Annotated in this window: 42 protein-coding genes, 4 tRNA genes and 1 pseudogene (1 of these 47 running past the window's edge); 40 read left to right on the top strand and 7 right to left on the bottom strand. The window is 50.6% G+C overall.

All coding sequences use genetic code 11. The features are described from left to right. The 9 genes from ACTNDI_RS09210 to ACTNDI_RS09170 form a co-directional block, all read left to right on the top strand. Positions 1–803 carry the 3' portion of an ABC transporter permease gene (locus ACTNDI_RS09210; RefSeq protein ID WP_441100687.1) on the top strand. Its footprint begins 34 nt before the window's first position, so only the last 803 of its 837 coding nucleotides appear in the window; its start codon lies beyond the left edge, outside the window; the stop codon is at positions 801–803. Between the two features lie 183 nt (positions 804–986). After that, positions 987–2,411 carry an ABC transporter ATP-binding protein gene (locus ACTNDI_RS09205; RefSeq protein ID WP_441100686.1) on the top strand — a complete coding sequence of 475 codons (1,425 nt, stop codon included), beginning with the start codon at positions 987–989 and terminating at the stop codon, positions 2,409–2,411. A 150-nt stretch (positions 2,412–2,561) separates the two neighbouring features. Beyond that, complete coding sequence (locus tag ACTNDI_RS09200; RefSeq protein ID WP_441100685.1) at positions 2,562–4,820, top strand: methyltransferase domain-containing protein; 2,259 nt, start codon at positions 2,562–2,564, stop codon at positions 4,818–4,820. A gap of 9 nt (positions 4,821–4,829) precedes the next feature. Then, positions 4,830–7,016 carry a glycosyltransferase family 2 protein gene (locus ACTNDI_RS09195; protein WP_441100684.1) on the top strand — a complete coding sequence of 729 codons (2,187 nt, stop codon included), beginning with the start codon at positions 4,830–4,832 and terminating at the stop codon, positions 7,014–7,016. Beyond that, complete coding sequence (locus tag ACTNDI_RS09190; RefSeq protein ID WP_441100683.1) at positions 7,013–8,881, top strand: glycosyltransferase family 2 protein; 1,869 nt, start codon at positions 7,013–7,015, stop codon at positions 8,879–8,881. The genes ACTNDI_RS09195 and ACTNDI_RS09190 overlap by 4 nt, the downstream gene beginning before the upstream one ends. Before the next feature lie 121 nt (positions 8,882–9,002). Further along, positions 9,003–10,844, top strand: coding sequence for a L,D-transpeptidase family protein (locus tag ACTNDI_RS09185; protein WP_441100682.1), 1,842 nt, complete (start codon positions 9,003–9,005; stop codon positions 10,842–10,844). A 221-nt stretch (positions 10,845–11,065) separates the two neighbouring features. Continuing rightward, positions 11,066–11,138: transfer RNA gene (locus ACTNDI_RS09180), tRNA-Thr, on the top strand. Between the two features lie 437 nt (positions 11,139–11,575). Continuing rightward, a complete protein-coding gene (locus ACTNDI_RS09175; RefSeq protein ID WP_441100681.1) occupies positions 11,576–12,610 on the top strand; it encodes a Kae1-like domain-containing protein in 1,035 nt (344 codons plus the stop codon). A 254-nt stretch (positions 12,611–12,864) separates the two neighbouring features. Then, positions 12,865–13,671 carry a TVP38/TMEM64 family protein gene (locus ACTNDI_RS09170; RefSeq protein ID WP_441100680.1) on the top strand — a complete coding sequence of 269 codons (807 nt, stop codon included), beginning with the start codon at positions 12,865–12,867 and terminating at the stop codon, positions 13,669–13,671. Positions 13,672–14,037: 366 nt separating this feature from the next. Here the strand turns inward: ACTNDI_RS09170 and ACTNDI_RS09165 are convergent. After that, positions 14,038–14,111 (bottom strand) — tRNA-Val (locus ACTNDI_RS09165). Positions 14,112–14,450: 339 nt separating this feature from the next. Between ACTNDI_RS09165 and ACTNDI_RS09160 the strand changes: the two genes are divergently transcribed. The 4 genes from ACTNDI_RS09160 (at position 14,451) to htpG (ending at position 20,981) form a co-directional block, all read left to right on the top strand. After that, positions 14,451–16,154 (top strand): glutamine--tRNA ligase/YqeY domain fusion protein, encoded by a 1,704-nt coding sequence (locus ACTNDI_RS09160; protein ID WP_441100679.1) that lies wholly within the window; start codon positions 14,451–14,453, stop codon positions 16,152–16,154. Positions 16,155–16,610: 456 nt separating this feature from the next. Beyond that, positions 16,611–17,297 (top strand): HAD family hydrolase, encoded by a 687-nt coding sequence (locus ACTNDI_RS09155; RefSeq protein WP_441100678.1) that lies wholly within the window; start codon positions 16,611–16,613, stop codon positions 17,295–17,297. Then, entirely contained in the window at positions 17,287–18,117 is an 831-nt protein-coding gene (locus tag ACTNDI_RS09150) for an HAD family hydrolase (RefSeq protein WP_441100677.1), read from the top strand. The genes ACTNDI_RS09155 and ACTNDI_RS09150 overlap by 11 nt, the downstream gene beginning before the upstream one ends. A gap of 569 nt (positions 18,118–18,686) precedes the next feature. Further along, positions 18,687–20,981 (top strand): molecular chaperone HtpG, encoded by a 2,295-nt coding sequence (gene htpG, locus ACTNDI_RS09145; protein WP_441100676.1) that lies wholly within the window; start codon positions 18,687–18,689, stop codon positions 20,979–20,981. A 161-nt stretch (positions 20,982–21,142) separates the two neighbouring features. Here htpG and ACTNDI_RS09140 read toward each other — a convergent pair whose 3' ends face one another. After that, the gene (locus ACTNDI_RS09140) at positions 21,143–21,658 is read right to left on the bottom strand and encodes a DUF5721 family protein (RefSeq protein ID WP_441100675.1); all 516 of its coding nucleotides are present in this window, start codon (positions 21,656–21,658) and stop codon (positions 21,143–21,145) included. Positions 21,659–21,865: 207 nt separating this feature from the next. Between ACTNDI_RS09140 and ACTNDI_RS09135 the strand changes: the two genes are divergently transcribed. Then, the gene (locus tag ACTNDI_RS09135; RefSeq protein WP_441100674.1) at positions 21,866–22,240 is read left to right on the top strand and encodes a hypothetical protein; all 375 of its coding nucleotides are present in this window, start codon (positions 21,866–21,868) and stop codon (positions 22,238–22,240) included. A gap of 475 nt (positions 22,241–22,715) precedes the next feature. Here the strand turns inward: ACTNDI_RS09135 and ACTNDI_RS09130 are convergent, their stop codons facing one another. After that, positions 22,716–22,916, bottom strand: a complete 201-nt coding sequence (locus tag ACTNDI_RS09130) for a cold-shock protein (protein WP_441100673.1) — start codon at positions 22,914–22,916, stop codon at positions 22,716–22,718. Positions 22,917–23,263: 347 nt separating this feature from the next. On the opposite strand from ACTNDI_RS09130, the gene ACTNDI_RS09125 reads away from it, so the two are divergent. The 15 genes from ACTNDI_RS09125 to ACTNDI_RS09055 all read left to right on the top strand — a co-directional run bounded on the left by ACTNDI_RS09125 (position 23,264) and on the right by ACTNDI_RS09055 (position 38,189). Further along, on the top strand, positions 23,264–24,562 hold the full coding sequence (locus ACTNDI_RS09125) for a dihydroorotase (RefSeq protein WP_441100672.1): 1,299 nt from the start codon (positions 23,264–23,266) through the stop codon (positions 24,560–24,562). Beyond that, positions 24,555–25,484: an orotidine-5'-phosphate decarboxylase gene (gene pyrF / locus ACTNDI_RS09120; protein WP_441100671.1), complete on the top strand. Its 930-nt coding sequence runs from the start codon at positions 24,555–24,557 to the stop codon at positions 25,482–25,484. Before ACTNDI_RS09125 ends, pyrF begins: the two co-directional genes overlap by 8 nt. 25 nt (positions 25,485–25,509) lie before the next feature. Continuing rightward, positions 25,510–26,376 (top strand): dihydroorotate dehydrogenase electron transfer subunit, encoded by an 867-nt coding sequence (locus ACTNDI_RS09115; protein ID WP_441100670.1) that lies wholly within the window; start codon positions 25,510–25,512, stop codon positions 26,374–26,376. A 54-nt stretch (positions 26,377–26,430) separates the two neighbouring features. Beyond that, positions 26,431–27,348: a dihydroorotate dehydrogenase gene (locus ACTNDI_RS09110; RefSeq protein WP_441100669.1), complete on the top strand. Its 918-nt coding sequence runs from the start codon at positions 26,431–26,433 to the stop codon at positions 27,346–27,348. Positions 27,349–27,586: 238 nt separating this feature from the next. After that, positions 27,587–28,282: an orotate phosphoribosyltransferase gene (pyrE, locus tag ACTNDI_RS09105; RefSeq protein WP_441100668.1), complete on the top strand. Its 696-nt coding sequence runs from the start codon at positions 27,587–27,589 to the stop codon at positions 28,280–28,282. Positions 28,283–28,288: 6 nt separating this feature from the next. Next, positions 28,289–28,612, top strand: coding sequence for a hypothetical protein (locus ACTNDI_RS09100; protein WP_441100667.1), 324 nt, complete (start codon positions 28,289–28,291; stop codon positions 28,610–28,612). Positions 28,613–28,760: 148 nt separating this feature from the next. Then, positions 28,761–29,357, top strand: coding sequence for an HD domain-containing protein (locus ACTNDI_RS09095; protein WP_441100666.1), 597 nt, complete (start codon positions 28,761–28,763; stop codon positions 29,355–29,357). Then, complete coding sequence (locus tag ACTNDI_RS09090) at positions 29,354–31,459, top strand: aminopeptidase (protein ID WP_441100665.1); 2,106 nt, start codon at positions 29,354–29,356, stop codon at positions 31,457–31,459. The genes ACTNDI_RS09095 and ACTNDI_RS09090 overlap by 4 nt, the downstream gene beginning before the upstream one ends. A gap of 16 nt (positions 31,460–31,475) precedes the next feature. After that, entirely contained in the window at positions 31,476–31,982 is a 507-nt protein-coding gene (gene purE / locus ACTNDI_RS09085) for a 5-(carboxyamino)imidazole ribonucleotide mutase (RefSeq protein WP_441100664.1), read from the top strand. A 332-nt stretch (positions 31,983–32,314) separates the two neighbouring features. Beyond that, positions 32,315–33,340, top strand: a complete 1,026-nt coding sequence (gene purM, locus ACTNDI_RS09080; RefSeq protein ID WP_441100663.1) for a phosphoribosylformylglycinamidine cyclo-ligase — start codon at positions 32,315–32,317, stop codon at positions 33,338–33,340. Between the two features lie 311 nt (positions 33,341–33,651). Then, positions 33,652–34,296, top strand: coding sequence for a phosphoribosylglycinamide formyltransferase (gene purN, locus ACTNDI_RS09075; RefSeq protein WP_441100662.1), 645 nt, complete (start codon positions 33,652–33,654; stop codon positions 34,294–34,296). A 209-nt stretch (positions 34,297–34,505) separates the two neighbouring features. Then, a complete protein-coding gene (gene purD / locus ACTNDI_RS09070) occupies positions 34,506–35,789 on the top strand; it encodes a phosphoribosylamine--glycine ligase (protein WP_441100734.1) in 1,284 nt (427 codons plus the stop codon). Between the two features lie 930 nt (positions 35,790–36,719). Next, positions 36,720–36,792, top strand: a tRNA-Val gene (locus ACTNDI_RS09065). Between the two features lie 32 nt (positions 36,793–36,824). Beyond that, a tRNA-Met gene (locus ACTNDI_RS09060) sits at positions 36,825–36,898 on the top strand. Between the two features lie 238 nt (positions 36,899–37,136). After that, the gene (locus tag ACTNDI_RS09055) at positions 37,137–38,189 is read left to right on the top strand and encodes a diguanylate cyclase domain-containing protein (protein ID WP_441100661.1); all 1,053 of its coding nucleotides are present in this window, start codon (positions 37,137–37,139) and stop codon (positions 38,187–38,189) included. A gap of 6 nt (positions 38,190–38,195) precedes the next feature. Here the strand turns inward: ACTNDI_RS09055 and rlmD are convergent, their stop codons facing one another. Both rlmD and ACTNDI_RS09045 read right to left on the bottom strand, forming a co-directional pair. Continuing rightward, complete coding sequence (rlmD, locus tag ACTNDI_RS09050) at positions 38,196–39,602, bottom strand: 23S rRNA (uracil(1939)-C(5))-methyltransferase RlmD (protein WP_441100660.1); 1,407 nt, start codon at positions 39,600–39,602, stop codon at positions 38,196–38,198. Between the two features lie 257 nt (positions 39,603–39,859). Then, complete coding sequence (locus ACTNDI_RS09045; protein WP_441100659.1) at positions 39,860–40,147, bottom strand: hypothetical protein; 288 nt, start codon at positions 40,145–40,147, stop codon at positions 39,860–39,862. A 373-nt stretch (positions 40,148–40,520) separates the two neighbouring features. Here ACTNDI_RS09045 and ACTNDI_RS09040 point away from each other — a divergent pair, with 373 nt between their 5' ends. The 5 genes and pseudogenes from ACTNDI_RS09040 to ACTNDI_RS09020 all read left to right on the top strand — a co-directional run bounded on the left by ACTNDI_RS09040 (position 40,521) and on the right by ACTNDI_RS09020 (position 47,346). After that, positions 40,521–41,252, top strand: coding sequence for a glycerophosphodiester phosphodiesterase (locus tag ACTNDI_RS09040; RefSeq protein ID WP_441100658.1), 732 nt, complete (start codon positions 40,521–40,523; stop codon positions 41,250–41,252). A 2-nt stretch (positions 41,253–41,254) separates the two neighbouring features. Next, the gene (locus tag ACTNDI_RS09035; RefSeq protein WP_441100657.1) at positions 41,255–42,214 is read left to right on the top strand and encodes an alpha/beta fold hydrolase; all 960 of its coding nucleotides are present in this window, start codon (positions 41,255–41,257) and stop codon (positions 42,212–42,214) included. Between the two features lie 3 nt (positions 42,215–42,217). Then, entirely contained in the window at positions 42,218–43,717 is a 1,500-nt protein-coding gene (locus tag ACTNDI_RS09030; protein WP_441100656.1) for an MFS transporter, read from the top strand. Positions 43,718–43,942: 225 nt separating this feature from the next. Beyond that, positions 43,943–44,068: pseudogene (locus ACTNDI_RS09025) on the top strand (carbohydrate ABC transporter permease); the annotation flags it as partial. Positions 44,069–44,103: 35 nt separating this feature from the next. Then, entirely contained in the window at positions 44,104–47,346 is a 3,243-nt protein-coding gene (locus ACTNDI_RS09020) for a glycoside hydrolase family 2 TIM barrel-domain containing protein (RefSeq protein WP_441100655.1), read from the top strand. A 155-nt stretch (positions 47,347–47,501) separates the two neighbouring features. Here the strand turns inward: ACTNDI_RS09020 and ACTNDI_RS09015 are convergent, their stop codons facing one another. Further along, positions 47,502–47,753: a hypothetical protein gene (locus ACTNDI_RS09015; RefSeq protein WP_441100654.1), complete on the bottom strand. Its 252-nt coding sequence runs from the start codon at positions 47,751–47,753 to the stop codon at positions 47,502–47,504. 427 nt (positions 47,754–48,180) lie between these two features. Here ACTNDI_RS09015 and ACTNDI_RS09010 point away from each other — a divergent pair, with 427 nt between their 5' ends. The 6 genes from ACTNDI_RS09010 to ACTNDI_RS08985 all read left to right on the top strand — a co-directional run bounded on the left by ACTNDI_RS09010 (position 48,181) and on the right by ACTNDI_RS08985 (position 55,407). Beyond that, positions 48,181–49,074, top strand: coding sequence for a ribokinase (locus tag ACTNDI_RS09010; protein ID WP_441100653.1), 894 nt, complete (start codon positions 48,181–48,183; stop codon positions 49,072–49,074). A gap of 300 nt (positions 49,075–49,374) precedes the next feature. Then, on the top strand, positions 49,375–50,247 hold the full coding sequence (gene aroE / locus ACTNDI_RS09005; RefSeq protein ID WP_441100652.1) for a shikimate dehydrogenase: 873 nt from the start codon (positions 49,375–49,377) through the stop codon (positions 50,245–50,247). Positions 50,248–50,462: 215 nt separating this feature from the next. Next, complete coding sequence (locus ACTNDI_RS09000; RefSeq protein ID WP_441100651.1) at positions 50,463–50,993, top strand: shikimate kinase; 531 nt, start codon at positions 50,463–50,465, stop codon at positions 50,991–50,993. A gap of 63 nt (positions 50,994–51,056) precedes the next feature. After that, positions 51,057–52,190, top strand: coding sequence for a DUF362 domain-containing protein (locus ACTNDI_RS08995; RefSeq protein ID WP_441100650.1), 1,134 nt, complete (start codon positions 51,057–51,059; stop codon positions 52,188–52,190). A 220-nt stretch (positions 52,191–52,410) separates the two neighbouring features. Continuing rightward, positions 52,411–53,760, top strand: a complete 1,350-nt coding sequence (gene sstT / locus ACTNDI_RS08990) for a serine/threonine transporter SstT (RefSeq protein WP_441100733.1) — start codon at positions 52,411–52,413, stop codon at positions 53,758–53,760. A gap of 24 nt (positions 53,761–53,784) precedes the next feature. Continuing rightward, complete coding sequence (locus ACTNDI_RS08985) at positions 53,785–55,407, top strand: Na+/H+ antiporter NhaC family protein (protein WP_441100649.1); 1,623 nt, start codon at positions 53,785–53,787, stop codon at positions 55,405–55,407. A gap of 657 nt (positions 55,408–56,064) precedes the next feature. Here ACTNDI_RS08985 and ACTNDI_RS08980 read toward each other — a convergent pair. Beyond that, entirely contained in the window at positions 56,065–57,282 is a 1,218-nt protein-coding gene (locus tag ACTNDI_RS08980) for an IS110 family transposase (RefSeq protein ID WP_441100648.1), read from the bottom strand. Positions 57,283–57,671: the final 389 nt, after the last annotated feature.

The following is a 57,671-nucleotide window of genomic DNA, read 5'->3' as shown; positions in this document are numbered from 1 at the left end:
TTCTGGGAGAGCTGTCAGGAAGCAGAAAACTGATCGGGAGTCTCGCAAAAAATGATTTCAAGACAAAATTTGCGGGCTCTTACCTTGGAAGAGTCTGGGCGTTTGTACAGCCGGTTGTCACTGTCTTTGTGTACTGGTTTGTATTCGAGAAGGCGCTGAACGCGGGAACGCAGTCCACGAAGCAGGGGATTTCCGTCCCTTATGTGCTCTGGCTTGTCGCCGGCCTGGTTCCCTGGTTTTATTTCTCTGACGCGATGGCGGCAGGGACGAACGCACTTCTTGAATACGACTACCTGGTCAAGAAGGTGGTGTTCCGGATCAGCGCGCTTCCGGTGGTGAAGGCAGTCTCGAGTCTGTTCGTACATGTCTTTTTTGTCTGCTTCATGCTCGGCATGTATGTGGTGTACGGACTGTTCCCCGGCGTCTATGCCGTTCAGCTTGTATATTACTCGTTCTGCATGTTTGTCTTCGTCCTTGCGGTGTCCTATCTGACAAGTGCGCTGGCCGTTTTTTTCCGGGATCTGGTACAGATCATCAATATTATTCTGCAGGTTCAGATCTGGGCGACTCCGATCATGTGGAATATGGATGCGGTGAGCTTTCCGCCGGCAGTCATTGCAATTCTGAAATTTAATCCGATGTATTACATCGTCTGCGGGTACAGAGATTCTCTGATCAATCACATATGGTTCTTCCAGCGGCCGCAGCTGACGCTGTATTTCTGGTGCCTGACGGTATTTTTGCTGTTTGCCGGAACTCATGTGTTCCGGAAGCTTCAGCCTCATTTTGCCGATGTACTGTAAGAGGGTTATTTCAGCAGCTGAGAAGGTACGCCGCAGAGAACGCAGTCAAGGCAGCGGAGAATCTGATGTGTCAGTTTACGGGAATCCCGGAGGGTTCCATATTGCTGAAGTTCTGAATGCTGAATTCTGCGGATACAGGGAGTATACCGCGGCATCAATCCCGGGAAAGGAAATCCAACCAGTATGAGTGAAGAATACGCCATCCAGGTAAAGGATGTCAGCAAGCTTTATAAATTATATGACAAACCGTCATACAGAATCCGTGATGCGCTGGGCCTTACACGGAAAAAGCTGTACCGGGAGCATTACGCGCTTCATCACATGAGCTTCAATGTGAAAAAGGGAGAGACCGTAGGACTGATTGGAACCAACGGCGCCGGAAAATCAACGATTCTCAAGGTCATTACCGGTGTACTGAACCCCTCGGAGGGTGAAGTGGTCATAAATGGCAGGATCTCAGCTTTGCTTGAGCTTGGCGCGGGCTTCAATATGGAGTACACGGGTATCGAAAATATCTACCTGAACGGTACCATGATCGGTTTCTCAAAGGAAGAAATCGACCGGAGGATGGACAGCATCCTGAAATTCGCGGACATCGGAGATTTTGTCTATCAGCCGGTGAAGACGTATTCCAGCGGAATGTTTGTCCGTCTGGCGTTTGCCGTCGCCATCAATATTGATCCGGAAATCCTGATCGTGGATGAAGCGCTGTCTGTGGGAGATGTTTTTTTTCAGGCAAAATGCTACAAGAAATTCGAGGACTTCAAGAAAGAGGGAAAGACGATCCTATTCGTCAGTCACGATCTCGGAAGCATTTCCCGGTACTGTGACAGAGTCATCCTTCTGAATAAGGGGGTCAAGCTTTCCGAAGGCAAACCGAAGGATATGATCGATCTCTACAAAAAAGTCCTGGTTCATCAGGTCGACGAGGCCGCCGTACAGAACGGTGACGCTGACATTCACAGCACGACCGGAAAACGTTCTCTCACAGGCGAAGGCCGCATCGCAGACAATGCAGGGGATGGTGTGCGGGAAGACGGTGGAGCCGGGACAGCCGCGGACAGATCATCTGTCGGCAGGGATCATCCGTCAGGCAATGACGGTGGAAAGTGGATGGATCACTTCCAGATCAATCCGAATGTCAACGAGTACGGTGACGGACGGGCAAATATCATTGACTATGGTATTGTGGACGATCAGGGGCAGCTGACCTCAACGATCATCAAGGGAACCCGCTTCACGATCCGCAGCAAGGTGCAGTTTAACGAAGAGATACAGAGCCCGATCTTTACCTATGCATTCAAAAACCTTCAGGGAGTCGCGATCACCGGGACGAATACCATGTATGAAAAGAAGGATATCGGACTGGCGCACAAGGGGGATGTCTATGTCGCGTCCTTTGAACAGGAGATGAACCTTCAGGGCGGGGAGTATCTGCTCTCTATCAGCTGTACGGGATATGAAAACGGAGGATTTGTCGTATATCACAGGCTGTATGATGTCATCAATGTCACCGTAATCTCGGACAAGAACACCGTGGGATTTTATGATATGAATTCGGTTACCCGTGTGGAAAGGGTGGGCGGAAGACCGGAAAGCGTTGTATGAAGCATCCGGCAGGCGCAAAATCCTGAACAGAGTAATATTGGAATGTACTCGTAAAAAGTATATATAAGGCATCCGGCAAACACAGAGAAAAAGTGGAAATACCGATACGTGCAGTAACGATCTCGTCGGTCTCGCGCGAGGCAGGTGTGTATGAAGGAACAGATCGGAAAGGTACAATTGCATATTCTGGGGGAAGATGAAATCCCTGCACCGGAGGTTCCGGGTGCTGCGAAGATCCCCGGAAAGGCAGCGTCAGAAATTTCCGGGACACAGAGGGAAAAGGCAGATGAGAAGGAACTGATGGAGATCCTTAGAACCTGCCCGGAGGATCAGTACAGGTCTGTGCTGCAGGAACGCAAGAACGAATTCCTGCTTGAGGAGCTTTCAGGCCTGAGAGCGAATCTTGTGCGCGCCTTTGCCGTACCGGACGGCGAATCTGTTCTGGAAGCAGGCTGCGGGTGCGGCGCGATGACCGGTACACTGGCAGAAAAATACCGGGAGGTCGTCAGCTGGGATTCCGATGCGGAGCGATGCAGAATCAATGCGTACCGGAACAGAGACCGGGAGAATGTGACACTGTATGCCGGCGATTTCCGGGACTTTTGTAACGAAATCCATTCGGATCATCCCGGGAACAGCTTTGATCTTATCACCTGTATTGGTCCGATGCAGAAGGCTTCCCGGATTATCCCGGGAGATACGCCGTGCCGGGCTATGGTGCATGAGCTTCTTTCTTTTCTTGCGCAGGATGGAATCCTGCTGATTCTCTTGAAGGAAATCCGGGAGTATCGCCAGCTGATGGAAGGCAGCGTGCTTTCCGGTTACCGGACCATCTTATACGAGATCCGTCCGGACGCGATGTTTCCCATGGAGATCACGGGTGAACAGTGGCTTTCGGAACATCACCCCGGTGGCGAAGCCTGTAGGACGAAAGACGAAGGCAGACCGGCGCTTCTTCTGATTCAGGGCGCGCAGCGGGCAGCCGATACACTGTTGTACGCGAAGTTCTCCGGAGAAAGAGCGGGGAGATATGCTCTGTATACGGCTGTATATGAGAAGTATGGCGGATTGCCGAGCAGAGAGACAGGCGGCGTTGAAGCACCGGGCCTTTCAGATCAGATTGGCGAATGCGGACCGCGGCGCGCCGGAATGAACACAGATGGAAGTCAGCGATATGTGGAGAAGAGGGCACTTACGAAAGCTGCGGCTCCTCATGTGAGCCGCATCAGCGAGCTCTCCGGGAAGCTTTCAGAGATGTACCGGGGAAGATTGAAGATCAATCGCTGTGAGAAGACGGATATAACAGGAACCGTACGGATGGAATATCTCACCGGCGAAACTTTTGAGGAATATCTGGACCGGGTTCTTGCGAAGCAGGGACCGGATGCCTGTGAAAAGGCTCTTCTGGAGTATCTCGACATGGTTGTTCCGAAAGAGCTGGAGAGCGCGTTTGAGATGACAGATTCCTTCCGGGAAATCTTTGGAGAAATACCCGGCGAAATTTCCGGTGGAATACCCGGGGAGTATGAAATACATTCTCTGAAGACGCTGCCGGTGTCGGACGTGGATCTGATTCCGGCAAATGTGATCAGAAGCGGCGGGAGCAGCACCCTCATCGATTATGAGTGGAGCTTTGATTTTCCGGTTCCGTCAGATTTCCTGAGATACCGGATCCTCTTTTATTATCTGCGCTCCGACAAGAACAGGCAGGAGCTTGCTCAGAGCGGCATCTGGCAGAAAGCCGGACTGACCGGGCAGAAACGAAAAATATTCGCGGCAATGGAGGACTCTTTTCAGAAATGGCTCACGAGAGACAGAATCCCGGTGAGAGATCTTCGCGCCGGAATTTCGTCCGAAGTGTTACACACGGGAGACGGGGACCGGAGCCTGCGGGTATATTATCCGGCACGGGACGGGTCGGAAAACTATTCCGAGCTGCGTTCGTCGGACTATCTGATGAGGAATGGAAAGCTCTCCGCTGACCTTGAGGTTCCTCAGGGAATGACGATGATCCGTCTGGATCCGGGAGACCGGCCGGGAATTCTGCGCATCCGCAGCCTGACAATTGACGGAAGACCTCCGGAGCTTATCCGCACAAATGGTATTCCGGTTTTCCGGGAATCAGAAGCCGGAGTGGAAGAGATCGGACCAGTTCCATCCGGAAGACCGGTATTTCTGTCCGCGATCTATTTTGGCAGCGATGATCCGAATTTCACAATCAGATGGAACAGGGATCATTCATCGGCCAATTGTTCCCAGACAGTTTCCGTCGATTTCAGCTTCACGGAGGTGGAAGGTGATTTTATCCGTCCTCTTTTGGAGCTTCAGAGTCAGCGGGTGGCGTCCGCATCATCAAAACACCATAGAAATGGAGGATTTCTTCATCGGCTGAAGGGCCGGAAGAACTGAACAGCCTTTATGATAAAGTACAATATTGATGAGACGAAAACAGATGAGGAAGTCCTGACCGCCGCCGGCTGGGCGGCATGGATCAGCGGAGAAGGTGAGGAGAAGGCTCTGACCCATACAGAAATCCGGGTGGAACGGAAGAGCGGGAGAGCGGTCGCTGCCGATGTCAGAACCTTGTACCGTTCTGATGTGATTCGCGCGCTTGGAGGCTCGGAAAGCGACGAGATGATGGGATTTCAGATCCGGTTCAGGAAGGAAGAGGACGAGAATCAGTACACCCTTATTTTTACCTCTCCGGGCGGAACGGAATCGGAGAAATATCCGGTGGATTTCCGCACCGTAAACATGCTCAGCCGTCAGGAGAACCGCCATTATGAGGGAGCGGCAGACATGCTGAAGCATGTCAGCAGGCAGCTGATCGCGGATGATTTTCAATACCTGAGGCAGTTCGGCCCCAGAAAGTACGCGGGACTTGTGGTCCGGAGACTGAACAGCTCCGACAGAATTCCCGCATATGAGAAATGGGCGAAGCAGAACGATGCCAAAGCAGATGAACTGGCAAAGCAGAGAAAATATCATTTCGCCTATGAGCCAAAGATCAGCATCGTTATTCCGGCATACCGCACCAGAAAGAAATATCTCAGAGAGTTGCTGCAGTCGATCGAGAAGCAGACCTACAGGAATTGGCAGCTCTGCATCGCTGATGGCAGCGGTGAGGACGCCTGTGTAGAAGAAGTGGTGAAAAAATACACGGCAAGGGATCCTCGGATCTGCTACCGGAGGCTCGAAAAGAATGAGGGAATCTCCGGCAACACCAATGAAGCTCTGAAAATGGCCGACGGGGAGTATATCGTGCTCTGCGATCATGACGATGTGATTCCGCCAAACGCTCTTTTTGAGCTTGTGAAGGCGCTTCAGGACCGGGAGGTTGATATTGTATACACCGACGAAGACAAGATCTCCATGGATTCTTCAAGGCGTTTCGACCCGAACTTCAAGCCGGATTTCAATCCGGATCTCCTGTGCAGCACGAACTATATCTGCCATCTGTTCCTTTTTCCCAGAAGCTTCTATGAGAAGTACGGCGGGTTCCGGAAGGAATTCGACGGGGCGCAGGATTATGATCTGATTCTGCGATATACAGAAAAAGCTGGAAAAATTTGTCATATTCCGAAGATTCTCTATCACTGGAGAAGTCATTATGGCTCGACAGCGGACAACCCGGAGTCTAAATCGTATGCTTTTGAGAACGGAGCCAGGGCGGTCAGGGAGCATTACGAAAGACTCGGTATCCCTGCCCGCGTCGGGCATGGGGTATTGGCCGGTACTTATCATACCATGTATGACTGGGGCGAAGAGCCCCTGATTTCGATCATTGTTCCGAATAAGGATCATGTCGGGGATCTGAAGAAATGCATGGATTCTGTCGACAGCAAATCGATCTATCGGAACTATGAATGGATCATTGTTGAGAACAACAGCACCGAGGCGGAGACATTCCGATATTACGACTCCATCCGGGACCGGAAGAATGTTACCGTTCTGACCTATAAGGGAGCATTTAATTATTCCAGAATCAATAACTTCGGAGTGAGACACGCCAGAGGGGAGCTTCTGCTGCTCCTGAATAATGACACGGAGATGATCCGACCGGAGAGCCTGAAGGCGATGGCAGATCTCTGCCTCAGAGAAGATGTGGGGATCGCGGGAGCAAGGCTTCTGTATCCGGACCGCACGATTCAGCATGCCGGGGTCATCGTCGGATTCGGAGGCGTTGCGGGACATGCCTTCTGCAACCTCTCCTCACGGGATCCGGGTTACATGGGCCGTGCCGTGATGACACAGGATTACAGCGCGGTTACCGCCGCCTGCCTTATGGTGAGAAAAGAAATTTTCGAGGCGGCGGGAGGACTCACAGAGGAGTATGCGGTCGCTTTCAACGACATCGATTTCTGCATGAAGGTCGGAGCACTCGGGAAACGCATTGTGTACGAACCTTCTGCGGAGTTTTACCATTATGAGTCCAAATCCAGAGGGTCAGAGGATACCAGGGAAAAGGTAGAGAGATTCCGCTCCGAGGTGGAGCGCTTCGAGTCCACATGGAAGGATTTTCTGGCGAAGGGAGATCCCTGCTACAATCCGAACTTTTCTCTGACGATCGGACCATTCTGCCTTCGACAGGAGACCGGAAAATGAATCTTGTATCGAAAACCTTTCATTACCTGAGAGAAAACGGCGTCCGCGATACCGGAAGAAAAATAAGCAACTGGTATCAGGTTCACTTCACTGCGGAGAATGACTATAAGGCGTTTCGGAGAAGAAACGAGACGGGGCCACTGGAGCTGAGACGGCAGAGAGAACGCCGCTTTGAGCATCCGGTTACCTTCAGCATCGTCGTACCGCTCTACCGAACGCCGGAAAAATTTCTCAGAGAGCTGATCGAGTCTGTGGAGAAGCAGACATATCCGCACTGGGAGCTCTGCCTGGCGGACGGAAGCATCGCGGGAAAAAAGATAGTGAATCCGGAAGGGGAGAGGCAGGCCGCTCCCGCCGTGAGTCCTCTACGTGATATTCTTGAGGAATACGTCCGGAAGGATTCCAGGATAAAAGTGAAGTACCTGGAGGAGAATGCGGGAATATCGGGAAATACGAATGCCGCGCTGGAGATGGCTGCCGGTGATTTCATGGTGCTGTGCGATCATGACGATCTGCTTGCGCCGGATGCGCTTTATGAATGCGCCGACGCCGTCAGTAAGGACCCGGAAATAGATATCCTCTACACAGACGAAGATAAAATCAGCTACAGAGGAGACCGATATCTGGAACCGAATTTCAAGCCGGACTTCAATCCGGATCTTCTGTGCAGCACAAATTATATCTGTCACCTTTTTGTATTCCGGAGATGGCTCTATGAACAGTGCGGCGGGTTTCATTCGGAATTTGACGGGGCGCAGGATCAGGATCTGATTCTGCGTTATACGGAGAAGGCCGGAAGAATCTGTCATATTCCCAAAGTACTGTACCACTGGAGAAAAAGTCCGGCTTCCACCGCGGCTGACCCTGAGCATAAGCGCTATGCCTTCGAAAACGGCGCAAAAGCAGTAACTGCTCATTACCGGAGGATCGGCGTTCCCGCAGAGGCACGGATCGGAGAGGTGCTCGGCATATACCGCACAGTCTACAGATGGACGGAACAGCCGCTTGTATCTATCATCGTCCCGAATAAGGATCATGCCGGGGATCTGAGACGATGCATCGAATCTGTGGAAGAAAAATCTGTGTACCGGAATTTTGAGTGGATCATTGTAGAAAACAACAGTACGGAAGAACAGACCTTTTCTTATTATGAAGAGCTGAAGAAAAAGGCAAATACCCGGGTAGTGGTCTGGAAGGGCCCGTTTAATTTTTCCGCGATCAATAATTTCGGAGCCGGATTCGCCAGAGGAAGATACCTGTGGCTTTTGAACAATGATACAGAGATGATCCGGCCGGAGAGCATGAAGGATATGCTTGATATCTGCATGCGCAGCGATGTGGGAATCGTAGGCGCAAAGCTGTACTATCCGGATGATACCATTCAGCACGCGGGAGTGATCATTGGAGCCGGCGGAATTGCCGGACACATGTTCACGGGTCTCGGGCGCGGTCTGGCCGGATACGGACTCCGGGCCATCTGCACCCAGGATCTGAATGCGGTAACAGCGGCATGTATGATGGTAAAAAAAGAGGTGTATGACAGGGTCGGAGGTCTGGATGAGAAATTTCAGGTCGCGTTCAATGACATCGATTTCTGTCTGCGTGTTCGGAGGGAGGGATATCTGGTTGTATATGACGCAGGTGCGGAATTCTACCATTTCGAATCAAAATCCAGAGGCCAGGACAACACGGGGGAAAAACTGAAGAGATTCCAGTCGGAGATAAACCGGTTCGCGGAGAGATGGAAGGATCTGCTTGTTCAGGGAGATCCTTATTATAATCCAAATCTTTCAATCAGACAGGCGGATTTCAAACTCCGGGTGGGAGATGAGAAGTGGGAGCTTCCGGTTGTGTACCGGGAATAATATTTTTATATCATAAATCCCTGCTGTATAGTATAATATAGGTAACTCATTACGGAAATAAGTCGGGGAAAGTGCGGCAGTTATATTACTCAAAATATGGATTGTGCAGAAGGGAGATCTTATGGGAAGAAAAAATCTGTTTAAACTTGTCACAATATTAACGGCCATTGGAGTGATATCTGCAGCATGTCCGGTTTATGCAGAGGATACAGCAGCTTCTTATATATCTGCCGAAACCGGAGAGACGGATGACTCTTTGGATGGCACATCAGGCAGTGCGGAGAATAGCAGCGATGCCGCGGAGAACAACACGGCGAAGTACAACACGGTTACATCTGCGGATAATGGAGTGGAGAATATATCATCCGAAAATATCGGTACACCAGAAAATGGAACCTCATCTGAAGAAGATTCCGGTGAGAAGGCGGGCGATAACACCTTGACAGATGCTTCGAATGAATCAGTTGAAGCAGAAATCGTGGGGACAGATTCCGTATCCGCATCCTCGGAAACCACGAGCGCGACTGAGGAATCTACTGAAGAAGAGAGGGAAGAGACAGAGGAGAAAGACGACAAAGACGACGCTCAGGAGATACCCGTTGTCAGCTATGCCGCTCATGTTCAGCAGAAGGGGTGGCCGGCGGAGGATGCCGTTTCCGGAACAGAAGCTCAGACTTATGCGGGATTTACGGGCAAGGGTCTTCGTGTTGAGGCAATCAGGGCCAGCGTGAAAGGCGACCAGAATCTCGGCATCACATACAACACTTATGTGCAGCAGAGAAGATGGACCGGATGGCAGAGCGACGGGGCGGTCGCGGGAACGACGGGACAGAGCCTCAGGGTCGAGGCAATCGTCATGAAGCTGACCGGATCCGATGCGGACAAGTACGATCTCTATTACCGCGCGCATGTGGAGAGCTTCGGGTGGCTTGCGTGGGCGAAAAACGGCGAGCTGGCCGGAACAACGAATCTGAGCCGCCGCGTCGAGGCGTATGAGGTCGCGATTGTGAAGAAGGGAGAGGCGGCACCTGCGAGATCTTCCGCCCGGAACGCTGCTTATCTCACTGCTCCGACAGTAACCTATCAGACCCATGTGCAGAGATACGGATGGAATCTGGGAGAGGTTTCGAACGGCGCTCTCGGCGGGACGACCGGACAGGGGCTGCGGATGGAGGCGCTGAAGATCCATCTGAACAAGACGACCGGATTCACGGGCGGTATTTCGTACTGCTCCCATATACAGAGACTCGGATGGGAACAGAACTGGAAGACTGACGGAGCACTGTCCGGAACAGAAGGAAAGGGACTTCGCCTGGAGGCGGTCCGGATCCGGCTGACCGGTGAGATGGCAAATTTGTTTGATGTGTATTATCGTACGCATGTGCAGAGATTCGGCTGGACCGGCTGGGCGTCAAACGGGGAGGACTGCGGATCCGCCGGTTATGGGTATCGTCTGGAGGCGGTTGAGATCCGCATAGTTGCCAGGGGAAGCAGCGCACCAGGAAGTACGGCAAATACATTCTGGAAATATGTCAACCCTCACGCTGGTATGGATGCTATAGCGCAGGGATATTCAAGCTCTACCGGGTATCTTCTGATGGTTGACCGTTCCGCTCATCGGACAGGCGTGTATACAGGAAGCAGGAATAACTGGCAAAACCAGAAGTACTGGCTTTGCTCCAATGGAAAAGCATCGACGCCTACGATTACCGGTGTATACAGACTGGGGATAAAGGGACTTTATTTCTGGAGCGGCAACACCAAATGCTGGTATTACAGCCAGATTTCCGGAGATTATTTATTCCATTCCGTAATCTATGATGGGTCTTCTTCGCCGGTCCGCATTCTGGATGGAACCCTGGGCGCAGCGACATCTCACGGCTGCGTGCGGCTTGCGCTTGAAAACGCAAAATATATTTATGATAATGTGCCTACCGGTACAACGGTTGTGATTTATAACTGAAGGCAGGCCGGTTCACACTGTGTGTGGGGGATGTGTCTCATCTCCCACGCATATCCGCACTTCCGTGCGGGCTGGGGCGGCAATGAAGCCCCTGTCTTCAGGAATAGAAGACGTTGCTGAAAATAAATGCAGAATCTGCCGAAAATAAATGTAGAATCTGCTTGACAATAGAAGAACGTTTTGATATGATCTTACTCGTTGGTGAGAAACACCGACGGATTGCTGATATAGCACAGGTGGTAGTGCGCATCCTTGGTAAGGATGAGGTCACCAGTTCGAGTCTGGTTATCAGCTGTAATGAGATTTCCCCGGAAGATCTGTCTTCCGGGGTTTTTTTTACGCGAACAGTGAGCCTCAGCCGAATGCGAAGTATTCGTGTGCGGCGAGCGTCGCGATAGCGAGATAAAACTCGCGCAGCGTGTTTTATCTCGTTGTAACCGCTTTTTGAAGGACTGGCAGATTACATTTTCACCGGCATATTTCATTGACGTTTTACTTCACAGGCATTACCCCGGTTAAGAGCATCTGAATTGTAAAAAAATACCGGGTAAAAGTCCGCTAATCCTATAAACATAAAATATATTTGCATATCGTACATGCAATGGTATAATTTTTAAATCAGATGACAGCATGGGCGACGTAGACGTAATTGAAAAACTTTTCGAACCGGATCCCGGCTGCAACACGGATATTGATGAAGGCGTTTATCTCAAAAGAGGGGATCAGAGATCATGGATGATAAAATCACATTTGTACTGAACGACGAAGCAGGACAGCATGAGAGGGACACAGTCGAATCAGAGGATATGAAAAAGCTGACCTCTGTTGTGGCACCGATTGCTGACAAATACAACATTCAGGGGCCCGCTCTCTACGTTGTGTATGATGACAATATTCAGGGAGAAGACGGTACTGTATGGGGCGGAGAATTTCTGCTCGGAGACAGAGAACATATATTGAAGATTCAATACACGAAGGAACCGGATGACAGTGGGGAGACTCTTCATGCGGTCCCGATGCATGATGAACTGGACGAGGAAGAGAAGGAGCCGGAGGTCGCGGAGCGCAGCGGCAACTACATTCGTATGGGGTGTCTGCAGCCGGTTCAGCTTCTCGGAGGCAGGGACGATACGAAAAACGCGCAGATGGTACTTGCCTGCATGATGAATGATGCGGAGGACAGAGGTCTGATCTGGGAGGATTATGAGTCAGATCAGATTCTCGATCCGAATCTGCACCAGACGATCGCAATTGCACTTGACGCGGGAAGAGACACTTATATCTCAACGTCACTGCTGCGGCTGTTCGATGCAGCCGCGGCAGTGCTCGGCATCTGCGAGGAGAATACCTATCCCGGTGAATGCGCAGAGAGGCTTGTGGAGGCAGCCAAAAATGCGGTCAGCAAATGGAATGACGGTACATTTGGAATGGCGGCACATCAGATTGATGTTCTCAAGAACCGGTATCCGGTAAGGATGATTCTAGAGAAGAAAAACGGCGAGTGGATTGCTGACGGCCCGCGTCTGATCGGAGATCTTCGCATGGCAAAGGACGGCGGCATTCCGACGGATGAGCTTGCACTGGAATTTCATGACGCGGTAGCGGAGATGACGGTCAAGATGTGTGAGAATATAGTTGCCGATGCTTCCGGGAATGGAATTCAGGTAAACCGTGTCGTGCTGAGCGGAGAAATTTTTGTTGACGATATACTGAGGGAGCGCACGGTTAAAGGACTTCAGGACAAGGGATATCAGGTGTATTACTGAGACGGTACAGCCTTGGCGGAGCCGATATGGTTCGACTTCGGGACAAGGGATATCAGGTGTATTACCGAGAACGGAACGGCTCATATCCTGCAGGGAATGTTGAATTTGACAGGAGACATCTTTTCTTATATAATCTAATGGTTGTCTGGCCGGGTGCGCAGATAATGCGCTTTTTCCGGCAGGGAAGTATCCGAACTTCCGATTCAGCCTGTTTTGCTGCAGAAGCGGTATACAAATCAGAATTTGGAGAATATATGGAAAAGAAGGATTTCAGCTGCTTCTGGAGAAAACACTGGAAGCTGTTCGCTTATATCGGCGTACTTGCTGCCGCTGTGCTGCTGATCTGGTTCGCGTTCGGCGATATGATCCCGCAGTATCTGAAATTACTGCGCGGCGGCGATGAGAAGGAAATTGAATCGTTTATCAATAGGGAGGCTTCCTGGAAGGGCCCGCTGTCGATCATCGTGCTGGCTGCGCTTCAGGTTGTCAGTATAGTCTTTCCGGGATTTGCAATTCAGATTGCATCCGGTGTAATCTATGGCTGGTTCCATTCTTTCTTGATGTGCTACTTCGGCTTTTTGCTGGGAAACCTTCTGGTGTTCTTTTTTGCGAGAAGGATGGGGAACCAGATTGCCGGATTCGCGCCGGTGAAGAAGAACAAGAACAGTTGGATCAAGGAAAAGCTGAAGACGACCAAACCGGAGTTTGTGGTTGCTTTTGTGAACCTGCTCCCTATTCTTCCAAATGGAATTATTCCGTATATTGCTGCTGGATCTTCGATCACGACGCTTCACTATTTTATTGCGATTGCTGTTACAAGCTGGATACAGATTTTCTTCAACTGCCTCGCGGGCGGGTTCATCAAGCACGGGCAGTATCTGTTCATGGTGCTTGCGCTGGGATTCCAGATCTCTGTTCTGATTTTTGTCACCCTGAAGAGAAAATGGCTGATGTCGTTGATTCCCGGCGGAGACGAGTCGGAAGAGGATGAACCGGATTCGAAAATCGGCCTGTCAAAGCATATCAAAACAGACAAAGAGAAGAATGACACAGCTGTCTGATTATCTGTATCGTATCATGTGATGCTGAATGGAGCTTTCTTTTCCAGGCAGTGGCGGATATATCTTTTTCTTTTCATTTTGTTGGAAAAATTTTTCTTGCTACAGGTAAATTCTGTGAGTCTGTTTCTGTGTATGCGGAGACAGGCTTTTTTTATGGGATGAGACGGTTTTTCCGGAGATCAGCAGCCATCCACGCAGGCACCGTTCCGCTCTGCTATGGATGTGAAATTATGCTGTGGATGCGGAGCTCTGCTGTGGTTGTGAAATTAGGCTATGAAGGTGGTGCCTTGCAACTAGGAAGAAAAACAGGCAGACCCCGCTGCGACAAAAGGCGCGTATCCGATTACTCGGATACGCGCCGAACAGTGGGGGCAACGAGGATCGAACTCGTGACCTTTCGCGTGTGAGGCGAACGCTCATCCCGGCTGAGCTATGCTCCCATCAATACTCAGGTTATCACTTTTTCCATCAAAATGCAATGAAAATTTGTCAGAAAATTCAAATTTTGACGCAAACTTAAGTCACTGCGGCACAAGCCCGGGCCCTTGCGATGCAAGCTCACGCCTTGCACGCAAGCGCAAGTCTTTGCAAAGGAAGATATCGTGCAGGATGACAGTTTGTATGAAAGGCAGATGAAGGCAGCCGCGGGGCAAGGTTATGCTTTGAAAAATGAAAAAGTTATGATATGATGTTATCTCAGTGAAAGACTTTAGATATCTGCCGAAACGGTGTACGTCCCGGTGGATAAATGATACAGGAATCGAGGAGGAACTGACACAATGGCGATCGAAGAAACTTCTAAAGAACAGGGGTCGGGTGAGGCGGAAAGAGAAGTCGTTTCCCGGAACTTTATCGAGCAGGAAATCGATAAAGATCTGAAGGAAGGCAGATATGACACGGTTATGACACGCTTTCCGCCAGAGCCGAACGGGTACCTTCACATCGGCCACGCAAAGTCGATCCTTTTGAATTATGGCATCGCGAAGGAATATAATGGTCAGTTCAATCTCCGTTTTGATGACACAAATCCCACAAAGGAAAAGGGAGAATTTGTAGAGGCAATCAAGCGTGACGTGGAGTGGCTCGGTGCGAAGTTCAACGGTCCGTTCTTTGCATCAGACTATTTTGACAAAATGTATGAGGCTGCGCTCAAGCTGATCCGCGATGGAAAGGCTTATGTCAGTGATCTGTCCGCTGATGAGATTCGTGAGTACCGTGGAACATTGACGGAGCCGGGAAGGGATGATCCGAATCGGAACAGAAGCGTAGAAGAGAATCTCGATCTGTTCGAGCGGATGAAAAACGGCGAGTTCGAGGACGGATCAAAGGTTCTCCGGGCGCGAATCGATATGAAAGCGGCGAACATCAATATGAGAGACCCGATTATCTACCGGATCGCTCATCTGCATCACCAGAATACGGGAGACAAATGGTGCATTTATCCGATGTATGATTTTGCCCATCCGCTGGAGGATGCCTTCGAGGGCATTACCCATTCTCTCTGTACGCTGGAGTTTGAGGACCACCGGCCACTGTATAACTGGGTGGTGGAGAACGTGGGCTTTGCGCACCCGCCGAGGCAGATTGAGTTCGCGAAGCTCTACCTGACCAATGTAGTCACCGGTAAGAGATATATCAAGAAACTGGTGGAGAACGGAACTGTCGATGGTTGGGATGACCCGCGTCTTGTCACCATCGCCGCGCTCCGCAGAAGAGGATATACGCCGGAATCGATACAGAAGTTTATCAGCCTTGGAGGAATTTCGAAGGCCAACAGCTCCACAGACTATGCGATGCTGGAGTACTGCATACGGGATGATCTGAAGACCAGAGTTCCCAGAATGTATGCGATCCTGGATCCGGTAAAGCTGATTATTGACAATTATCCCGAGGGGCAGACCGAGGAGTTTACGGTTCCGAACAACCCGGAGAATGAGGCGCTGGGGAGCCGCACGGTTACTTTTTCCCGTGAACTGTATATCGAGCGGAATGATTTTATGGAGAATCCGCCGAGGAAATATTTCCGGATGTTCCCGGGCAATGAAGTGCGCCTGATGCAGGCTTACTTTGTAAAGTGCGTTGATTTCCGCAAGGATGAAAATGGAAAAATCACCGAGATCCACTGTACCTACGATCCGGCGAGCCGCGGCGGCAACAGCCCGGACGGTCGAAAGGTGAAGGGAACGATCCACTGGGTGAATGCAGCAGATGCGAAGCCTGTGGAGATGCGTCTCTATGAGAATCTGATCGATGAGGAAAAGGGCGTGTACAATGAGGACGGCACGATGAATATCAATCCGGATTCTCTTGAGGTTCTCCAGGGAGTGGTCGAGCCCGCTCTGGCAGAGGCAAAGCCCTATGAGAGCTTCCAGTTTGTGAGAAATGGTTTCTTCTGTGCTGACGCGAAGCTGTCGAAGTCCGGAAAGCCGGTGTTCGGCAGAATCGTATCGCTGAAGAGTTCCTTCAAGCTTCCGAAGGCATAAGAGAATCAGAGAAACTTCAGAAGGCATAAGAGAATCGGAGAAACCTCAGAAGACGTAAGAGGTCCGGAGAAACTCCGGAAGGCACAAGAGGTCCGGAGAAACTTTCAAGACATAAGAAGTCCGGAGAAGTCTTCAAGGACATAAGAAGTCCGGCGCAGACTGACGCTGATATTCATTACAAAAAGGCTGCTGTATCACTGCTTCCTGCAGGTGCGGCAGCTTTTTCCTGTTTTTATACCGAAAATGCTGTTTCGCAAAAAATGTCCTTAATGGCGGAGAAATAATGAAGAAGTATATCTTCGATTGTGTTATCCTGATACGAAGAACAGGCGGGAGTTGTCCGGGTCAGTAACGGAGAATGAAGATGACTCTGCAGGAAGTAAAATCCTGGAAGGCGGGATCTTTGAAAGTGTTGCACACCGGGGATTTCCGGAAGAGAGAAAGGAAGAGCAGGAAATGATAAAGGCATGTATTTTTGATCTTGACGGTACACTTACGAAGACGCAGGAGTCCATTGCGCGTCCGGTCAATATGACACTGGAGCATTTCGGGCTTCCTGCGATGCCGGTGGAGAATTACAATTACTACGCGGGGGATGGCCTCGACAACGCACTTAAAAGAGCACTGAAGGATGCGGGTGATCCGGAGCTGAAACATTATGAGGAGGGAAGACCGCTGTGCCGGAAATGGTTTGTCGAGAATTCGCTGTATCATGTGAAACCTTACCCGCACATTGTGGAGATGCTGAAAGAACTGAAGAAACGGAAGATCCGCCTTGCTGTATTTTCCAACAAGATGCATCAGGGAGCAATCGATGTGGTGACGGCAATCTTCGGACCGGATACCTTCGACCATATTCAGGGACAGACCGACACTGTGCCGATCAAACCGGATCCGCAGGGGGTCTATGAGATTCTCAGGGAGTTCGGGGTGAATAAGACAGAGGCACTGTACTTCGGTGACACCAATACCGACATGCTCACAGGTCATAATGCAGGCCTTTTTACCGTCGGGGTGACATGGGGGTTCCGTCCGAGAACGGAGCTTGAGGAATATCGGGCAGACGATATTGTCGATGATCCTATGGAGATCGTTGATCTTGTGGATCGATTTAATTCGAGGGGAAAGGAAAATGTCAGATAAAAGAATTCCATCGATAAGAATTCCGTCGAATATCCGTCTCATTGCAAGTGATTTGGACGGGACACTGCTTCAGGGAGACGCACAAAGGCTGAAACCCAATACCTGCGAGCTGATTCACAGGCTGACTGACAGAGGAATTATTTTTCTCGCAGCGAGCGGAAGACAGTATGCCAATCTGCAGAGACTCTTTGCTCCTGTTCGCAGCGAGATCGCGTATCTCTGCGAGAACGGCTGCCTCAGCTTCTATGAAGGCGAGATGGTGCACAGAGTGACCATGGACCGGGCACTGGGACAGGAGATCATGCGCGAGATCATAGGGACGCCGTCCGCCGAGGTGCTCCTGTCGGGAGTGAATACAAGCTACATTCAGCCGAAGGACATGAGCTATTATTATCATATGCGGGATGTGGTCGGCAACAATGTCACACTGGTGCCGGATATTCTGAAGACGGAGGAGCCGTATTTCAAGATTTCCATCTACGAGAGGAACGGTCTTACCGATGAGGAAATCGCGTTCTGGCAGGAAAGATTTGGAAGATACGCAACGGTTGTTACGGGCGGAAATGACTGGCTCGATATCATGCCGCTTCATGTGAATAAGGGAACCGGAATCCGGAAACTGCTGGAGAAGCTCGATGTGCGGCCGGAGGAATGCATGGCCTTCGGGGATAACTATAACGATATGGAGATGATGAAGCTGGTCGGCTGGCCGGTTGCGGTGGACAATGCCAAACCGGAAATTCTCGCCGCAAGCCGTGACCATACGTCGACGGTGGAGGAATACCTTGAGAAAATATTGTCAGGCGATTTTAGCGGATAATGTTGCTTCGCATCGCTCCATGCTCATACCTGTTGTCGTCGCTAATGTTCTTACCCACTGGTGAGCAAGCTCCCCGCGGGCCAAGAACATTGCGACTGGACTTATACAGTACCGGCTATACGATACATTGTGCCACACACTGTATAAGTCCCCGCGTCACTTCGCTGCTTCGCAGCTTCCGTGCCGCTAACAGGTATGATCATTCTCGCGTTGCTTGGCATCGCTCCATGCTCATACCTGTTGTCGTCGCTAATGTTCTTACTCACTGGTGAGCAAGCTCCCCATGGGCCAAGAACATTGCGACTGGACTTATACAGTACCTTACTAGCACTCGATAAAAACGAGTGCTAATTTTTCCTTGACTTTCTGTAATAAGGGTACTAATATAACACTTGTCGGGTATAAAATGAATACCGGTCATAATGACAGAAATCACAGCCGGAATGGTCCGCGAAGTCGGGTTTCCACAGACAGCGGATCATCAGCGGCGATAACATAAATATCCATTTTCCTGACGGGGATATGTCACGAAAATGAAGGATCAAAAGTGAAAAGGAGTGTGTATTAGTATGGAAATGAGACATGGAAATCTGTCGATTAACAGCGACAACATTTTTCCAATAATCAAGAAATGGATGTATTCGGATAAGGATATCTTTATCCGGGAACTGATTTCGAACGGATCCGATGCCATAACCAAGAGAAAAAAGCTGGATGCCGTAGGTGAGGTAAGGCTTCCGGAGGGATATAAGCCGAAGATCACAGTATCGGTTAACGATAAGGAAAAAACACTGAAATTCACCGATAACGGAATTGGTATGACAGCGGACGAGGTAATCCGTGACATCACAGAGATTGCTTTTTCCGGCGCGACGGAATTTCTGGAAAAGTATAAGGATAAGGCGGACAGCGACCAGATCATCGGACATTTCGGACTCGGATTCTATTCTGCATTCATGGTAGCGGATCTGGTGGAAATCGATACATTGAGTTTCCGTGAGGGAGCGGAGGCCGTTCACTGGGAGTGCGACGGCGGTACAGAGTATGATATGAGCGAGGGCACCCGTACCGAGGCAGGGACAACGATCACACTGCACCTGGCAGAGGATAGTCTGGAATTCGCCAACGAGTACAAGGTACGTGAAACTCTGGAGAAATACTGCTCCTTCATGCCGGTAGAAATTTATCTTGAGAATGAGACGAAAGAGCCGGAGACGGAGATCATCGATGAAAAGGACCTCAAGGATACCGATGTTGTCATTGAGCATATCCATGAGGACGCGAAGTACGAGGAGAAGAAAAATGATAAGGGCGAGACCGAAAAGGTCGAGACCAGCCCGGAGAAAAATCAGGTAAAGATTCAGAAGCGGCCGGTATCCATCAGTGATACGCATCCACTGTGGACAAAGCAGCCCAGTCAGTGCACAGATGAGGAGTACAAGGAATTTTACCGCCATGTATTCCTGGATTACAAGGAGCCGCTGTTCTGGATTCATCTGAATATGGATTATCCGTTCCGCCTGAAGGGCATTCTGTACTTCCCGAGAATCAACACGGAATACGAGTCCATTGAGGGAAAAATCAAGCTGTACAACAACCAGGTATTCATCGCGGATAATATTAAGGAAGTTATCCCGGAATATCTGCTCCTGCTCAAGGGCGTGATTGACTGCCCGGATCTGCCCCTCAACGTCTCCCGTTCTGCGCTTCAGAATGACGGTTTCGCGCAGAAGATTTCCGATTACATCTCAAAGAAGGTTGCGGACAAGCTCTCAGGCATGTGCAAGACCAAGAGAGAAGAATATGAGAAATACTGGAACGACATCAGTCCGTTCATCAAGTTCGGAACGCTGAAGGATCCCAAGTTCTCTGAGAGAATGATGGACTACATCCTCTATGAGGATCTCGACGGCAAGTATCACACGCTGAAAGATATCATCGCCGCCAATACTCCTGAAAAGACTGAGGAAGAGAAAACAGGGGGAAGCGCAGAAGACAAGAGCAAAGCGGCAGATGCGAAGGAATCTGAGACGGGTGCCGATGGTGAGAAGAAGCCTGAGGCAGAAGCTTCAGAAGAGAGTAAATCCGGTGAGGCGGACCAGAAGGACGACAAGAAGGATGCACCGAAGATCACGATCTATTATGTGACAAATGAGGTGCAGCAGAGCCAGTACATCAACATGTTCCGGAGCCAGAAGAAACAGGCTTATAAGCTGGTCCATACCATCGACGCTCCGTTTATCTCCCATGTGGAGCAGCTGAATGAAAATCTTCATTTCCAGAGAATCGATGCGGATCTCACCGATGATATGAAGGAAGACAGCGAATCTCTGAAGGAAGAGAGCAAGGATCTGCAGGAGCTCTTCCGCAAGGTTCTGAACAAGAGTCAGCTGTCCGTCCGGGTGGAGAATCTGAAGGATCCCAGTGTTTCAGCCATGGTCACGATCTCCGAGGAGATGCGCCGTTATAGCGAGATGATGCGCATGTACGGAATGGCGGACAAGAACATCAACGTGGATGAACTCGAGGGACAGCAGACACTTGTTCTGAATGCAAAGCATCCGCTTGTGAAATATGTATTCGAGCATAAGGCATCCGAGGATGTCAGCCTCTTCTGTGAGCAGCTTTATGATCTGGCAGTTATCAGCAACCGCGCTCTGACTCCGGATGAGATGACAAAGTTCATCAGCAGGAGCAATGAGATCATGGTAAAGCTTGCAGAGAACGCGAAGCCAGCGGGAAAAGCCCAGATCAAAAAGGCAGATACAGCAAAGAAAGAAGTGAAAGCGTCGGAGAAGAAGGACACCAAGGCACCGGCCAAGAAGACTTCAAAGGAATCAAAGGACGAGAAGAAATCTGAATAAGCAAGATTGAAAGCAGAGCGGGATAAAAACGCGAGGTGGGCGTTTTTCCCGCTCCTTTTGTGTTCGCGCAAAACATTTTCCTGGTATTCGTATAAAATATTTCCTTGTATTTACACAAAAAAACACATTCCGATATTTGTACAACAACAATTTAAAGGTGATCAGTCGAGCCCGCAGGCGGTGAAAAATTTCTGCACATACCGGTCCCACGCCTGGTCAACGGAGTGATCCAGCGTAAAGACCCGGAGGGAGGATCCGGTAGTTACAGTCAGTGTCTGATTCCGGTATTGAATGTTCAGGAACAGTCCAAGGATATCATCCGGATCGTAATTCAGTTCGTTCTTTTCCATAAAACGCCGGATCTGTCCGGCACTCAGCTGGAAGACAAAACGGAAGGAGAGAGGAAGCCTGCGGCCTTTCAGGATCTGTACGCAGAAGGATCGGATATCCCTCCAGTGCACAAGAGATTCCCGGTGTGTCTGTGGGTTCGTGACTTTGTTCGTGATTCCGTCATCTGAAGCGTCGCCCTCATAATATTCCGGGTGAGCCTGACCGTCGATGGAAAATGTGGTAAAGGTTGTGATCTGCGCCTCCGAGACCAGAAAACGGTCGAACGTTTCCTTCAGAAGAAGGTGATTCATGAAGCTGCCGACATGTTCAATCTGTAATGCGATCATAGTAAAAACCTCCGAAATACAGTATCCATTATAATAGACTTCCGGGTATCTCACAATCCGGGAATTTACGGATTGTGCTTTGCATTTGATTGGAATTGTTGTATACTGTTTACATTGGGCCGACGCAGGAATTATGGCAGATGCTGAGAAATTTCTGCCCGAATCAGCCGGAGCCCGGATCAAGAGACAGGTAAGGAGTATGTTGGAATGAGTCAGGAAAAGGTCGATTTATATAAGGAAGAGAAAAAGAACCGCAAGAAAATCATGCGGAGAGAAAAGATCAGAACGAGACTGACCGTAGTTGCAGTTGTGGCCGTTTTCGGTATTCTGATCGGCTGGTTCAGCTGGGCGGTATATAATAATGTAAAGAACAATCAGGCGACTACGGCAAAGGCAACGACGACGGAGCTTGACCTCTCTGCCATCGAATCCTACACGACAGCTTTAAACAGCTATGTCACAGAGCAGAAGACAGGTTCTGACAGCACTTCAACTGAAGCATCATCTGCGACAGCATCAGACAGCAGCGCAGCATCTGCTTCCTCGGACGCATCCGTATCATCGGCGTCGGCTGCGCAGTGACGGATTCCGGCAGAACGAGAGAATGATTTCTCCCGTCAATGCCCATAAGTGCCATGCATGACAGCAGTCATAGAGGAAGCGCAGGCATAAAAGATATTTTACAGCAGCAGCCATAGGGATTATGTATGGCAGCAATAATATAGCACAAGATCTACAAGGCGTTCTGCGAGAGCAGGGCGCCTTTTTGAGATGCGTCAGCAGAGGAAACCGCTTTTTTGAGATGCGCCAGCAGAGAAAAACCGCCTTTTTGGGATGCGCCAACAGAGAAAACCCGCTTTTCAAAGATGAGACAGCAGAAAAAAACCGCCTTCCGGAGCGGAAGACGGTGATTTTTCGATTGAACTGATTATAACGTGTGCAAACACTTGATGCGTAACTTAATATCTATATATATAAATCAATGCTTCAAAATGCTGTAACAAGAAAAGCAATTCTTTCGATGTCTGGATTAGTGATTCGGGTTCATTCGCTGAAATTACAGTTTAACAACGTTTGCTGCCTGCATTCCCTTTGCGCCTTCAACCAGATCATAGGAAACAGCCTGGCCCTCGTCCAGAGATTTGAATCCCTCACCCTGGATTGCTGAGAAGTGAACAAATACGTCCTTTCCGTCCTCACCAGTGATGAAACCATAACCTTTTTCAGCATTGAACCACTTAACAGTGCCCTTGTTCATTTGAAGTACCTCCATACTTACTAAGAAAAATAATGAATCGGTGAAGCTTTCACCGTGATTTGATTATAGGTTTGAAAGGTTGAAAAGTCAAGAAAATTTGAACAATTCGACTTTCTTTTCAGTGGCCTCTTCAACGGACTCCGGGGCAGTATCGGCAAAGTTTTTCGCTTTTTTCACGCTTTTTTCCGGGAGCTCTTTTCCATGACAAGACAAGGGGTGATTCTTGAATTCTCAGGCACCATCTTGTATACTGTAAACGGAAATTTATGCCCGGGACAGGAAAGGCACAAAAGAAGGTTTGATGAAATCCGGCCGGATGTCCCTCATACGGAAAGGCAGAAATCGTTATGGATACAATTCTGATAAGAAACGGCAGAATCATCGATCCGGACACCCGTTTTGACGGCATCGCTGATCTCTATCTGTCCGGAGGAAAAATCACCAGAGTCGCGAAAAAGATAACAGAAAAGGCGGACCGGGAGATCGACGCAAGGGGCATGTGGATCATGCCCGGGCTGATCGATCTGCATGTGCATCTTCGTGATCCGGGGCTTACCTGGAAGGAAGATGTGACTACCGGCTCGAAGGCGGCTGCCAGAGGAGGCATTACCACCATCGTTGCGATGCCAAATACAAAACCGGTCTGTGACAGCCCGGACCGCATCGACTATGTTATGCACAAGGCGGAGCATACCGCGTCGATTCATGTGCTTCAGGCCGGAGCGGTCACTGAGGGGCAGGCCGGTGAAAAGCTGGCCGATATCAGAGGAATGGCGAAGCATGGGATCCCCGCTGTTTCCGAGGATGGAAAGTCGGTCATGAACGCTGAGCTTGCGCGGGAGGCAATGAAAATCTGCCGTGAACTGAACATTCCGTTTCTGGATCACTGCGAGGACAGGAATCTCGTACAGGGCGGCTGTGTGAATGCGGATGAGATATCCAGAGCTGAGGGCCTTCCCGGTATCACAAATTCGGTGGAGGATGTCATCATCGCGAGAGACATGATCCTTGCTCATGAGACAGGTGCACATCTTCATCTCTGTCACTGCTCCACGAAGGGAAGCTACGAGATGCTGAAGGCGGCAAAAGAAAAAGGCTGGGATGTGTCCGGCGAGGTCTGCCCGCATCATTTCATTCTGACGAGCAGCGACAGAGTGCACGGCGACACGAACTACAAAATGAATCCGCCGCTGCGCACCGAAGAGGACAGAAAGGCACTCTGCAGGGGGCTGGCTGAGGGAGTATTTGAAGCAATCAGCACGGATCATGCGCCCCACACGCGCGAGGAGAAGGATCAGCCCATGGAAAAGGCCCCCTTCGGAATTGTCGGCCTCGAGACTTCCGTCGCGCTGACCATCACCTATCTGGTCAAAACCGGTATCCTGACACCAATGCAGATGGCGGAGCGGATGAGCGCGGGCCCGGCGAAAATTCTGCATCTGGATCAGAGGGGATCCCTTGCAGAGGGCAAGGAAGCGGATATAACGATCATCGATCCCGATGTATCCTATAAGATTGACGCGCGGGAATTTGAATCCCGGGGAAAAAATACACCGTTTGACGGCTGTGAGGTTACCGGCCGGGTCGACACCACGATCTGCGGCGGGAAAATCGTATATCAGAAAGGAAGAATGTACTATGATTAATCGCCTGATTCAGAACATCAGAGAAAAGAACGCGCCGGTGGTCGTCGGTCTGGATCCGATGCTTTCCTATGTGCCGGAATCTATCTGGAGAAAAGCGTTCCATCAGTACGGAGAAACGCTGGAAGGCGCTGCGGAGGCGGTCTGGGAGTTCAACAAGGAAATTGTAGATGCAACCTTCGATCTGATCCCTGCGGTGAAGCCGCAGGTCGCGATGTATGAGCAGTTCGGCGTACCGGGGATGGCTGTTTATGAGAGAACAGTTTCATATTGCCAGAGCAAGGGGCTTGTCGTGATCGGAGATGTGAAACGCGGCGATATCGGATCAACCTCGGAGGCCTACGCTGTCGGCCATCTCGGGCATGTGAAGGTCGGAAATAAAGAGTATTCCGGTTTCCATGAGGATTTTGCGACGGTCAATCCTTATCTGGGAAGCGACGGCATCAATCCGTTTATCAAGGTCTGCCGCGAGGAGAAGAAGGGAATATTTGTTCTCGTGAAGACGTCAAATCCGTCAAGCGGAGAGTTCCAGGACCGGCTGGTGGACGGAAAGCCTCTGTATGAGCTGGTGGGCGAAAAGGTAGCTGAGTGGGGACGCGAGGCGATGGGCGATGAATACAGCTATATCGGCGCCGTTGTAGGAGCAACCTATCCGGAACAGGGAAGAATGCTCCGGAAAATCATGCCGAAGACCTTCATATTGGTTCCGGGATACGGTGCGCAGGGTGGAAAAGGCGCCGATCTCACTGACTTTTTCAATGAGGACGGACTCGGGGCGATTATTAATTCCTCCCGCGGAATCATCTGTGCATACCGGAAGGAAGAATATGCGGAGTATGGCGAGGACCATTTCGCGGATGCCTCCAGGGCTGCGGTTGTCGACATGATCCGGGATATCAACAGTGCTCTGGAAGCAGTCAGATGAATCTTTGAAAGGACAGCGAAAACATATGAAAGTAAAGGAGACGGCAACAATCGTCAGCCAGAACCGGATCAGCGATGGCATCTATGATATGGTTCTTCAGGCACCGGAAATTTCCGGCGAGGCAGTTCCCGGACAGTTTGTAAATGTTTTTCTCCATGACAAAAGCAGGCTGCTTCCGCGGCCGATCAGCCTCTGCGGAATTGACGCGGAGCGGCAGACGATCCGTCTGGTCTACCGTGTTTCCGGGGCGGGAACGGATGAGATGGCGCAGATGAGTGCCGGTGAAAAACTGGAGATTCTGGGACCTCTTGGCAATGGCTTCCCGCTCGAGGAAGCGGCGGGCAAAAGAGTGTTTCTCATCGGAGGAGGAATCGGAGTTCCGCCGCTTCTGGAAACGGCGAAAGTACTTTCCGAAAGCGCGGCACTTGATGAGGAACAGTCAGATGTGATTGAAGATGAGCAGAGAGTTTCCGAAAAGTCCGACGGAGTCAATGCGAAGATTCGTGATACAGAGGTGATCAGCGTCATCGGTTATCGCAGTGACTGCTTTCTGAAGTCAGAATTTGACCGGTACGGCGATACGATCATCGCGACGGAAGACGGAAGCGTGGGAACGAGAGGAAATGTAATGGACGCGATCCGTGCCGATGGAAGGAAGCCGGAGGTGATTTTTGCGTGTGGACCGCTTCCTATGCTCCGCGCTCTGAAGGCATGGGCCGAAAAGGAGCAGATACCCTGCTGGGTTTCCATGGAGGAGCGGATGGCTTGCGGAATCGGCGCCTGTCTTGCGTGTGTCTGCAGGACACGGGAGATCGACGGTCATTCTCAGGTGAAGAATACCAGGGTGTGCAAGGACGGACCGGTGTTTAATGTAATGACTCTGGATCTCTGAGAGATTATCCTTGCGCATAGAAAGAAAACCTGAATCAGCTGGAGGCACAGATAGATGGGAACAACGAACAGACTTAGCGTGAAGATCGCCGGGGTGGAATTGAAAAATCCGGTCATGACAGCGTCCGGAACTTTCGGGTCCGGCGAGGAATACAGTGAATTTGTAGACCTGAACGGACTCGGAGCCGTTGTAACGAAGGGCGTGGCCAATGTGCCGTGGCCCGGCAACCCGACACCGAGGGTGGCCGAGGTGTACGGCGGCATGCTGAATGCCATCGGTCTCCAGAATCCGGGTGTTGAGGTCTTCTGTAGGAGAGACCTTCCGTTTTTGAAGAAATATGACACAAAAATCATCGTAAATGTCTGCGGCCATTCGGCCGAGGAATATACGGAAGTGGTGGAACGGCTGGCGGATGAACCCGTGGATATGCTGGAGATCAATATCTCCTGCCCGAACGTCAGAGAAGGAGGAATTGCCTTCGGAACGGTTCCGTCTGTCGCGGAAAAAATCACAAAAGCATGTAAGAAAGTGGCGAAGCAGCCGATCATCATGAAGCTCAGCCCGAATGTCACCGACATCGGGGAGATGGCCAGGGCAGTGGAGGCAGGAGGCGCAGACGCGGTTTCGCTTATCAATACCCTGACCGGTATGAAAATCGATGTGAACCGCCGGAAATTTGTCCTGGCGAACAGGACCGGCGGAATGTCTGGTCCGGCCGTAAAGCCGATTGCCGTCCGGATGGTATATGAAGCGGCGCATGCGGTGCATATTCCGGTCATTGGAATGGGCGGTATCGCGTCCGCGGAGGATGCGCTGGAATTTATTCTCGCGGGAGCAACGGCTGTGTCGGTGGGAACCGCGAATTTCATAAATCCGCGCGCAACCCTGGATGTGGTAGCGGGAATCGAACGATACCTGGAAGAAAATGGAATCGACAGCGTACAGGATCTTGTAGGCGCAGTTGAGGGATGATGGGCAGACAGCGCAGATACGGAGAATTTGTCGAAGTGATCAGTACCCATCTGCTCACATTAATTTACGCGAACAGTGAGCCGCAGCCGAATGCGAAGTATTCGTGTGCGGCGAGCGTCGCGATAGCGAGATAAAACTCGCGCAGCGTGTTTTATCTCGTTGTGAGGCGATGGGATCACCGCCGTGGCAGACCGATGAAGACGGTCTGCTGCAGATTGGAAGGAGCGACAGAGAAAAGATGGAAGAATACAAAAAACAGTTTATTGATTTTATGATTGACAGTCATGTATTGAAGTTCGGAGATTTTACGCTGAAGAGCGGAAGAAAATCGCCTTTCTTCATGAATGCCGGCGCGTATGTAACCGGATCGCAGCTGAAGAAGCTCGGCGAGTTTTACGCAAGAGCTATTCATGACAGCTACGGGCTTGACTTTGATATTCTCTTCGGACCTGCATATAAGGGAATCCCGCTTTCAGTTGTAACCGCGATCGCCATCAGCGACCTCTACGGAGTCGATGTGAAGTACTGCTCCAACCGTAAGGAAGCGAAGGATCACGGCGGCGACAAGGGAATCCTTCTGGGGAGTGAAATCAGGGACGGAGACCGGGTTGTCATCATCGAGGATGTGACCACCTCCGGAAAGTCGATCGAGGAAACTTTCCCGATTATTCAGGCGCAGGGCGATGTGCAGATCAAGGGGCTCATGGTATCCCTGAACCGCATGGAGCGTGGAAAAGGAACCAGAAGCGCACTTTCGGAGATTACTGAAAAATACGGATTCCCGGCGAATGCCATTGTCTCAATGGCTGATGTCTTCCGCTATCTCGGAGAAAATCAGGAGACTGGACGAATGACGCTTACAGAAGATCAGAAGCATGCGATCCGCAGCTATTACGCGCAGTACGGGGCAGAGGAATATCAGGGGTTGTTCTGAGGCGGCATGATTAAGAAGAAAAATGTAAAATATACCTTTATCAAAAAAGATAAATTTACGGACACCAGAGTATCCCTGATACTCTCTTTGATCTCGTTAGGCGCGCTCCTGGTAACGGTTCTGATCTCCTTTGTTGTGCAGGCGCAGGGCGGGATTGCTCTCGGCTGCGCGGGGCTGATCGCGATGCTTTTTTCCTTCTACGCGTTTTACCTGGGCATGCGTGCGCTCTCGGAAAAATCAGAGAGCGTTCGCAGAGGAACCTTGTCGGCGATTGCCTCAGGCATCATGTCGATCCTGTGGATTGTGCTTTTCCTGCTGGGCATTCATTAAAGAAAGCAGAGGCAGAAAGCAGAAAATACATAAGCGCCGCTTAAGGTGCCTGCAGAAATGGGAGCAGGATATATCGGCGCCAATGTGAGGCAGAAGAAGGACCGTGAATGCCGGTGATGCTGTGCGGCAGAATGGAGGCGGATTTTATATGGAAATGGATCAGGAGCGATTCCGGAAACAGCTTGCTTTTATTCTTGAGATTGACAAGGAGAAAAACATTCTCCGTCAGACCCATCTGACAGGACACGGCCGCCGTGAGGATGACGCGGACCACGCATGGCATCTGGCTGTCATGACATGGATACTCAGGGAGTATTCCAATCAGGAGATTGATATTGTGCGTACGATTCTGATGGTACTGATTCACGATATCGTCGAGATCGATGCCGGGGACACCTACGCATACGATGAGGAGGCCAAAAAGACAGAGGCAGACCGGGAGATGAAGGCGGCGGAGCGGATATTCGGGCTTCTGCCGGAGGATCAGGGGCGTAAGCTCCGTGAAATCTGGGAGGAGTTTGACGCATACGAGACACCGGAAGCCCGTTTCGCGCATGTGATGGATAATTTTCAGCCGATGCTGCTGAACAATTCGAACGGCGGTGGAGACTGGAGGGAGCATGGTGTGAACCAGTCTCAGGTCAGGCAGAGAAACGCGAAGACAGGAACCGGATCAGAGGAGATCTGGTCTTATATGCAGGAAATTCTTGCGGAAAATATCAGGAAGGGCAGTTTAAAACCTTGAGGAACGAACAGATTATTGCGGATACCGAAGATTATAAGGAACGCTTCTCGCTTGCGCTCGGACGCGTAAGAGAGATTCCGGGGGAGAAAAGGGTGCGAGAGCCTTTCAGGGCGTGGTTTGAGCAGGAAGCTGCTTTTCTCTCGGATATGGCGGAGCTGATGCTGAAGAAGGAAAGAGGAGAATTCAGGGATGCCTCGTTGGAGGAGCTGAGAGAACAGAACCACAGCATGTATCAGGACATACTTCCGGAAAATTACGGGAAGAGCTTTGGAAATCCTGATTTCTCTGCCGATACCCTCGGTGAGGATTACGGGCAGCTCTTTTCTTTTCTGTACATGGAGCTCCGGGGAACCGTTGTCTATGCGTTTGAGGACAGAGTATGGGACATGCTGATTTCTCTGGAAATTTTTCTTGAGGTGTATCAGCTGTTTACAGGCGGTGAGCTTCCGGAACCGGAACTGATCCGGGAGTCGCTGTACTGGTACTGCAGCGATTACTCCGCGGAGATGATGGACAGAAGAACCCGCGAATGTCTGGATCCCGGACTTTCCTTTGCACGGGACATCATCATGAAGGAGGACCTTGGCGACCTGCGGTATCTGTACCGGTTTGGGGAATATGTGACAGAGAACGAGGAACAGACGGCGTTATTTCTGAACACCCTCTCCGAGGAGGAAATCGCGTCGATTGCCCGCACATGGACAGAGGGGTATCGGATCGGATTTGAGGTCGGTCACAAGGATATCCGCAAAAAAAAGACGGTCAACATCCGATACCGGCTCGGCTTCGAGCGGGTTGTGCGGCAGGCGGTTCTTCAGTTCCGGGAAATGGGGCTGGAAAGCGTCATATATCGTTCCGCCACACATGCGGTGAATAAGAGACAGCATCTGAGGATTGGCTACTACGGAGCCGTACCGAATCCTCAGTTTGAATATGATCACCGAAACGACGCAGGCATCTTCCTTGATGAGCGTTTTGTCACCCGGAAGCTGCAGGGACTGCGGGCAGCATACGAGAAATACAAGGACCTGGCGAAGGTCCACGGCGGTCCGGCGTGTATGGATGTGTTTGGTGAGACGCCTTTCACTCCGGCGGAATCCCGGCACAGCTGTACTCTGACCGAGGAGCAGCAGAAGGAGCAGGTGCGGTACAACAATGAGGCGGGACAGATTACGAACCGTTATATCATCGGATCGGAGCGAAGCTTTACGATCATTGCCTATCCCGTACCCGCAATCGGAGAACGCTTCCGTGATATTTTCCGGGAAACCGTGAAGATCAATAATCTCGATTACCGGAAGTATCAGAAAATCCAGCAGAAGCTCATCAACGCCCTGGATCAGGGCACGGCGGTCCGGGTCAGAGGAATGAACGGCAACTGTACCGACCTCAGGGTGGCACTGCATACACTGACGGATCCGGAACATCAGACAAATTTTGAAAACTGTGTGGCAGATGTGAATATTCCAGTCGGAGAAGTATTCACCTCTCCGGTTCTGAAGGGGACAAACGGAGTATTGCATGTGAGCCGGGTTTATCTCGGGGAATTCCAGTACCGGGACCTGAAGATTGAGGTCAGAGACGGTATGGTTGCCGGCTACAGCTGCGGCAATTTCGCGTCGGAGGAGGCAAACCGCCGCTATATCGAGGAAAATATTCTGTTCCATCACGCGTCACTTCCAATGGGCGAATGTGCCATTGGAACCAATACGACAGCGTACCGTATGGCGAAGATCTACGGGATTGCGGACAAGCTGCCGATCCTGATCGCGGAGAAAATGGGACCGCACTTTGCGTTCGGCGATACCTGCTATAGCTGGGAGGAAGACAATGCCGTCTATAATCCGGATGGCAAGGAAATCATCGCGAGGGATAACGAGCGTTCCATCCTGCGCAAAACAGACCCGGGCAAGGCTTATTTCGGCTGTCACACCGATATCACGATTCCCTATGAGGAACTGGGAAGCATTACCGTGGAAAAGGCAGACGGAGAAGAGATCACGCTGATTCAAAATGGAAAATTTGTGCTTCCGGGAACGGAAGAATTAAATGAGCCGTTGAAAGATTTATCGGAATCAGATATGATGAATGACGTCAAATGAAAGGAGATAACAGACGATGGCAAAAGTTGGAATTGTGATGGGAAGTGACTCGGACATGGCAGTCATGTCCAAGGCGGCAGCGGTACTCGAGGAGTTTGGAATCGATTATGAGATGCGGATTATTTCCGCTCACAGAGAACCGGAGGAACTTGTGTCCTGGGCAAAGGGCGCGGAAGAGAGAGGAATCCGCGTGATCATCGCGGGAGCCGGTATGGCGGCAGCTCTTCCGGGAATGGTTGCGGCACTCTTCCCGCTTCCTGTCATCGGAGTGCCGATGAGCAGCAAGGCGCTCGGCGGTACGGATGCGCTTTATTCTATTGTTCAGATGCCGTCCGGTATTCCGGTTGCGACGGTTGCAATCGACGGATCGAAGAACGCGGCGATTCTTGCGGCCCGGATCCTTGCGGTTTCAGACCCGGAGCTTCTTCAGAAAATCCGGGACTACGGCGAAGAGGGCAGAAAGAACGTCGTGGCAAAGGACGCAAGACTGCAGGAAACCGGCTACAGGAACTACACAAAGTAAATCTGCATGCCCCGCAGGCGGGGCGCCAAAAACGGAATAAGCTGCGGATTGCTCCATGCTTCGCACTCCCGCAGTTGGGGTGCCATAAACGGAATAAGTGCGGATTGCTCCGTGCTTCGCGCTCCCGCAGGCGGGGCGCCATAAACCGTATAAGTCTCCGCGTCATTTTAGCTGCTCTCGCAGCTGCCGCGTAATCAGCGGAAATGCGGAAAAGTCTGAAAGAACAAAAACAACAGAAAAAACAGAAGCAACAGAAACACAGGAACAACAATGGGCCATGCGGGATTTGCCCGCGCCACAATATGTCTGTCTGGAGAAGAATGGAGGACAAAATGGATTATAAGTCATCTGGAGTAGATATCGAAGCCGGATACAAATCAGTGGAGCTGATGAAAAAGTATGTAAAGGAAACGGTGCGTCCTGAAATGCTCGGAGGACTGGGCGGCTTTTCCGGTGCGTTTTCAGCGGATGCGTTCAAGAACATGGAGCATCCCACACTGGTTTCCGGAACTGACGGCGTAGGGACAAAGCTGAAAATCGCATTTCTGATGGACAAGCATGATACTGTCGGAATCGACTGCGTTGCCATGTGCGTGAACGATATTGCGTGTGCGGGCGGCGAGCCGCTGTTTTTCTTGGATTATATTGCGTGCGGAAAGAACTATCCGGAAAAGATCGCGGAGATCGTCAAGGGAGTCGCGGACGGCTGTCTGCAGTCCGAGGCAGCGCTGATCGGCGGCGAGACCGCTGAGATGCCGGGCTTTTATCCCACAGACGAATACGATCTTGCGGGGTTTGCTGTCGGTGTAGTGGATCAGAAGGATATGATCACCGGAGCGGATCTCCGTGACGGAGATGTACTGATCGGCCTCGCGTCCTCCGGCGTGCACAGCAACGGATTTTCTCTTGTCCGGAAGGTATTTGATATGACTCCGGAATCACTGGACACCTATTATGACGAACTCGGCGGAAGACTGGGCGATGTTCTTCTTGCACCGACAAAGATCTATGTGAAAGCGCTCAAGAGCATCAAAAAAGCGGGCGTCAGAATTCAGGGCTGCAGTCATATCACCGGCGGCGGGTTTTACGAGAATGTTCCCCGTATGCTCCGCGACGGCGTGTACGCAGAGATCGAGAAGAACTCCTATCCGGTGCTCCCGATCTTCAAACTGATGCAGAAAAAAGGCGATATCGACGAGCATGTGATGTACAACACCTACAACATGGGAATCGGCATGGTGCTGGCGGTTCGTCCGGAGGATGTGGACGCAACCATGAAGGCAATTCGTGATGCCGGCGAATATTCCTATCAGATCGGACATATCAGAGCAGGTGAGAAGGGCGTAAAGCTGATCTGATGCAGTGTATAAGTCCGGCCGCAGTGTTATTTGCCCACATGGAGCTTGCTCACCAGAGGTGAAGAAGATTAGCGGCGACAACAGGTATGAGCATGATGGAGTGCGAGAAAACGTGAGAATGCTCATGCCTGTCAGCGGAACGGAAGCTGCGAAGCAGCGAAGTGAAGCGGGGACTTATAGGTATTGTGGCGCTGTTTACATTAATGATATTATTGCTGTCTTCGAAACCGTGTTCGGTCATCAATGCACGCTATACGGGTAATCGTACTGACTGCGATTTCGAAGAACGCAAAGGGCAGGAGGAAAAAATAATGCTGAGAATCGCAGTGCTGGTTTCCGGCGGCGGAACAAATCTGCAGGCCATTCTGGATGCAATTGACAGCGGGACAATTACAAATGCCGAGGTTGTCGGAGTGATCAGCAATAATCCGAAGGCTTATGCCCTGGAGCGGGCGAAGAAAAAGGGAATCGAGGCCGCGGTTGTAAGACCTGCGGATTTCGCAAGCCGGGCGGAATTTGAGGACGCATATCTGGAGAAGACACAGTCCTATCATCCGGATCTGGTGGTTCTGGCCGGCTGTATGGTTGTAATCCCGAAGAAGATGGTGGAAGCCTTTCCAAATCGCATGATCAATATCCATCCGGCACTGATCCCTGCTTTCTGCGGGACCGGTTATTACGGCCTGCATGTGCATGAGAAGGTGCTGGAGCGTGGCGTCAGAGTGACCGGAGCGACGGTTCACTTCGTAGACGCAGGGACGGATACGGGGCCGATCATTCTTCAGAAGGCAGTCTATGTACAGAACGGAGACACGCCGGAGATCCTTCAGCGGCGCGTAATGGAACAGGCGGAATGGAAGATCATGCCGGAGGCGATTAACCTGATCGCAAACGGAAGGGTATCCGTAAGAGACGGAAAGGTGCAGATCCGGGATTATACCTTTGGTGAGATCTGAGCGATCACACAGGGACAGAGAAGTTCTGATAAACAGCGGATGATCTGCGCAGAGGATGCTGTCGGTGTACAGGCATTCTGACAGGAAACGACAGCGCAGGTATTGATTTGAGTGCAGACAGGTGATCCGGTATGGGATAGGGCGTATGCGGCCTGTATACAGACCGGCTGCCTGCAGGATAAAAAGAAAGCGAGGAGCGCGACATGGGAATGAAAGTACTGGTAGTCGGAGGCGGCGGACGGGAGCATGCAATCGTATGGAAGGTTGCGCAGAGCCCGAAGGTTGAAAAGATATACTGTGCGCCGGGCAATGCCGGAATCGCAGAATTGGCGGAATGCGTTCCGATCGGGGCGATGGAATTCGATAAGCTGACCGCCTTTGCCAGGGAGAAGGGAATTGACCTGACGATCGTCGGAATGGACGATCCACTGGTAGGCGGAATTGTCGATGCGTTTGAGGCGGAAGGACTGCGTGTCTTCGGACCGAGAAAAAATGCGGCGATCCTCGAGGGCTCCAAGGCATTCTCAAAGAATCTGATGAAGAAATACAACATCCCTACGGCCTCCTATGAGACATTTACATCTCCGGAGGATGCGATTGCCTATCTCGAGAAAAATCAGAAGTACCCGATTGTTCTGAAGGCGGACGGCCTCGCGCTTGGCAAGGGTGTGCTGATCTGTAACAACCTTCAGGAGGCGAAGGACGGGGTTAAGGAGCTGATGGTCGATAAGAAATTCGGTCACGCAGGCGATGAACTGGTTATTGAAGAGTTTATGACCGGCCGTGAGGTATCGGTGCTGTCCTATGTAGACGGGAATATCGTGAAGACAATGGCATCTGCTCAGGACCATAAGAGAGCCAAGGACGGGGATCAGGGCCTGAATACCGGAGGAATGGGCAACTTCTCACCGACGCCGTTTTACACAAAGGATGTGGACGATTTCTGCCAGAAATACATCTTCCAGCCCACCGTGGATGCGATGAAGGCCGAGGGACGCTCATTCAAGGGAATTATCTTCTTTGGCCTGATGCTTACGGACGACGGCCCGAAGGTGCTTGAGTACAATGCCCGGTTCGGAGATCCGGAGGCGCAGGTCGTGCTTCCAAGAATGAAAAATGACATTATCGATGTCATCGAGGCATGCATTGATGGTACGCTCGATCAGATCGATCTGCAGTTCAAGGATGATGCCTGTGTGACCGTCGTGCTGGCCAGCGACGGATATCCGGTCTCCTATGAAAAGGGATTCCCGATTCACGGACTTGAGAACTTCAAGAACAAGCCCGGATATTATGTCTTTCATGCCGGAACAAAATTCAATGACAAGGGTGAGATTGTGACAAACGGCGGACGTGTGCTCAACGTCACGGCACTCGGTAGGGATCTGAAGGAAGCAAGAGCAAACGCCTACAAGGCCGTGGACTGGATTGACTTCCAGAATAAGTATTACCGTCATGATATCGGTCACGCAATCGATGAGTTCAAGGGCTGAGGAGACGACAGTACTTTCACAATTCCCTTCGCGAGCTCCTCGTCCAATCAATGCGTTCAGAGGCTGAGCAGACAGCGGCACTGTAGAATGGCAGATTGGAGCAGAGCTGTTGTGGAAAACATCATAAAAATATCGCGCGGAAGCTCACACGGCAGTATGGTGTGGGCTTCCGCACTTTTTGCGCGAACAGTGAGCCGCAGCCGGATGCGAAGTATTCGTGTGCGGCGAGCGTCGCGATAGCGAGATAAAACTCGCACAGCGTGTTTTATCTCGTTGGCGCCTTGTTTGTGAGAACAGGTAAATTGCTAAATATGCAGAATACTCTGACAAATATATTTTAATAAAAATATTTGCAAAAAACGGTTGACAAATCTCAATTAGTTCTGTATTATAGACTCAAGAAAAGAGATAACCAATAAGGAATAAAAGTTACCGATTTTCTTTCGAATATATTTACTTCAGGAGGATGGTCCGATGGGAAAGTGAAAGCCGGATGATCAGAGAACGGGAAAGCAGTTGAATGTTATGCGAGCTCAATAGGATTTAACTGATAAAGCTAAAAAAATACTCACAGAAAAATCAAATCGCAGGAGTGCGATGAGCGAAGAACGAGATCTGAGAAGTCGGAAGGCGAAGAAACATTTGATCCGGAAGATCTGCCAGAAAAGTGAATATGGTATAATGAATAGAAAGTGAGGTTATACAGTGAAACTTCAGGATATTCATTAAGAGGGCTGCTTGATTTGAATGAGACGATCAGGCAGCCCTTTCCCATTGGGTTCGGCATTTCATAAATGTTTTATAACTGTTCATAAAAGCCATAAATGGTTTTTCAAAAAAGCCATAAATGTTTTTTCAAAAAAGTGTTGACAATTGAAACAATATCAGGTTATAATAGCAAAGCGAGTTGAGGAAAGAAACAAAGCAAACGGGATCTTAGCTCAGCTGGGAGAGCATCTGCCTTACAAGCAGAGGGTCACAGGTTCGAGCCCTGTAGGTCCCATATCTTTCACTCATATCGCAGCGATTTAATATGGCGAGATAGCTCAGTTGGCTAGAGCATGCGGTTCATACCCGCAGTGTCGAGAGTTCGAGTCTCCCTCTCGCTACGTATAATCGGGAAGTCAGGTTTTTGCCTGACTTCCCTTTTTCTGTATTACACGTTCTGCTTTTACACTTGGCTGTTGCAGCTTGTTAATGCTTTGTTAATTGAATCTCCCGGCAGGAGGGGAGTGGAAAGGCGGTGACCGGATACAAATGGCTGCGGTAAATTATTTGATCATAAATTTGAGCTGTCTTATATGTGCTGCTATTCTTTTGTTCCATACAGGAGATGACCTGGCAGGAGTGCTTGAGATTCATCTGTTCAGACTCCTTCTGTCTGTCTTCTGTATCTTCATGATCGATGACAGTTTGTGGGAAATCGGTGCCAGTCACATGATTTATATGCCATGGCATGCGCGCAGTGTGCTGAACGCGGTCGGGCTTGCGTGTCAGCCGGTGATGTGTTTTATCTGGTATTTATTTTCGGAGGTACGGATGAAGCACCAGCTGTTTGGCAGAAAATGGTTCCTGCCCGTCACAGCAGCACCGATGCTTATCTCTGTGATACTGATTTTCAGTTCCCTGCAGACGGGCCTGATCTTCTACAGCGATGCTGTATCCGAATATCACGGACCGTTGTATGACCTGGTCATGGTATTTGATTTTATCTACCTGTTGCTGGTGACAATACATGCGGTCATCAAATCCATACATGCAAAGTCCAGATCGGTAAAGAAGGGATATTTCACGATGATTACATTCGTTCTGTTCCCTTTTGCCGCGGGCATTCTGGACAGCATTGTGCCGGACACACCGACAATGGCACCGAGTATCCTCTCGGCGCTGCTGTTGTTCTTTGTCAATGTACAGGAGATGCAGATTTATTCCGATGCGCTGACGGGCCTGAACAACCGCAGACGTTCCGATCAGATTCTTGAGGAATACATCGAGAAGGCAGATGCATCCAATGGCTTCTATCTTTTTATGATTGATGTGAACCGGTTCAAGCTGATCAATGATAAGTACGGACACCTGGAAGGTGACCGCGCACTCCAGACCATAGCATCATCTCTGACACAGGTCTCGGGAAAATATCCGGTATTCCTGTCCCGTTGGGGCGGCGATGAATTTTTGATCATTGGTACGCAGAGTGCGCTGGAGCCGGTCAGCAGCTTTGTGGAACTGCTGCATCAGCAGGTAGAGGAGGATGCAGACAGATTCCACCTTCCATATCGTCTTTCGATCAGCGTCGGATACTCGCTGTGTATGTCTTCTTCAATGCCGCCAAAAGAGCTGACTGCCGCGGCGGACCGCATGCTTTACGAAGACAAGCGCCTCGCGCACCAGAAGGAGTGAACGGAATCAAATTTCGGTCCGCGACAGCAGGACAACCGTCTCCACATGCACGGTCGCGGGGAACAGGTCAACGCAGGCAATTCGCTCCAGCCGGTAGCCATGCGTCAGAAATACCGGGAGATCTCTGGCAAGGCTCGTGGGTTTGCAGGAAATGTAGATAATCTTGTTGACGCCGTAGGCGATGATTTTGGGCAGGGCTTTTGGGTGAATCCCCTCGCGGGGCGGATCGAGAATGATGGAGTCGGGCTTGTCCGGAATTTCGTCGAGAACCTTCAGAACATCGCCTGCGAGAAAATGACAGTTGTCGAGATGATTCAGGCAGGCATTTTCACGGGCTGCCTCTACGGCTTCCTCTACGATCTCGACACCCACGACCTTTTTCGCCACCGGAGCGATGATCTGTGCGATGGTTCCGGTACCGCTGTAGAGGTCGAAGACAGTCTGATTCCCGACATCTCCCAGAAATTCTCTGGCGGTGCTGTAAAGGACCTCTGCACCTCTGGAGTTTGTCTGGAAAAAGGAAAAAGGAGTGATGCGGAACCGGAGACCGAGAAGCTCCTCGTAGAAATAGTCTCTTCCGTAGAGCAGATCGGTGCGATCGTTACGGATGATATCCGCGACGGAGTCGTTTACGGTATGCAGAACGCCGATTAGCGTTCCCTCGAGGTCAAGGGCTCTCAGCCTCGCGCACAGTTCCTGAAGAGCTTCCTGCTCCGGATACTGAGAGCTCGTGACAAGATCGACCAGTATCTCGCCGGTTATGGATGCGCGCCTTACCAGAAGATGACGCAGATATCCTTCGTGGGAGATCTTATGGAAATACGGCCAGTGGTGCGCCCGGCAGAATTTAAGTACGCAGGAGAGAATGCGGTTGAAATCTTCGTGCACGATCTGGCAGTGATCAGCCGTCAGAATATCGTAGGTGCTGTTCTTCCTGTGAAGACCAAGGGTTAGTTCGCCGTCCTTTTCCATGTCCCCGAAGGCATATTCCATCTTGTTGCGGTAACCTTTTTCTTCGGGACTCGGTTTGACACCCTCGAATACATAGTCCGGGGAGCCGTCGCTCCGGATCTGCCCGCCCTCGGCCAGCGCTCTGCCGATCAGAGACTTGATTTCGCCTTCCTTCAGCGCAAGCTGTTCCGCATAAGGAAGTGTGCGGTAGGTGCAGCCGCCGCAGCGCGGAAACAGACTGCATTCGGGGTCGGCTGTCTCGAGAACGGATGGCTGAAGAACCTCCAGAAGCTGTCCTTCTAAGCGTCCGGCCTTCTTCTTGTTGATGCGGAAGCGTACGGTCTGACCGGGGATAGTGTTCTTGACAATTACCTCACTGTCTTCCCCGGCGACAAGGACGTGCCCTTTGTTCGGGAAGGAGATATGGTCGACAGTGCCCTCGTAGATCTCACCTTTTTTCATAAATAAAATCCTTTCGGTTGTAATACAGGATGAATATGGTAATAACGGATGAATATGGTATCAACGGATGAATAATAACGTGGATTGATGATAACGGTTTTTGAACGGATAAAAAAATAACTTCTCCTCAAAAAAGCCCCGGCACATCATGTGTCGGAGCTTTGTATTATTTCCGCTCTGTTGCTGTTCTTGTGATTGAATACCGGTTCTTCGGCCGGATATTCGCAGGTCTGAGGCGATCCATTCAGCGGTTGATGTCAGTCTTCGCCGGATTCATCGGAACTCTTTCCGGAGGATTTCTCTTCTTCGTCTTTGTCGTTCTCATCAAAATAGCTGTCAAAATCATCGTCAAAGTCTTCGTCATCGAAATCTTCCAGATAATCCGGTGTGAAGTAGCGGTATACTGCGTATGCAATTCCACAGACCGCAGCGGTTGCGGCGACGGCTATCGCAATAATTCTGAGCAGAGAACCCTTCTTCATCGTTGTGCTGTTCTTCTTTGCCTGAATGGCATCGATAATTGCCTTGATTGATTCCTTATCCATGATCGGTCACTCCATTTCGCTAGAATTTAATATTGCAGCGGTATCCCCCTCATTCTGCGCTTTAAGATTAACTCTCAATTAACGCTATTATATCATAAGTACGTGCGAAAAAACAAGGAATCAACAGGGAAATACTTGCCGGAGAGACCGGTGTTTTTGTAGAAAACGTATAATTTTTACATAAGCATAATTCGGAGTTTAGGTAAAAATATTGAAATCCTATCTGGTGTTGCGGTACAATGAGATATAAATTTTTTCTCGTTGCAGTACAATGGGGGGTATGAATCATATCCTGTTGCAGCACAATGGGGTATGAATCATATTCTGTTGAGATGCAGCGAGATAGAACATTTCTTTTGAATGGAGGCTTATTATGAGTACACCTTTTGTTTGGGCACACAGAGGGGCAAGTGGATATGCTCCGGAGAATACACTGGAGGCATTCCGACTGGCTGCGGAGATGGGCGCCGATGGCGTGGAACTGGATGTTCAGCTGACCCGTGACAATCAGATTGTCGTATGCCATGACGAAAAGATTGACCGTACCTCTGACGGGGCCGGATGGGTGAAGGATTATACGCTGGAAGAATTGAAGAAGATGAATTTCGACAACGGCAACAAGGCGTATGAGGGAGCCCGGATTCCCACGATGCAGGAGGTTTTTGACGCGCTCCGGGATACCGGTCTTGTGATTAATATCGAGCTGAAGACCGGAATCATTTTTTATAAGGACATTGAAAATGCCATCGTCAAAATGACGCAGGAAAATCACTATGAGGACAGGGTCATTTATTCCTCCTTCAATCATTATTCCGTCATGAAGATCAAGGAACTGGATCCGAATGCCAGGACCGGATTCCTGTATGCGGACGGAACACTCGACATGCCTTCCTACGCAAAAAATCACGGAGTGGACGCACTTCATCCGGCGCTCTATAATCTTCAGTTCCCGGGATTCATGGAGGAGTGCAGGGAGAAGGACATCGATGTAAATGTCTGGACGGTAAACGATGAGAAGTACATGAAGATGTGCCAGGATGCCGGCGTGAATGCGGTCATTACAAATTATCCGAAGAAGGCGCTGGAGCTGTTCAGGAGGAAATAATCATGGAATTCCTCGGTGAAGATGATTACAGACAGGCAATGGACGGGCCCTGCCGCCGATGGCGGGAGGAGTGCGTGAAGGAGAATTATTTTATCTCCTCCGATGGGACAAAGATCCATTACTATTATGCGATACCGGAAAATGCAACGGCTGTCGTGGTGATGTTTCACGGCTTCTGTGAGTTTTACGGCAAGTATCATGAGATGTCCTGGTATTTTTACAGGCACGGATTCGGATTCTATTTTCCGGAGATGCGTGGACATGGACTGTCCGGTGGAAAACTGAAGGAGAAGGATCTGGTCCATATTGATAATTATGATACGTATGTCTCAGATATGAAGGGATTCTATGATCAGGTCGTTTCGGCGGACAGCCATCGAAGGCTCCTGTTTGCCCATTCGATGGGAGGGGCGATCGCGTCTCTGTATCTGGAGAATTATCCGGAAGACTTCGGTGGGGCTGTGCTTTCAAGCCCGATGCTGAAGCTGAAGACAAAGGGTTATTCTGAGGCGCAGATACGGGCGATGCGGTTTCTGGTGACGCTGTTCCATATGAAGAAAAAGCTTTCGGCGGGACAGAGCCGTTTCGACGGGGTCAATATTTTTGAACAGTCCAGCTGTCAGTCGCGTTCCCGTTATGATTACATGTTTGAGATGCGGTGCGCGAATGATAACTACCAGACCTACGGAGCTACGTTCGGCTGGTCGATCGCCAGCCTGGAGGCGACAGCGAGACTGATACGCGACGCGAAGAAGATCCGGACACCGCTCGCTGTTTTCATGGCGGGGCAGGATCATCTGGTTGATCCTGAGGGATACCGTGATCTCTTCCGGGCACTTCCACAGACGCACCGCTATGAGTTTCCGACATCGCGGCATGAGATCTTCAATGCAGCGACGGATGTGCGTAAGGACTACTACGAGAAGCTGTTCCAGGAGCTTGACTCCATGAGAAAGGAGTGACACATGCAGTCAGGAAAGCACAGTACAGGATTATCGTCCCAGTTCATGTACGGGGCGGGTGAGTTTTTCAACGGAGGAGCCTTCGTCATCATTAATGCGTTCTTCTCTGTCTTTCTGATCAAGGCGATCGGGATGCCGGCGGCGCTCGCCGGAACGGTTCCCCTGATCGGACATTTCTGGGACGCGGTCACAGACCCGATCATGGGAAATATCGCGGACCGGACCAGCGCGAAGATGGGCGCCAAGCGTTTCTATATGCTGATCGGTTCCTTTGCGACGGCGCTGACCTTTGCCACGCTGTGGGTACCGTTCCGCACAGACAGACCTGTCACGATGTTCATTTTCTATGTGATTATGTACTGCCTGTTCTCAACCGGATCGACGATCCTGATGGTTCCTTATAACGGGCTTCTGCCGGACATGGTGGATGATTACGACACCAGATCACGTTTCTCCAATGTCCGTATGATCTGGTCCACGCTTGGAGCGATGGTCTGCGGAGTTGCTCCGACGCTTCTGATCACAGATACGACGAAGACAACCATGTATCTTCGCTGCGGCGTTATCTTCGGACTTCTGTTCCTGGTGACCTGTCTGATCACGGTTGGGGGAACCTGGGAGAATTATCACGCGCCGGTTCGCTCTAAAATGATCAGCAGCTTCGATCATGCGGCAAGCGCATTCCGCAGCCGGTCATTCCGCCTTTTTATTGGAATCTACCTGACGGGGCAGTGCGGCATGGATTTTGTATCCGGAATGGCGGTATACTATGTGGATGACGTCATTAACGGCTATAAGAATCACTATGTCACCTATCTGATGGCGGCTCTGATTGTAGCGCAGCTTATCGGTATGCTGATCTGGGGCCCGGTGATGGCGAAGACCTCCAAGCGAACGACGATTCTGATCGGCGCCCCGATCCGTGTCGCCTGCACGCTGCTCCTTATCCCGTTCTCCTATGAGGGCGCCAGCATTTATCCGATCCTCGCGCTGGCAGTCGGGATCGGAATCGGCAATGCGGCTACGCTCACGAGTATCTTTGCCATCATGGCGGATATGCCTGATGTAGACGAGCTGATCACTTCAATTCATCGTCCCGGCGTAGTATCCGGAATGTCAACCTTTGCCAGGAAGATTTCTTCAGGACTTTCTGCATGGCTGATCGGTATTCTGCTCACCGCGGTCGGGTACAGTGAGAAGCTGGCAAACGAAGGGGCAAGGCAGTCCGCGTTCACACAGAAGGGAATCGCAGCGATTTTTGTACTCATGCCGGTCATTCTCTGCGTACTCTTATTTGTATTCGGGTATCTTTTCCCGATGACAGAAAAGGAATTCAATATTGTCAAGAAGGAGATCCGCAGACGCAGAGGAGAGGACAGCTCAGAGGCAACGCCGGAGGAGATCCGCATATGCGAGAAGGTGACGGGAATGCCTTTTGACAAACTCTGGAATATCCGGAACCAGTGGGTCGGAAACAGAACCCACGGAAGGGAAGAAAGCTGAGATGCCTGAGGTTATGCCAGGCTGCGGCGTGAAACCTTAGATACTCTGTGGTCCGATATTCCGTGGCCAGACATTCCGCGGCCAGACATTCCGTGGCCAGACATTCCGTGGCCAGACATTCCGCGGCCAGACATTCCGTGGTCAGATGTTCTGCGGTCAGATGTTTTGCGCTCGGGTATCCCGCAATCAGATACTATGCGGTCAGAACAGATATTTCAGACCGGAAAGGGTCATACGACAGACTATGGCGTGCTGATGCTCGGTGTACTTTTCTGCTCCATTCCTACGATGATCATCTTCTTCGTACTGCAGAAACAGTTTGCGGAAGGTATTACCGGTGCCGTTAAATAATCCGAATACAGTGTGAGAACGGAAGGAATAAGAAAATGACAGAATTTGATTACAATATAGTAAAAGATCCACGGATCTTCAGCCAGAACCGTCTGCCGGCGCATTCGGATCACATGTTCTATGAGTGTGAGCCCGAAAAAGCATGGGAAGAGTCTGACTGCCGTTATCTGCTGAGCGGAGTGTGGAAGTTTTCCTATGCGGAGAATTACCGGGAAGCGATTAAGGGATTTGAGGCGGTTGACTACGACTGCAGAGGCTGGGCGGACATCCGGGTGCCGGGACACATCCAGATGCAGGGATATGGACATCCGCAGTATGTCAACACCCAGTATCCGTGGGACGGAATCGAGAAAATCTTACCGGGACAGATCCCGGAGGAGTTCAACCCGGTTGCGAGTTATGTCCGGTATTTTACAGTCCCCGAGGGCATGAAAAATCATGAGCTTCATATCTGCTTTGAAGGCGTTGAGAGCGGATTCGCGCTCTGGCTGAACGGCAGTTATATCGGATACAGCGAGGACAGCTTCACCCCGTCAGAGTTTGATCTGACACCATATCTCGTGGATGGAGAAAACAAGCTGGCGGTTCGTGTGTTCCGGTTTACGGCGGGAAGCTGGTGTGAGGATCAGGATTTCTTCCGGTTCTCCGGCATTTTCCGGGATGTGTATCTGATCATGATACCGGATCTTCATGTGAGCGATCTGCGTCTCACACCGGAGGTGGCAGATGATTATCGCCACGCTTCTCTGAAGGCAGAAATCTATGCCACGAAAGAGGGGAGCATTGAGCTATCACTGGAAGACAGAGAGGGTAAGGTAATCTCTGTGAAGAAGGCGGAGCTTCACAAAGTGGAAGCAGGACCTGTGAAAGCGCGGACAGAAGAGAAGACGGCCGAGGATTCCCTCAATGGCGCCGGAAAGCGCTTTGCTCTTGCAAGAGAGAATGAAAAATCCGCATACCGGGCGGAAATCCTTCTGGATGCCGGTGAACCACGGCTCTGGAGCGCGGAGGATCCCTTCCTGTATCAGGTGAGAATACGTGCCTTCGACAGCAATAATATCCGCAGAGAGACCGTCCTTGAGCTCTTCGGATTCCGCCGTTTTGAGATGATTGATCACATGATGCATATCAATGGAAAACGCATCGTGTTCAATGGAGTGAACCGCCATGAGTTCAGCGCGGACAGGGGAAGGGCGATTGATGCGGAGACGATTCGCACCGATCTTCTGACGATGAAGCGCAACAACATCAATGCGGTCCGTACGAGCCACTACCCGAACCAGACCGCCTTCTACCGGTTCTGTGATCTCTACGGCCTCTATGTCATCGACGAGACGAATCTGGAAACGCATGGGCTGTGGGACATGGTATTCCGGGGCGATATCACACTCGAGGAGACAGTCCCCGGGGACAGACCTGAGTACCTTGATCTGATTCTGGACCGTGCGAACAGCATGCTTCAGCGGGATAAAAACCATGCCTGTGTGCTGCTCTGGTCCTGCGGAAACGAGTCGCTGGGAGGAAAAGATCTCTACGAAATGTCCCGCTTTTTCCATGCGGAGGATGCTTCGAGACTTGTGCACTATGAGGGAGTGGCCCACGATGACCGCTATCCGGACACGACAGATGTGGTCAGTACCATGTACACGCCGGTTCAGGAGATTCGAAAATTCCTGTCGGAGCACAGGGAGAAACCCTATATCTGCTGTGAATATGCGCATGCCATGGGCAATTCCTGCGGCGCGTTTCTGAAATATATCGAGCTTGCGGAAGACGATCCGCTGTATCAGGGCGGATTCATCTGGGATTATATCGATCAGGCGATCCTCCGGAAGGACCGGTACGGCAGAACCTATCTGGGCTATGGAGGTGACTTTGACGACCGTCCGCATGACGGGAATTTCTCCGGAAACGGAATCGTCTACGGAGATACCAGGACTCCATCTCCGAAGATGCAGGAGGTTCGGAACGGATATCAAAGTATCTGTGTAAGTATTGGAGCGGAATCTGTCAGGGCCTCGGATCCGGCATCTGCAGACAGATCAGCCGGAACCGCTGCCACGGGAATCACCGCTGTTGTAAAGAACAAGTTCCTGTTTACGAATACAGACCGGTTTGACTGCGTAATTACCCTGACCGGGGAGGATCGCGAGATCTGCCGTGTGAAAACTTTGGTGTCGGTCGGACCGCAGGAGGAGAAAACAATTTCTCTGCCGGTTGAGATACCGGTTTTGGCAGGAGAGGCAGCCCTCACAGTATCATTCGTCACCAGGGAGGAGACACCCTGGGCGCCGGCAGGCACCGAGATTGCGTGGGCGCAGAAGATGATCGCTTCTGGAGAAAAGAATGTACAGGCAGATTCTGTTTCCGGAATCAAGAATAACCGGGCGATATCGGAATCCGGCAGCAGGATGAAGGTCGTAAAGGGCGCGGTTAATCTTGGCGTATCCGGTGAGCATTTCCGTGTTCTGTTTTCCAATCTTCACGGCGGTCTCGTCTCCTACGTATATGCGGGAAGAGAAATGTTCAAGGCAAATCCGCGCCCGAATTTCTGGAGAGCGATGACAGACAATGATATGGGATGCCTCTTCCCGATGCGCGCGGGACAGTGGAGACAGGCTGGACTTTTCGCAACCACGATTTCGCAGGAAGAGAGACAGGTGACCGATTACAAGATCGACATTTCGGAAGATCTGGTAACCGTCACATACACGTACCATCTCGCAACTATACCGGCGAAGGACTGCCTGGTGACCTATTCCGTGAAGCCGGACGGAGAGATTTCTGTCCGTATGCAGATGGATGCCTCCCGGGAAATCGGAGAGCTTCCGGAGTTCAGTATGCTGTTTATGCTGGACGCGGACGAGGATCATTTGAAATGGTACGGCGCGGGCCCTGAGGAGACCTACCTGGACCGCCGCAACGCAAAAATCGGAGTCTACCGGACCACCGTTGATCAGTGCATGGCCGGGTATCTTCGCCCACAGGAGTGCGGAAATCACACAGATGTCCGATGGGCCGAGGTGACCGACAGTCTTGGAAGAGGCCTTCGTTTCAAGGTGAACGGACTGCAGTTCTCCGCGCTTCCGTACTCGCCCGAGGAGCTGGAATGCGCATCGCATCCGAACGAGCTTCCGGAGACGGTTCATACCTGCGTGAGAGTCGGGCTTCAGATGGGCGTCGGAGGAGATGACTCCTGGGGCGCACAGGTTCATCCGGAATATCGTCTGGACAACACGAAGCCGATGGAGATCGAGTTCTCCTTCAGAGGAATCTGAGAAAACATAAAGTTAAGAATATAACCGGCAGAAAAAACCGCACCCTTATGTTCCGGAATGGATAAAATTCAAATCCATTTCGGGGAGATAAGGGTGCGGCATTTTTGCTGCGATTCATTCCTTATGTCTCATTTCCTGAGGTCTGTTTCTTGCGTTCATTTCTGAAGACTGATCCCCATTATTGCGAGACTCAGGATCAGTATTCCGGACATCAGATACGGAAGAACCGCCTCGTATACGGACCGCATATCGCCGCCGTTGATGTAGCAGACAAAATAGAAAATGCCGATGGTTGCGAGTGCGATTGCCATAATCACGATGGCTAGCTTCCTTTGAAGTGACAGATGGTGATTTGCGGAAGCTGTATTATTTTCGGCCTGAAGCTGATTTGTTTTCATCGCTTTCATTTCGTATCCCTCCATTCAAAGGTTCCGGAATCTGCTTGTCCGGAATACAAATTGTTTCTTGTAATTGTATTTTAACGCAGATGTCTGACGAATTCTACTATCTCCCTTTAAATTTAGATGATTTTATTTTAAGTGTGGATAATGCGTGCGTTATCGGTTCGTAATATTAGGGCCGTACAGAATTCTTTCAATGCTTTCGTAAGAAGCAAAAAACAAATGCAGATTTAGGATAGTGTCTGGATATGCTATATTGAATATATGAATAACGGATTGACAGTGCAGCCAGCGAACATCTGTCCGATGTCCGAAGTGTATCTGCACCGGCAGATGTGTCAGAGTGCCATGCAATTTCTCTATTGCCGGAGCAGCGGAAGAAAAAGATGAGCAATCGTAAGATGACATGTGATCATTCAGGAGGATTTTATTTATGAAGATCGTAAATTTCGGTTCACTTAATGTGGATTATGTGTACAGAGTGCCGCACGTGATTGTCAGGGGAGAGACACTTTCTGCGACAGACAGGAATATTTTTCCGGGTGGAAAGGGACTGAATCAGTCCGTGGCACTCAGCCGCGCGGGACTTGAGGTTTACCATGCGGGATGCATCGGAAAGGGAGGGGAAATTCTACTTCAGGTTTTACGGGATGCGGGCGTGAATACTGATTTTGTACGGTGCCTGGATGACATACCGGTCGGACACACGATCATACAGAATACGGATGATGGAGACAACTGCATCATTCTGTTCGGCGGTGCGAATCAGGCGGTGACGGAGAAACAGGTGGATCAGACTCTGTGCCATTTTGAAAAGGGGGACTGGATCGTCCTTCAGAATGAAATTAACAATCTGAAGTATATTATTGAAAAAGCGCATGAAACAGGGATGACAATCGTGCTGAATCCCTCTCCGATGAACGAAAAAATCAATGACCTCCCTCTCGAATATGTGGACTATTTCTTTGTGAATGAAATCGAGGCAGGACAGATCACCGGATATCCGTCTGACGACCCGGAGAAGTTGATGGAGGGCCTCAGAAGTATTTCCCCGAAAGCGCATACGATACTGACGCTGGGATCTGCCGGCTCTGTATATATTTATAAAGGGGAGATCATCCGAAAGAGCATTTACAAAGTGAAAGCAGTGGATACAACAGCTGCGGGAGATACGTTCACCGGTTACTTCCTTGCATCCGTCATTGGCGGAAGAACACCTGAGGAAGCGCTGGATCTGGCAGCGAGGGCATCCGCGGTCACGGTGTCAAGACCGGGAGCGGCACCTTCCATTCCTGTCATGGATGAGGTGTTAAACTACCGGTTCTGAAGTTGCTGAGCAGGAATGACGTATTGCTGACAGACAGATTGTTGCCGATGTATTAATACGGAATGAGCGCCGGAAAGAGCGCCGGAGCATATGTGTGCAGCGTTAAGGGGGCAAGTGCTGAGTATACGGGTGTGCATCGGTCAAACAGCAGATACAGAGCATCCGGGTGTCTGGCAGGCGGGAGCATCGATGTGAACAATCCATCTTGCGCCGGTGTTGGAGCAAAGTTATAATAAAACAAAATTTATCTGCCTGGAGAAAATATCGACAGAATATTATAAGTCTCAGGAGGAATATATCATGGATTATAAGATTGATGGTCATACGACGCTGCTTGCTCTGATCGGCTCTCCGGTTGGCCATTCGGGCTCGCCTGCCATGTACAACTACAGTTTTCAAAGACTTGGGTTGAATTATGTCTATACAGCCTTTGATGTGAAGGAGGAGGATGTGCCGCAGGCGCTCGATGCCATGCGGCTCTTCCACATGCGCGGCATGAACGTCACCATGCCGGATAAGATTGCGGCGGCAAAGTGCATGGATGAGCTTTCGCCGGCTGCCCGTATTATCGGAGCAGTGAACACAATTGTCAATGAGGATGGAAAACTGATCGGGCATATGACCGATGGCGTCGGATTCGTTGATAATCTCCGGGATCATGGCGTTGAGGTGAAGGGGAAAAAGGTGACCATAGCCGGAGGAGGCGGAGCTGCCACCGCAATCCAGGTGCAGCTCGCACTCGATGGCGCGAAGAAGATTTCTATATTTAACATCAAGGATAACTTCTTCCAGAGAACGGTGGATATGGCCGCAAGAATCAGGGCGGAGGTTCCGACCTGTGAGATCAACGTCTATGATCTTGCGGACGTGGCAAAGATGACACAAGAGATTCAGGACAGCGATATCATGGTTAACGCGACGATTGTCGGGATGAAGCCGCTTGATGACCAGAGTGTGGTCAAGGATCTTTCTGCCTTCCATGAAGGACTTGTGGTTGCCGACACCGTTTATAATCCGGAGGAGACAAAACTCCTGCGTGAGGCGAGAGAACACGGCCTTCAGACCATAAACGGGAAGGGCATGCTGCTCTGGCAGGGCGTGGCGGCATTCAAGCTGTATACCGGAGAGGATATGCCGGTAGAGGAAGTGAAGGAACGGTATTTTTCTGACTGAGGTCGTAGAAATATTGAAGAGGACCGCGCGCGAACTACATGACTGTACACGAACACGTAAGTGCGCATGAATCACATGACCGCGCACGAACGTGTAAGTGCGCATAAATCATATGACTGCGCATGAACATGTAAGTGCGTATAAATCACACAATCACGCACGAATCACGTAATTAAGCAGGAACCACACGAATAAGACAGATAGGGGATCCGGATATGGAACAATTATTTGATTACAACATTTTCCTGATCGGCTTTATGGGCGCCGGGAAGTCTACCGTCGCGAAATATCTCAATAAGACCTATGGGATGAAGGTGATTGAGATGGACCGGATGATTGCGGAGCAGGAGGGCATGAGCATCCCGGAAATATTTCGAACGCATGGAGAAGAGTATTTCCGGAAGCTTGAGACCTCTCTGCTGGTCGGAATGAAGAATCAGAGCAATACAGTTGTGTCCTGCGGGGGAGGCGTTCCGATGCGGGAGGAAAATGTGTCAGCCATGAAGAAAAACGGAAGAGTTGTGCTTCTTGACGCGAAACCGGAGACAATCCTCGAGCGTGTGAAGGACAGCCATGACCGTCCGTTGCTTGAGAACCATAAAGATGTAGAATACATCGCTGAGCTGATGGAAAAGCGCCGGCCAAAGTATGAGGCGGCTGCGGATATCCGCATCGCGACGGATGGACGGAGCGCATCTGAGATCTGTGAGGATATGATCCGCCAATTAAAAAAAGAGGTCAGATGAGTCGGCTATCCACAACATGAAGATCGTGTGCTTCCGCCTTCGGCAAATGAAAGGATGTTATTTATGAAGGATAACCAGATCTGGAAAATATACGGAACGGCGTATAAGGAGATGACGGTCCGGCTTCTGAAAAGTACGGATCTCGCGGGTCGGATCCGTGACCGGAAACGCAGGATCTGCATCAAGCCGAACCTGGTATGCCCCTCTCCCGCGGATTTCGGAGCGACAACGCATCCGGAAATTGTGGCGGGAATCATCGAGTACCTGCAGGAAAACGGATTTGAAAACCTGATGATTGCGGAGGGATCCTGGGTGGGGGACCGGACATCAGAGGCATATGAATACTGCGGTTACCGCTCGATATCGGAAACGTATGGTGTGCCCTTCATTGATACGCAGAAACTGAAATCACATGTCATTGACTGCTGCGGTATGCAGCTCCATGTCACGGATGTCGTGGATGCGTATGATTTTCTGATCAATGTTCCGGTCCTGAAGGGACATTGTCAGACGAAGATGACGTGTGCGCTGAAGAATCTGAAAGGCCTTCTCCCGAATCCGGAGAAGCGGCGCTTTCACAAAATGGGGCTCCATGATCCGATCGCTCATCTGTCCGGGGGCATACATCAGGATTTTATTGTGATTGATCACATCTGCGGCGACCCTGATTTTGAGGAGGGTGGGAATCCGCTTGTGAAGAACTGCATCATGGCATCCGCGGATCCTGTGCTGACCGACTGCTATGCCTGCTATCTGCTCGGCTTGCGTCCGGAGGAGGTCCCCTATGTGATCGAAGCCGGACGGCTGGGAATCGGCAGCACGGATCTTGCCCATGCGCAGATCGTGACAATCCAGGGTGCAGACGGCGCCTTCAGGATCAGTCGGCCGGAAGAAGACGGAGAGGAAGAGGCAAGAACGGAGCAGAACCGGGTTCTTGAGGTCGCCTATGCTGTGGATGAGGTGGATTCCTGCAGCGCCTGCTATGGGAGTCTGGTGCCGGCGCTGATCCGTCTGAAGGAGGAAGGTCTCCTGGATCAGTTGAAGGACAAGATTGCCATTGGTCAGGGTCAGCAGGGGAAAAAAGGAAAGCTTGGGATCGGAAAGTGCACCAGGGAATTCGATTATTGTGTGATGGGATGCCCGCCCGATGAGGAAAAAATCTACCGGGAACTGAAGCGATATATCGAACGTCAATGATGCGTTTCAATACAATAAAAAACGCCAACGGCGCGTTGCAATACAATAAAACGGCGATGGTCCATAAAAACAATAAAAGTACTTAAGGCTCTATTAATAAAAGGTATTTTCTTCAGTGCTTCACTGTGGTAAAATGATGCAAGGTTAATACACGGGTGAGGCTGCGCTTCTGCCAGCTCCGTAAAATGAGGAGGAACATTGTATGGCTTTTTTGAATTTTCTGAAGAGGGCTGCGAAGAGGTATAACGATACCAGCCTGATTCTGCGGATTTTGTGCGGAATCATCATTGGTATTGCTCTCGCGTTTCTGCTTCCCGGCTGGAGCTGGCTTGAGATTCTGGGGGATCTCTTTGTCGGCGCGCTGAAGGCGATAGCCCCGGTTCTGGTTTTTGTTCTGGTCAGCGGAGCTCTTGCGCAGGGATCCGGCAAGCTGGATAAAAGGTTCGGCAACGTACTGTTTTTGTATATGCTGACAACCTTCCTGGCGGCTTTTGTGGCAGTAGCTGCCAGTTTCATTTTTCCGCAGACCCTGGTACTGACCGGTGTGGAAGCGGCACAGGCCGATACCGTTCCGCAGGGAATCGGAGAGGTCATGAAAAACCTGCTGATGAATGTCGTATCAAATCCGGTTGACGCACTGGTAAATGCGAATTATATCGGCGTTCTGTTCTGGGCGGCACTGTTTGGAGCTGCGATGAAGCAATTTGCCGCCGATACCTCAAAAAAATTCATGTCAAATGTATCTGAGGCAGTGTCACAGGTGGTGCGCTGGATCATCAACTTCGCTCCGTTCGGAATTATGGGTCTGGTGTTCACCACGGTGCATGAGAACGGCCTTTCCATTTTCACGACGTACGGAAAACTGTTGCTGTTGCTTGTGGGCTGCATGGCTTTCGAATCTCTGCTTGTCAATGGAATTGTTGCCTGGATTCATCTGCACAGAAATCCATATCCGCTGATCTGGAAGTGTATCAGGGAAAGCGGCATTACGGCGTTCTTCACCAGGAGCTCCGCGGCAAACATCCCGATCAACATGTCGCTTTGCAAACGTCTCGGCCTGGATGAGGATATGTATTCGGTGTCCATACCGCTTGGAGCGACCATCAATATGGACGGCGCGGCGATCACCATATCCGTGATGACACTTGCGTGCGCACATACGATGGGGATCACTGTTGATATACCGACCGCTTTGATTCTCAGTGTACTCTCCACCTTTGCGGCCTGCGGTGCCTCCGGCGTAGCCGGCGGGTCTTTGCTGCTGATTCCGATGGCCTGCTCACTGTTCGGAATCTCCAATGATATTGCCATGCAGGTGGTTGCTGTCGGATTCATCATCGGGGTAGTACAGGATTCGGTTGAGACGATGTTGAATTCGTCCGGAGATGTTGTGTTTGCCGCCATCGCGGAATACAGAGTGTGGCTAAAAGAGGGCAGAAGACTTCCGGGATTCATGTACACAGAGAAGGAACGGAAGAAAATGGGAATCTCCAGGGATTTCCAGGGCGACACCAAGGAAGCCATGAGGGAGCAGACGATCTCGGAAAATGCCGAGGGAGAATATAAATAACAGACAAGTCTGAGGGGGATGAAAATGGACAAGAAACCTTCAAAAACCAGGAAAATGATCTGGTTTGTTATTATTGCGGCAATGATTGTGCTGCTGGTTGTCGCCGCGGTTACGACAACCGCGGATTCCGTAAAGGAGACGGCGTGGGCTTTACTCCCGCCGGTCATCGCGATTGTTCTGGCACTGATCACAAAGGAAGTGTACAGCTCCCTGTTTTTCGGAATCCTGGCGGGCGGCCTGCTCTTTTCCGGGTTCTCTTTTCAGGGCACACTGAATCATGTGTTTCAGGACGGAATCATTACCGTTCTCGCTGATTCCTACAACGTCGGAATCTTGGTATTCCTTGTGATGCTTGGTATCCTTGTGGCGCTCATGAACCGCGCCGGAGGATCGGCAGCCTTCGGAGAATGGGCAGGAAAACACATCCGGACGAGAGTAGGAGCACAGCTGGCTACGATTCTACTCGGGTGCCTGATCTTTATTGATGACTATTTCAACTGTTTGACGGTGGGATCGGTTATGAGGCCGGTCACAGATAAGCATCACGTATCCAGAGCGAAGCTGGCCTATCTGATCGATGCGACTGCCGCTCCGGTCTGCATCATCGCTCCGATTTCGTCCTGGGCAGCGGCGGTTTCCGGCTTTGTAGAGGGAAAGAACGGCATTTCTCTGTTTGTACAGACGATTCCGTACAATTTCTACGCGCTGCTGACGATTGCCATGATGATTACTCTTACCGTAACAAAAACGGACTATGGTCTGATGGCCATACACGAGAAGAATGCGATTGAGAACAATGATCTGTACACAACACCGGATCGTCCGTACGCGGATTCGGACAGTCAGAAGATCAGCTCCTGCGGAACCGTGTTTGACCTGATCATCCCGGTTGTCGCACTGGTGATCTGCTGTGTAATCGGCATGATCTACACCGGCGGTTTTTTCAGCGGCAAGAATTTTATAGACGCCTTTGCAGGCAGTGACGCATCGGTAGGCCTGGTGCTCGGCTCGTTTGTCGGACTTGTGATTACACTGATTCTCTATCTTGTAAGAAAGGTCCTGTCCTTTAAGGAGTGCATGGATTGTATTCCGGAGGGCTTCAAGGCGATGATCTCTCCGATCCTGATTCTTACCTTTGCATGGAGTCTGAAGGCGATGACAGACAGCCTTGGCGCGAAGGAATTTGTCGCTGCCATCGTGAAGAATTCTGCGGAAGGCTTCATGAACTGGCTGCCGTGTATCATTTTCCTGATCGCGGTGTTCCTGTCCTTTGCGACCGGAACCTCCTGGGGAACCTTTGGTATTCTGATTCCGATTGTGGTAAATGTATTTGAGGGATCGGATTACAGAATGATGATCATTGCGATGTCCGCCTGCATGGCAGGAGCTGTGTGCGGCGATCATTGCTCGCCGATTTCGGATACCACAATCATGTCCTCGGCAGGAGCACAGTCAAACCATCTGAATCATGTGATGACACAGCTGCCCTATGCTATGACATGCGCGGCGATTTCATTTGTGACATATATTATTGCCGGATTTACAAAATCGGCATGGATCTCGCTTCCGTGTGGAATTGTAATTCTGATTGCTGTGATCCTTTTTCTGAAACAGCAGGAGAAGAAGAGGGGATTTGTAGAAAGGTGACCGAAGGGTACATAACCCTGTGAATAGCAGAAAGTGAGGGGCTGCCGCACGGAAGGAATTCGTGCGGCAGCCCCTTTGGCAGTGCGCCTAGCGGCGCACGTTTCCAACGGGTTCAAGTCCCGAATCCGCCCGGTAGTGGGAAGGATATAGCCGAAGGCAAGGGTGTCCGCCGTGAGACGGAATCTGAAGGAAGCCGGATGTGGGGAACATACTATCCCACGGGCAAATCTCCGGTCTGACGTACAGAAATCTTATACGAGGTTATGCATGAGGGTAAGGCTGCTGCACAAGTCGAAGCCCAATAACTACACGGAATCATGCATGATAAATGAGGCAGATGGATGGAGAGGAAGAAACGTGTGGTACCTAGGGAGGTCTGCGTGAAACGCTCTGAAAGGAGTAACCACCGTACAAGGTAACGAGGCGGTGCTGAACATGCAGAAGTCAGCGGAGGTCATAGTAGGGATATGGACATGGAAACATGGACATGCTAACCGAAGGACCGAATCAATAGGAGTCTTAAGTATGACCGAGCCTGCAAATAAAAAGTCAAGGCTGAAATGATGCACTTTGAAAATTTTATATAGGTTGAATGAAGGCACGAAAAGAAGGCCGCCAGAGTGTCGGCCAAGTGGAATCTTGATGAATGAATTGAAATCAGGATTCGGTTGCTTCTGAGTGTTCAGTCAGGTATTCCTTGACACGGCCATAGTAGACACGAAGGAATTTATTGGCTCCGGCGGTCATGTAAACGTAGTAAGGCTTCCCTTGAGAACGTTTTTTGTTCATAAATTCGTAAACAGGATCACCTTGAGGCATCGTTTTTATTAGACCATCCATGACTTGGAACAGTGTTTTGCGCAATGGTGCAGAACCGCGTTTTGAAGTGTGAACACTCTTCTGAGAGTAGGATCCAGAATCATTCTTTCCGGGATCAACGCCTGCAAAAGCGGAAAGTGCACCCTTGTGTGTAAATCTGGTCACATCACCGATCTCGGCCATTAGCTGAGGGCCAAGGGATGTCCCGACACCTTTCATGGCGAGAACAGCCGGGTATTCCGGAAGTTGGGATGCAATGTCGTTCATGCGGATACGCAGTTCTTCGACAGCGGCTGAAGCTGTATTGACCTGGTTCACCGCCTGACGAATGATAAACTTTGTCATCTCATCTTTCGGGAGCACTGGGATGATGTTGCGGATCGACTCATAGATTTCCGCTGGTTTATCTGGCTGGAAGTTGTAGCCTTTACGTTTGCACCATTTCTGGTAGTGCTCGGTAAATGCAGAAAGGGACATGGAACGGATACGATCCACGTGCCAATAGGTATCGACGAAATCGACCCATTTTTGCGAGCCATCGCTTCTGGCTGGACTATCAAAGAAGGCATTGGCGCCAGGAAATGTCTGGTCAAGAAGGCTGATGAGGTTGTTCTTCATAGCGGTCTTGAGCTTCATGTAATACCCGAACTGTCGGTTCATGGTCTTGAGTTGGTTTCGTAATTCATCCATGGCTCCATACTGCTTGAGCTTGTCCCACTTGTCAAGCGTATAGCGGGCGATCTTCACAGAATCAGCCTTATCGGTTTTGACTTTGCGAAGGGAATCGTTGTCAAAATCTTTGATCAGCTTTGGGTTTACGAGACTGACAAAAAGCCCGGCATCGGAAAGCCAGCGGGCCATCGGTTCGTGATAGCGACCGGTGTACTCCATGACGATACGAGTGTCGCCTTCAAGGGAACGGATCTCCCGGATCAGGTCATCGATCTGGTCAGATGTATGCCTGACCTCGTGAGGGGTTGAAACGATCTCCCCGAAAGGACGGAGGATCGTCACCATGCTTTTGCCTTTGGATGCATCAATACCTACTGCGTTCATTGCCCACCTCCTGAAATGATATATGACACGGTAAATGTCAGCTTTACTCATTGCCTGTTCTATCTACTGGGGTGTGACACGAATGCACCGCAAGGGCAATTCAACCTGCATAAAACGAATGCTGCGAATGAGGAGCTGGCTGGCAGTCTCAGTTGCGGACGCTAAGTCCAAGAAAGGGAGCCGCCATACCGTTGCTCCATCATTCTAACAGCTTAAGCAACAAGACGGTGAAGAACCCATCTGGCTGATGGGTATCTCAACCATAAATACATTGTAGTAGAAAGGAGGAATGACCGTTAATGGCAGAAAACATTGAAAACAATGGCTGTTCGCAAAGAGATAGTGCGGAACACAACGGGTATGCGAAAGCGCCTAGGTCATTCAATCGG

It is taken from the genome of Bilifractor sp. HCP3S3_D3, from assembly GCF_052063915.1.
Classification (GTDB): Bacteria; Bacillota; Clostridia; order Lachnospirales; family Lachnospiraceae; genus Bilifractor.
This window is presented reverse-complemented; position numbering and strand designations above follow the sequence as displayed.

Coding starts and splice junctions, on each gene's coding strand:
- ACTNDI_RS09205 (WP_441100686.1), top strand. CDS start 987: ATGAGTGAAGAATACGCCATCCAGGTAAAGGATGTCAGCAAGCTTTAT.
- ACTNDI_RS09200 (WP_441100685.1), top strand. CDS start 2,562: ATGAAGGAACAGATCGGAAAGGTACAATTGCATATTCTGGGGGAAGAT.
- ACTNDI_RS09195 (WP_441100684.1), top strand. CDS start 4,830: ATGATAAAGTACAATATTGATGAGACGAAAACAGATGAGGAAGTCCTG.
- ACTNDI_RS09190 (WP_441100683.1), top strand. CDS start 7,013: ATGAATCTTGTATCGAAAACCTTTCATTACCTGAGAGAAAACGGCGTC.
- ACTNDI_RS09185 (WP_441100682.1), top strand. CDS start 9,003: ATGGGAAGAAAAAATCTGTTTAAACTTGTCACAATATTAACGGCCATT.
- ACTNDI_RS09175 (WP_441100681.1), top strand. CDS start 11,576: ATGGATGATAAAATCACATTTGTACTGAACGACGAAGCAGGACAGCAT.
- ACTNDI_RS09170 (WP_441100680.1), top strand. CDS start 12,865: ATGGAAAAGAAGGATTTCAGCTGCTTCTGGAGAAAACACTGGAAGCTG.
- ACTNDI_RS09160 (WP_441100679.1), top strand. CDS start 14,451: ATGGCGATCGAAGAAACTTCTAAAGAACAGGGGTCGGGTGAGGCGGAA.
- ACTNDI_RS09155 (WP_441100678.1), top strand. CDS start 16,611: ATGATAAAGGCATGTATTTTTGATCTTGACGGTACACTTACGAAGACG.
- ACTNDI_RS09150 (WP_441100677.1), top strand. CDS start 17,287: ATGTCAGATAAAAGAATTCCATCGATAAGAATTCCGTCGAATATCCGT.
- htpG (WP_441100676.1), top strand. CDS start 18,687: ATGGAAATGAGACATGGAAATCTGTCGATTAACAGCGACAACATTTTT.
- ACTNDI_RS09140 (WP_441100675.1), bottom strand. CDS start 21,658: ATGATCGCATTACAGATTGAACATGTCGGCAGCTTCATGAATCACCTT.
- ACTNDI_RS09135 (WP_441100674.1), top strand. CDS start 21,866: ATGAGTCAGGAAAAGGTCGATTTATATAAGGAAGAGAAAAAGAACCGC.
- ACTNDI_RS09130 (WP_441100673.1), bottom strand. CDS start 22,916: ATGAACAAGGGCACTGTTAAGTGGTTCAATGCTGAAAAAGGTTATGGT.
- ACTNDI_RS09125 (WP_441100672.1), top strand. CDS start 23,264: ATGGATACAATTCTGATAAGAAACGGCAGAATCATCGATCCGGACACC.
- pyrF (WP_441100671.1), top strand. CDS start 24,555: ATGATTAATCGCCTGATTCAGAACATCAGAGAAAAGAACGCGCCGGTG.
- ACTNDI_RS09115 (WP_441100670.1), top strand. CDS start 25,510: ATGAAAGTAAAGGAGACGGCAACAATCGTCAGCCAGAACCGGATCAGC.
- ACTNDI_RS09110 (WP_441100669.1), top strand. CDS start 26,431: ATGGGAACAACGAACAGACTTAGCGTGAAGATCGCCGGGGTGGAATTG.
- pyrE (WP_441100668.1), top strand. CDS start 27,587: ATGGAAGAATACAAAAAACAGTTTATTGATTTTATGATTGACAGTCAT.
- ACTNDI_RS09100 (WP_441100667.1), top strand. CDS start 28,289: ATGATTAAGAAGAAAAATGTAAAATATACCTTTATCAAAAAAGATAAA.
- ACTNDI_RS09095 (WP_441100666.1), top strand. CDS start 28,761: ATGGAAATGGATCAGGAGCGATTCCGGAAACAGCTTGCTTTTATTCTT.
- purE (WP_441100664.1), top strand. CDS start 31,476: ATGGCAAAAGTTGGAATTGTGATGGGAAGTGACTCGGACATGGCAGTC.
- purM (WP_441100663.1), top strand. CDS start 32,315: ATGGATTATAAGTCATCTGGAGTAGATATCGAAGCCGGATACAAATCA.
- purN (WP_441100662.1), top strand. CDS start 33,652: ATGCTGAGAATCGCAGTGCTGGTTTCCGGCGGCGGAACAAATCTGCAG.
- purD (WP_441100734.1), top strand. CDS start 34,506: ATGAAAGTACTGGTAGTCGGAGGCGGCGGACGGGAGCATGCAATCGTA.
- rlmD (WP_441100660.1), bottom strand. CDS start 39,602: ATGAAAAAAGGTGAGATCTACGAGGGCACTGTCGACCATATCTCCTTC.
- ACTNDI_RS09045 (WP_441100659.1), bottom strand. CDS start 40,147: ATGGATAAGGAATCAATCAAGGCAATTATCGATGCCATTCAGGCAAAG.
- ACTNDI_RS09040 (WP_441100658.1), top strand. CDS start 40,521: ATGAGTACACCTTTTGTTTGGGCACACAGAGGGGCAAGTGGATATGCT.
- ACTNDI_RS09035 (WP_441100657.1), top strand. CDS start 41,255: ATGGAATTCCTCGGTGAAGATGATTACAGACAGGCAATGGACGGGCCC.
- ACTNDI_RS09030 (WP_441100656.1), top strand. CDS start 42,218: ATGCAGTCAGGAAAGCACAGTACAGGATTATCGTCCCAGTTCATGTAC.
- ACTNDI_RS09020 (WP_441100655.1), top strand. CDS start 44,104: ATGACAGAATTTGATTACAATATAGTAAAAGATCCACGGATCTTCAGC.
- ACTNDI_RS09015 (WP_441100654.1), bottom strand. CDS start 47,753: ATGAAAGCGATGAAAACAAATCAGCTTCAGGCCGAAAATAATACAGCT.
- ACTNDI_RS09010 (WP_441100653.1), top strand. CDS start 48,181: ATGAAGATCGTAAATTTCGGTTCACTTAATGTGGATTATGTGTACAGA.
- aroE (WP_441100652.1), top strand. CDS start 49,375: ATGGATTATAAGATTGATGGTCATACGACGCTGCTTGCTCTGATCGGC.
- ACTNDI_RS09000 (WP_441100651.1), top strand. CDS start 50,463: ATGGAACAATTATTTGATTACAACATTTTCCTGATCGGCTTTATGGGC.
- ACTNDI_RS08995 (WP_441100650.1), top strand. CDS start 51,057: ATGAAGGATAACCAGATCTGGAAAATATACGGAACGGCGTATAAGGAG.
- ACTNDI_RS08985 (WP_441100649.1), top strand. CDS start 53,785: ATGGACAAGAAACCTTCAAAAACCAGGAAAATGATCTGGTTTGTTATT.
- ACTNDI_RS08980 (WP_441100648.1), bottom strand. CDS start 57,282: ATGAACGCAGTAGGTATTGATGCATCCAAAGGCAAAAGCATGGTGACG.